This window comes from Nocardioides mangrovicus (genome assembly GCF_003674065.1).
GTDB classification, from domain to species: Bacteria; Actinomycetota; Actinomycetes; order Propionibacteriales; family Nocardioidaceae; genus Marmoricola; species Marmoricola mangrovicus.
Window position 1 is genome coordinate 99,971 of sequence record NZ_RDBE01000009.1, and the last position, 56,997, is coordinate 156,967.

Below are 56,997 nucleotides of genomic sequence, written 5' to 3' on the forward strand. Positions count from 1 at the left end.
TTCAACAGCCGTCAAGGCGTGGCCAGCGGCGACCGGTTCCTGCGGCACCTGGCGGCGGACTGCTGCGAGGCCCTCCACGACGGGGAGCACCTGGCGCGCACCGGCGGCGTGCAGTTCGCGCTGGTGCTGCCCCAGCACGACCCGATCGCCGCGGCGGCCCGGGTCGAGGAGCTGCGCGCTCTGGTCCCTCTGCCCCAGACGATCTCGGTCGGCCTCGCCGCCTGGACGCCGGGCACCGGCATCGAGCGGCTGGTCGCGGCCGCCCAGGGCGCCCTCTACCGCGCGCGGTGCGCGGGCGGCGACCGGCTGGTGGTGGCCGGACCCACCGACGGTGTCGTGCCGGGTCCGCTGCGCGACCTGCAGGTCGCCGTGCAGCCGATCGTCCGCGTGCGTGACGGCGTCGTCGTGGCCTACGAGTGCCTGAGCCGATTCCCGCACACCACCGCCGTCGAGACCGTCTTCGCCGACGCCCACGCCGGTGGCTTCGGCGACCTGCTCGAGGTCGCCGCGATCAACCGCGTGCTCGCCGAGCCCGGTCGTCCCGACGGGGTGGAGGTCTTCGTCAACGCCTCCGAGCGGGCGATGCGCTCCGAGGCGTTCTGGGCGGGGCTGCCGCACGACCTGCGCGGGGTCGTCGTGGAGCTGGTGGAGACGCGCGACGGGCTCTCCGACGACGGCCTGGTCGCGATGCTGGGACGCTTCCGCGAGCGGGGGGCGCGCATCGCACTGGACGACGTCGGCTCCTCGGCCACCGACTTCGCCCGGATCGCGGCGCTGCGCCCCGACATCGCCAAGATCGACCGCAGCCTGGTCAGCGGTTGCGACACCGACCCGGCCCAGGGCGAGGTGCTCGCGATGCTCGTGGGCTTCGCGCGCCGTCACGGCGTGCAGGTCGTCATCGAGGGCGTCGAGACGCCCGGCGAGCTCGAGGTCGCCCGCACGGTGGGGGCCGCGCTGGCCCAGGGCTACCTGCTCGGACGCCCCGAGCCGGCCTGGCCCGGGGCCGGGAGCACCGTCTCCATCGCCGAGGACGGGGCCAGTCGGTGAGCGCGCGCATCAGCACCTTCGCGACCGAGGTGCGATGGCTCCTCTGGGCCTTGCTGGTCGTCGCGGCAAGCATCGTGGTGCTGCCCACCGACGGTCAGCTCGTCGGCGAGGGCGTGGTCGAGGTGGGCGGCCTGGTCACCGCGCTGCTCGCGCTCCGCACCCAGCGCGACCTGCTGCGCCTGGGCCTGGGGACGATCCTCGTGGGCATGGGTCTGCTGATGGTGCCCGACGTGGCCCAGGCGGTGTACCGAGTCGGGTTCGGTGCCACCATGCCGGGCGCGATCTGGGCGTCGACGCCGCTGGGCATGCTGCTGGTGATCGTCGGTGCCGTGCGCGTGGTCCGACGAGGCCACCGGCTGAGCCGCGACGGATGGGTCGAGGCGACCATCTTCGGCGTCGGCGCGATGACCCCGGTGGTCGTGCTGTTGATCCTGCCCGTCCTCGACAACACCTCCAGCCCGTTCGCCGTGGTCAGCACCCTTCTGCTGGCCTGCTGCCAGGGGCTGATCATCGCCACGTTCGCCCGGTTGCTGCTCGACGCCGACAGCCGGGGGCCGTCCCTGCTGCTGGTGGGGCTGGCCGTGACGTTCTCGACGACGGCCAACTCCGTCAACGGCATCGCGTACACCGCCGGGGTGGGTTTCGGGGTGAGCGCCGGCGACCACGCCGTCCGGGTGCTGTGGGCCCTGACGTACCTGAGCTCGGGGGCCGCGCTGGCGCACCCGTCGCTGCGCGGTCTCCTCGTCGGATGGGGCCGAGAGCTGAGCCCGGTGAGCGCTCGGTACAAGGTGGCGGTGCTGGTCATCGGTCTCCTGCTGCCGGCAACCACGCTCGCGCTCTGCCTGGCGCTGGGCGCCCGGCAGTACCTGTGGGCCGTGGGGTGCTTCGGCTTCGCGGTCGCGACCCTCGCCGCGATCCGCATCTTCTCGCTGCTGATCCGGGCCGACGCCCAGGCCACCGCGCTGGCCAGTCTGACCCGCGCCGATCCGGTGACCGGGCTGGTCAACCGCCGTGGCTGGGACCACGTGCTCGTGGAGGCCTGCCTGCGCGCGGAGCGCCACGAGGTGCCGCTGAGCGTGATCATCATCGAGGTCGACGGCTTCGCCGACCACGCGGCCGTCCACGGACCGCACGGGGCCGACCGGTTGCTGCGCAAGCTCGCCGACACGTGGTCGGCCGAGCTGCGGGCCGGCGAGCGGCTGGCGCGCTTCGGCGGAGCCCAGTTCGCCGTCGTGCTCCTCGGCTCCGAGCAGTCCGCCGCCGAGGTGCGCGCCGACACGCTGCGGGCCCTCGCGCCCGCCCCGATGACCGCCTCGGCGGGCGCGGCCCGCTGGTGGCCGGGCACCGAACCCGAGACCGTCGTGCTCGACGCCGACACCGCGCTGTACCTGGCCAAGCGCGACGGCGCCGACCGCACGGTCCTCGCCGAGCCGGGGCTCAGCGGTGCGATGCCCGGAGCGCTGCGCGACCTGCAGCTGGCCCGGCAGCCCATCGTCCGCCTGGCCGACGACGCCGTCGTCGCGCACGAGTGCCTGAGCCGGTTCCCGCACACGACCAACATCGAGGCGGTCTTCGCCGACGCCCACGCCAAGGGGTTCGGCGACCTGCTCGAGGCGACGGTCGTGAGTCTGTCGCGGCCGACGCCGGGCAGCGAGCTGTTCGTCAACGTCTCCGAGCGCGCCGTGAGGTCGACCCGATTCTGGAACCTGGTTCCCGACGACCTCGCCGGTGTCGTGATCGAGCTGGTGGAGCAGCGCGACGGCCTCAGCGAGGCCGAGCTGCGCGAGATCCTGGGCCGGTTCCGCTCCCGCGGGGCACGGATCGCGCTGGACGACGTCGGCTCCTCGGCCACGGACTTCGCGCGGATCGCCAGCCTGCGACCCGACGTCGCCAAGATCGACCGCAGCCTGGTCACCGACTGCGACCAGAGCGCGGCTCGGATCGACGTGCTGCGGATGCTGGTGCGCTTCGCCCGCGCCCAGGGTGCCGAGGTGGTCGTGGAGGGCATCGAGACTCCCGGCGAGCTCGAGGTCGTGCGCGGCATCGGCGCGACGTACGCGCAGGGCTACCTGCTGGGCCGGCCGCAGCTGGTCGGGGCCGAGCCCGTGGCCGGACTGGCGTCATGAGCGCGCGCACGCGTGCCCTGCTGCTCGCGCTGGTGCTGCCCGTGCCGGCGATGTGGCTGCTCGCTGGCTCCGGACGCGACCTCCTGCAGGCCGGAGTCGAGCTGAGCGCCATGACCATGGTGGGGTGCCATCTCGTGCGTCGGCCGGACCTGCGCCACGCCGGGCTGCTGCTCGTGGCCGGCGGCGTGTGGCTCACCCTCCTCGGCGACGTCTACGCCTTCGTCGCGGCCGACTTCTTCGGTGCCCCTCGCGACACCGAGGTCCGCAACGGGCTCATCGTGACGGGCTACGTGCTGCTCGCCTGGGGCGCTTTCCTCCTCGCGCGACGCGCCACGCGTGCCGCCGGCCGCGGGGGTTGGGTGGAGGCCGCGATCTTCGGGCTGGGCGGCGCCGCGCCCGTGATGGTGTTCCTGGTCCTGCCGGGCCTGCAGGGCGCGATCCACGGCTCGGCCACCGCCACCGTCGCGGTCTACGGGGCGGCGCTGGTGCTGCTGGTCACCGTGCTCGCGCGCTTCTCGATCAGCGAGAGCCTCGATGCGACCTCACTGGTCTGCTTCGGCGTGTGCGGCCTGATCACCCTCGCCGCCGACTTCACCGCCGCGCTGCACGGCGCCCACGGCCGCGACGTCGTCGCCGCGCGTGCGCTGTGGATGCTGGCCTACGTCAGCTTCGCCGCCGCCGTCGTGCATCCCTCGCTGCGGATCATGCTCGACGGCGAGGCGCCGACCGGTGAGTACCTGAACCCGCGGCGACGTCTCCTCCTGCTCACCACCGGGCTGCTGGTGCCGTCGGTCTCGCTCACGATCGGCCTGGCCACCGGTGACACCGACCAGCTGTGGCTCATCGCGGGGGTCGCGGTGGCCGTCTCGGCGCTGGTGGCCCGCCGCATGTACGCCCTGGTGGCCTACATCGGCGAGCAGGCCGACCGGCTGGCCGCGCTGGCCCGCTCCGATGAGCTGACCGGGCTTCCGAACCGCCGCAGCTGGAACCACGAGCTGCCCCGAGCCTGCGACGCGGCGTTCCTGGCCGGCCGGCCGCTGGCCGTGGCCGTGCTCGACCTCGACGGCTTCAAGGACTACAACGACCGGTACGGCCACCAGCGTGGCGACGCCCTGCTGCGGGAGTCGGCCGCCGCCTGGTCCGCCGCGCTCGCGCCGGGGGAGTACCTGGCCCGCTACGGTGGCGAGGAGTTCACGCTGTTCCTCGCCGGGCTCGACGCCGAGCGCGCGGCCGACCGGGTCGAGCAGCTGCGCCGGCTGGTGCCGGCGCCCACCACCGCCTCGGCCGGCGTAGCCGCCTGGTCACCCGGCGACGACCCGCTGGCGGTCGTCGCGGCCGCCGACGCCGCGCTCTACCGCGCCAAGGCCTACGGACGCGACCGCACCGTGAGCGCCGCTCTCGTCGACACCGTCGACACCGTCGACAGCTGCGGCACCGTCGAGAGCACCGGCGTACCGAGGCTGGCCGAGCCCGCCTGAGGGCGCCTCGCGCTACTCGCGGCGTCCGCTGATGGCGGCGGCCACGGCCTTGGGCACCTCGGCGTTGAAGACCGACGGGATGATGAACGAGGGGTTCAGCTCGTCGGGCTTCACGACGTCGGCGATGGCCTGCGCAGCACGCAGCAGCATGTCCAAGGTGATGTCGGAGGCCCGCGCGTCGAGCAGGCCGCGGAAGACGCCGGGGAAGGCCAGCACGTTGTTGATCTGGTTGGGGTAGTCCGAGCGGCCGCTGGCCACGATCGCGGCGTGCTCGGCCGCCTCGATCGGGTCGATCTCGGGGTCCGGGTTGGCCAGCGCGAACACGATCGAGCCCTCGTTCATCGCCGGCAGCCACGCCGGGTCGAGCACGTTGGGGGCCGAGACGCCGATGAAGACGTCGGCGCCGTCGAGGCCCTCGGCCAAGCCGCCGCGCAGCAGGTTCTGGTTCGTCTTCGCCGCCAGCCGGGCCTTGGCCGGGGGCAGCGCGTCGTCGTCGCGGCTGAGCAGGCCCTCGCGGTCCCAGACCACGACCTCGCCGGCGCCGGCGGCCAGCAGCAGCGCCACGATCGCGCTGCCCGCGGCACCCGCGCCGGCCACCACGATCCGGACGTCCGGCAGCGCCTTGCCGACGCAGCGCAGGGCGTTGGTCAGCGCGGCGAGCACGACGATGGCGGTGCCGTGCTGGTCGTCGTGGAAGACCGGGATGTCGAGTGACTTGCGCAGCCGCTCCTCGACCTCGAAGCAGCGCGGCGCCGCGATGTCCTCCAGGTTGATGCCGCCGAACCCGGGGGCGATGAGCTCCACCGTGCGGACGATCTCGTCGGTGTCCTGGGTGTCCAGGCAGATCGGCCAGGCGTTGATGTCGGCGAACCGCTTGAACAGCGCGGCCTTGCCCTCCATGACCGGCAGCGCCGCCCCCGGGCCGATGTTGCCCAGGCCCAGCACCGCGGAGCCGTCGGTGACCACCGCGACCGAGTTGCCCTTCACCGTGAGCCGCGGCACGTCGTCGGGGTTGCGGGCCAGGGCGGCCGAGACGCGTCCGACACCGGGGGTGTAGGCCATCGACAGGTCGTCGCGCGTGCGCAGCGGCACCTTCGAGGTGACCTCGATCTTGCCGCCGATGTGCAGCAGGAAGGTGCGGTCGGAGACCTTGTAGACCTCGACGCCGGACAGCGCCTCGACGGCCTCGACCAGCGCGTGGCTGTGGTCGGCGTCGCGGGCCGAGCAGGTGACGTCGACGACCAGCCGGTCGTGGCGCGACTCGGCCATGTCCATGGCGGTGACGATGCCGCCGGCGTCACCGATGGCCGTCGCCACCGTGCCCACGACGCGGGGGTCGGGGTCGGTGTGCAGCCGCATGGTGATCGAGTACGACGACGTCGTGACGCTGCTCATGAGCACGAATCTAGCCACGCCGACCGGTGACCGGCGCGTCGGCAGCGCCGTCGCGTCGGTACGATCGTCCGCGGTCCGCAGGGGAGAGGGTTGCGTCGTGGGATTGCTGACCGCGGTCAAGGGTGGGCTGCGCCGTGCCCTGATGGCTCGCTCGAGCGGCATCGACCTGTCCCGGCTGGACAAGGTGCCGCAACGGCTCTCGTGGCCGTTGACGCGCGACGTCATGGCCCCCTCGGCCCGGCTGTCGGCCGAGCGCGACAAGGCGCCGGTGCACAAGCTGACCACCTTCCTCGGCATGGACGTGTGGCTGGTCACCGGCGACGCCGAGGCCCGCGAGGTGCTGGGCGCGACCACCGGCTACTCCACCGACATCCGGCCCTACTTCGGCCGTGCCGGCGACGAGGGCGGCGACTTCGGCGGCCTCGGTTTCACCGACCCGCCCGACCACACCCGGCTGCGCAAGTTCCTCACCCCCGAGTTCACGATGCGCCGCCTGGCCCGGCTGGCGCCGCTGGTCGAGGACACCGTCGAGCGCCAGCTCGACGAGGTCGAGGCCGGCGTGGGCGCCGACGGCATCGTCGACCTGGTGCCGACCTTCGCCTTCCCGGTGCCGTTCCTGGTCATCTGCGACCTGCTCGGCGTGCCCAACGAGCGGCGCGAGCGCTTCAGCCAGCTCGCCACCGCCCGCTTCGACGTCACCAAGGGCGGGCAGGGCGTCGTCGGCGCCATCGGCGGGTCGCGGGAGTTCCTGCTCGGCGAGGCGGCCCGGCAGCGCCAGGACCCGGGTCCCGGCCTGATCGGGCAGATCATCCGCGAGCACGGCGACGAGATCAGCGACTTCGACCTCGGCGGCCTGGCCGACGGCGTCTTCACCGGCGGGCTGGAGACCAGCGCCTCGATGCTGGCGCTGGGCACCGCGATGCTGGCCGACGACCGCGAGACCTGGCACCGCGTCGCCCGCGAGCCGGAGGTGGTCGCTCCGGTGGTCGAGGAGCTGCTGCGGCTGCTCTCGGTGGTGCAGGTCGCCTTCCCGCGCTTCCCCCAGGACGACGTCGTGGTGGGCGGGGTGCCGATCAGCAAGGGGTCGGTGGTGCTGGCCTCGCTCCCGGCGGCCAACCGCGACCCCCGCTCCACCGCCGGCGACCGGATCGACCTGGAGCGGGCCGGCTCCTCGCACCTGGCCTTCGGCTACGGCTTCCACCGCTGCGTCGGCGCCGAGCTGGCCCGGATGGAGCTGCGGGCGGCGTTCCCACGGCTGGCCGCCCGCTTCCCGGACCTGCGTCCGGCGGTGCCGATCGCCGACCTGGAGTACCGCGCGCAGAGCATCGTCTACGGCGTCGAGGCCGTCCCGGTGCGCATCGGCTGAGCGAGAAAACCCTCGCGAAACCCCCCTTAACGGGATCAAAAGCCTCAGAATAGGAACCGTTCCCAGCGGGGGCGGCCGAGCGCCGCCTCGAGGAGAGGTCCGATGGTCAGCGCTCGGCCGATACGCATCGGTGTCGTCACCGACCGGATGGACGACGCCCGCGCCCAGGTCATCGGCGGCGTGGAGTCCGTCGTACGACCCTCCGCCGCGGTCCTGGCCCTGGTGCACCACCGGCTCAACCCGTGGCGGGGCGGCGTGCTGGGCGGATTGCTCTCCGCGGGCCGTCTCGACGGCGTCGTGGTGCTGCCGGTCAACTCCGCGGACACCGGGGAGAGCCGCCTGCACGAGCTGCTGCCGCTGCTGGGTTCGGTGCCGACGGTGCTGGTCGGCCCCCGCCATCCCCACCTCCCGCGGGTCGGCGTCCCGGACGACACCATCGCCGGCACCGTGCTGGACCACCTGGTCGAGGACTGCGGTCGGCGCCGGTTGCTGCTGGTCAGCACGCCCATGCAGCGCGACGGGGTGTCGCGTCGCCGGCAGGCGATGGAGGAGGCCGCGGCCGGCCGCGGGGTCTCGATGTCGACGCCGCCGGAGCTGCAGCGCTGCGTCGACCGGCACTCGGCCCGGGTCGTCATGGCCGACTGGCTGGCCCGCCGACGCGGCGAGGCCGAGCTGGGCTTCGACGCCGTGGTGTGCACCGCCGACGACGTCGCGGTCGGCGTGCTCGACGCCCTGGACGCGCACGGCGTCGCGGTGCCCGGTGAGGTCAGCGTGGTCGGCTGCGGCGACACCGACGTCGCCTGGGGCACCTCGCCGACGCTGACCTCGATGGACATCGCGCTGCGTCAGCAGGGCGCGGCGGCGGGCCGCTACCTGCTGGACCGGATCGCCGGGCGCGACGTGCCCACGTCCGGCACCGTCACCCGGGTCGACGTCGACGGGTTGCGGATCCGCAGCAGCAGCCTCCCGCTCCACGACGCCGACCAGCTCTCCGCCGAGCTGCCGTGGACCGACGACGCCGCGATCGTCGACCGGCTGCTCGGCCGGGAGGCACCCGACCCGCTGCAGCAGGACCTGGAGACCCAGGTCGCGGCTCGCCAGCAGCTGCGGCACGCCACGGCCCTCACCGTCCTGCGTCGCGGGCCCACCGCCGAGCTCACGCGACTGGCCGGGCTCGGTGACGACTGGCAGCGGCTGCTGCGCGGCGAGCTCTCCCACGAGAGCCGGCTGGCGCTCTCGCGTCGGCTCGAGGAGATCGTGCGGTCGCGGCCCGAGGAGATCTGGTGGCGTGCCTGGCTGGAGGTGCTGCGCTCCCGGCTCGCCTCGCAGGTGCCGGCCACCGCGGACCCCGTGGTCCCGCGGCTGCTGTCGATGACCAGCTCGCTCACCGTCGAGCGTGTCCTGGGCGACGCGCGGGAGGACCGCGAGCGGCAGACGCACCTGATGGCGGCGCAGGTCCTCGAGCTCAACCAGAGCCTGAGCGGCTGCACGACGGTGGTCGGCATGAACCGCGCGCTGCGGACCTACCTCTCACGACTGGGGCTGCGGCGGTTCTTCGTCGCGATCTACGAGCGGCCGATCCGGCTCCCCGCCGACGGCACGCCGTCGCCCGCCGCGGACGAGCGGCCCTCGTTGCGCCTGGTGTTCGAGCACGGCATGGGCTGCGGTGGCGCCGAGGCGGCCGTCGACGAGGAGCTCCTGGCCGGGGCCGACGTTGTCACGCCGAGCCGGCTGCTGCCCGCGCGACTGGCCGCGGAGCTCGACGAGGGCACGTTCATGGTGCAGGGGCTCTTCGGCGACGACGGCTACTACGGGCTGTTCGGCTACGAGGGCAGCGGCCGCGACCGGCACGTGGGCGAGGTGATGCGGCTGGCGATGAGCCGGGTGCTGGAGAGCCGGGCCCGCACCGGCGACCTCGAGGCCCGCTCGCGCGAGCTGGCCGGGCTGGTCGCCGCCCGCACCCACGAGCTGGAGCTGGAGGTCGCCAACCGTCAGCAGGCCCAGGACGAGCTGCGCGCCGCCAACGACCAGCTGCGCAGCGCGCTGCTGCGCGACGGCCTGACCGGGCTCTACAACCGCCCGGCCCTCGACGAGCACCTGGCGCGCGCCTGGGCGCGGGCCCGCCGCACCGGCGGTGTCCTGAGCGTGCTGATCTGTGACGTCGACCGGTTCAAGCTGCTCAACGACGTCGTCGGCCACCTGGCCGGCGATGAGTGCCTGCGGCGCGTGGGCCGGGTGCTGGCCGGGGCCGGCGACCGGGCCTCGGACATGGTCGCCCGCTACGGCGGCGAGGAGTTCGTGGTCGTGCTCGACGACACCGACCTCCCAGGTGCCACCCGGGTCGCCGAGCGGCTGCTGGACTCGATGCGCGCGGCCGCGCTGCCCCACCCCGGGCTGGGCCAGGGCGGGCTGGTGAGCATGAGCGTCGGGGTCGCGAGCTCGAGCGGCCTGGCGGGGGTGGCCGAGCTCCTCGGCGCCGCCGACCGGGCGCTCTACCAGGCCAAGGACGACGGGCGCGACCGCGTGCGGGTCACGCGGGCGCCGGTCTCCTCCGGCTCCTGACCCACGGTCGACAGCCCCGTCAAGACACCCATTCCTTGACCTGCGAGACCAGCGCCGCCGGGTCGTCGGCCACCGGCACCACCTGCAGGTTGGTCACGCCGGCCTCGGCGAAGGCCGCGATCCGCTCCTTGACGTAGGACTCCGGCCCGACCAGGTTGCCCATCTCGAGCAGGTCCAGCGGCACCTCGGCTTCCGCCTCCTTCTTCTTCCCGTCGAGGTAGAGGTCCTGGATCTTCACCGCCTGCTCCTCGTAGCCGTAGGAGCAGGCCAGGTCGAAGTAGAAGTTCTTGCCGCGCGCGCCCATGCCGCCGACGTACAGCGCGACCATCGGGCGGGCGAAGTCCAAGAGGCCCTTGACGTCCTCGCCCACCGCGACCATGCCGCCGGCCGAGATCTCTAGCGGGGCCAGATCTGGACTGCGCTTGGCGGTGCCCTCGTCGACGGCGTCGCCCCAGACCTTGCGCCACAGCTCGGGCACGAACAGGAACGGCAGCCAGCCGTCGGCGGACTCGGCGGTGCTGGCGACGCTCTTGGCGCCCAGCGCGGCGACGTAGATCGGGATCGACGAGCGCTCCGGGGTGGTCAGCATCTTCAGCGGCTTGCCCAGCCCCACGCCCTGGTCGGCCGGGAGCGGCAAGGTGATCGTGCGGCCCTGGTACTCCAGCCGCTCGCGGCGCAGCGCCATGCGCACGACGTCGATGACCTCCTGGGTGCGGGTCAGCGGCTTGTCGTAGGCGAGCCCGTGCCAGCCCTCGATCACCTGCGGACCGGACGCGCCCAGGCCGAGGATGGCGCGGCCCCCGGAGACGTTGTCGAGCCCGGCCGCGGTCTGCGCCAGCGCACCGGGGGTGCGGGAGTACACGTTGAGGATCGCCGAGCCGATCTCGATCGTCTCGGTCTTGGCCGCCAGGTACCCCATCAGCGTGGGGGAGTCGAAGCCGTACGCCTCGGCCACCCACACCGTGTCCAGCCCCGCCCGCTCCAGCGCGACCACCTGGTCGGCCGCCTCGCGGGGGTTGCCGGCGTACATCAGCATCTGGGACAGCTTCATCTGCGGGGGGCCTCTCTGGTCACGACGGTCGGGCTCTACGCTGACAGTACTGCTGTCACGGTTTTTGATCAGGGGTGCAGATGCCGCAGATTGCTCACACCATCGCCGTCGTCGGAGGCACCGGCCCGCAGGGGCGCGGGCTGGCCTACCGGTTCGCCCGCCACGGGCACGACGTCGTCGTCGGCTCGCGCTCGGCCGAGCGGGCCGCCGAGACTGCCGCCGAGATCCGCGACCGCGGCATCACCGGCCAGGTCTCGGGCGCCGCGAACGCCGATGCCGCAGCCGGCGCCGACGTCGTCGTCCTGGCGGTGCCCTACGAGGGCCACGACGAGCTGGTCGCCTCGCTGGCCGACGCGCTGGCCGAGAAGGTGCTGATCAGCTGCGTGAACCCGCTCGGCTTCGACCAGCACGGCCCCTACGGCCTCGACGTCAGCGAGTCCGCGGCCGAGTCCGCCGCCCGTCTGGTGCCGACGGCCCGCGTCACCGGCGCCTTCCACCACGTCTCCGCGGTCACGCTGTGGGGACCCGAGGAGTTCCTCTCCCATGAGGACGTCCTCGTCGTCGGCGACGACACCGAGGCCGTCGACCTGGTCTGCGACCTCGCCGCCACCGTCACCGGCCGGCCCGGCGTCAAGGGTGGCCGGCTGCGGCTGGCCCGCCAGCTCGAGCCCCTCACCGCCGTGCTCATCAGCATCAACAAGGCCTACAAGACCCGCTCGGGCGTCGCCATCTCCGGGGTCGAGGGGCGCTAGCCGTCGGTTCGGGCGAACCGTCACCGGTGCCAGGACTCCCACAGCCGGGCGTACGACCCCCCGGCCGCCACCAGCTCCTCGTGCGAGCCGAGCTCGGCGATCCGGCCGTCCTCGACCACCGCGACCCGGTCGGCGTCGTGGGCCGAGAAGAGCCGGTGGGCGATCGCGATGACCGTGCGCCCGTGCAGCACCGCCGCCAGCGAGCGCTCGAGGTGGCGGGCGGCGCGGGGATCGATCAGCGACGTCGCCTCGTCGAGCACCAGGGTGTGCGGGTCGGCCAGCACCAGCCGGGCCAGGGCCAGCTGCTGGGCCTGGGCCGGGGTGAGCTCCTGGCCGCCGGCGCCCACGGTGGTGTCCAGTCCCTCGGGCAGCGCCGTCACCCACTCGCGGGCGTCGACGGAGTCGAGCGCCTCGAGGAGCCGGTCGTCGTCGACGTCGGCGTCGGCGGCGAGCGCGAGGTTGTCGCGCAGCGTGCCGACGAACACGTGGTGCTCCTGGGTGACCAGGCAGACGTGGCGGCGCAGGTCGTCCACCGAGAGCTCGGTGAGCCCGACGCCGCCCAGCGTCACGGTGCCCGTGCGGGGGCCGTGGATGCCGGCCAGCAACCGGCCCAGCGTCGACTTGCCGGCACCGCTGGGGCCCACCATCGCGATCCGCTCGCCCACGCCGACGTCGAGGTCCACGCCGTGCAGCACGTCGCGGCCCTCGACGTAGGAGAACCGGACGTCCTCGGCCCGCAGCTGCTCGCTCACGGGCTCGGCGCCGGTGACCGTGCGGTCGTCGGGCACCTCGGCCACGCCGAGCAGCCGCGCCAGCGAGGCCGCGCCGACCTGCAGCTCGTCGAGGATCGAGACCACGACGTCCAGCGGCCCGATCAGCGCCTGGACGTACAGCGTGGCCGCGGTGACCGCGCCGAGGCTGAGGTGGCCCTCGATGTAGAGCCAGCCGCCGAAGAGCAGCGTCGCCACCGTCGGGATGAGATAGGCGACCTCCATGGTGGGGAAGAACCGCGTCCGCAGCCCCAGCGTGTAGCGCTCGGCGGCGAAGGAGTGGGCGATGTCGGCGTCGATCTGGTCGATCCGCTGCCGCTGCAGGCCGAGCGCCTCGACGGTGCGGGCCCCCTCGACGGTCTCGGTCAGGGTCGCGTTGATGCGGGTGTAGGAGGCCGACTCGCGCAGGTAGCCGGCCTTGGCGCGCGCGAGGTACCAGCGCAGCCCGACCACCAGCACCGGGACGCCGAGCGCCACCGGCAGCAGCACCCAGGCGCCGACCAGCAGCGTGCCGACCAGCGTGACCACCATCGTGATCAGCGCGTTGACCCACTCCGGCAGTGCCCAGCGCACCGAGAAGCCCAGCTGCTCGATGTCGCGCGAGGTCCGCGTCAGCAGGTCGCCGGAGCCTGCGCTCTCGACCGTGCCGACCGGCAGGTCCAGCGTGGCGTCGACGAAGTCCTCGCGCAGTTCGGCCAGCACGCCCTCGCCCAGCCGGCCGGACAGGAACCGGCCCTGCCGCGTGAACAGCGTCTGCACGAGGAGGAACCCGGCCAGCGCGAGCACCAGGTGGTTCACGTGCGCCAGCGTCGTGCCCGCCTGCACGTCCTGCACCAGCCCGCCGAGGATCCGAGGTCCGGCCAGCCCGGCCACCGCCGCCACGACCTGCAGCCCCAGCGCCCAGGCCAGCTCGCGCGGGTGGCGGCGGAAGAGCCCGGCGACGTACGCCCGCACCTGGGCGCTGCCGGCCACCGGAAGCGTCACCCGCTCGCCGATCGGCAGGTCATCGGCCACCGTGTCGGTGCTCATACCGTCTCCTCCACCTCGCGCGTGACCACCGCGCGGTAGGCCGGCGTCGAGGCCAGCAGGTCGGCGTGGCTGCCCTCGGCGACCACGTGGCCGGCCTCGAGGAAGCAGACCCGGTCCACCCGGTCCAGCAGCAGCGGGCTGGTGGTGGTCACCACGGTGGTCCGGCCCCGACGGGCCCGGCCCAGCCGTTCGGCGACGCGGGCCTCGGTGTGGGCGTCGACGGCCGACGTCGGCTCGACCAGCACCAGCACCTCCGGGTCGAGCGCCAGGGCGCGGGCCAGGACGAGCCGCTGCCGCTGGCCGCCGGAGAACGACCGGCCCTTCTCGGCGACCATCGAGCCCAGGCCGTCGGGCAGGCCGGCCAGCACGTCGTCGGCCGAGGCGGCGTCGAGCGCGTCGGCCAGGGATCGAGGTCCGCGGGCATGGACGTCGACCTGCTCGCCGAGGCGTCCGGCGAACAGCATGGCCGCGGTGTCGGAGACGATGATGCGCCGCCGCACCACCTCCCGCGGCAGGTCGGCCAGCGCGACGCCGCCCCACCGGACGTCACCGGCCGCGAAGCGACCCAGCCGGTCGGCGACGCCCGCCGCGTCCTGGGGCGGCTCGCTCACCAGCGCGGTGACGACGCCCGGCACGACGCGCACGCCCGAGGCGACGTCGAGGAGCGGCTCGTCAGGTCCGGGCTCGATCGCGGCGCGGTCGGGGTCGGCGATGTCAGGCTCGATGGCCAGCACGGTCACGATGCGCCGGGCGGCGACGAAGGCACGGATGGACTTGTTGGCCAGCTCCGTGGCGGTACGCAGCGGCAGCAGCAGGAACGCCGCGTAGCCGTAGAAGGCGACCAGCTCCCCGGCCGAGATCCGGCCCTCCACCGCGAACCGGGCGCCGACCCAGACCACGACGACCACGAACAGGCCCGGCAGCAGCACCTGGAGGGCGTCGAGCACCGACTGCAGCGCCATCACCCGTACGCCCGCGCGCCGCACCTGCTGGGACTGCTCGGCGTAGCGGCGGTGGAAGACCCGCTCGCCGCCGATGCCGCGCAGCACCCGCAGCCCGGTGACGATGTCGGAGGCCAGGTTGGCCAGCCGGCCCATCATCTCGCGCTGGGCGAGGTTGCGGGCCTGCAGCGGCCGCAGCAGCGGCACGACCCCGGCCAGCAGCACCGGCATGCCGACCAGCACCAGCAGGCCGAGCACCACCGACGTCTGCAGCAGGATCAGCGCCACCACCACGAAGGAGACCAGCGCCCCCGCGGCCCGGCCCAGCACGTCCATGAGGTTGCCGACGTAGGACAGGTCGTTGGTCCCGATCGAGACCACCTCGCCGGTCGAGACCCGGCGCGGCAGGGTGGCGCCGAGGTGGGTCGCGTGCCGGGTCACCAGCTGCACGACGCGGTAGGCGGCGGTGAGCCAGTTGGTCACCGCGAAGCGGTGGCGGATGATGCCGGCGGCCGCCCCCACCAGGCCGATCGCCAGCAGGACCCCGGCCCAGCCCAGCAGGGCCGAGCCGTCGCGGTCGGCGACGCCGGCGTCGATCGCTCGGCCGATGACCGCGGGCATGACGGCCGAGGAGCACATCCACACCACGCCGAAGGACATCCCGCCGGCCAACGTCCGCCACTGGCCCTTGGCCAGCCACCACAAGAACCGTCCGGGCGAGCGGTGATCGGCGGTGCCGGGATCGGCGAGGGGCAGGTGGCGCACTCGCCCCACAGTAAGGAGCGCGACGCACCCGGGGCGAGGAGTTTTCCGGCCAGCGCGAGGGGACCAGCCGAGGCGCCTCAGACGTGGTCGAGCAGGTGGGCCACCACGCGCTCGGCCGCGTGGCCGTCGCCGAAGGGGTACGCCGGGATGGACATGCGCCGAAAGTGCGCGCGGTCGGTCAGCAGCCGGCTGGCGGCGGCCTCGACCTCGGCCCGACGGGTGCCGACGACCTCGGCGCAACCGGCCCACACCGCCTCGGGACGGTCGGTGGTCGCCCGCAGCACCAGCGTCGGCCGGCCCAGGCCGGGCGCCGCCTCCTGCACCCCGGCCGAGTCGGTCATCACCAGGTCGCAGTCGGCCAGCGTGGCCGCCAGGTCGGGGTAGGAGAGCCGCTCGGGCAGCCGGACGCCGGGGCAGCCGATGAGCTCGTCGACCACCGCCTGGCGGATGCCGCGATGGCTGGGAAGCGGCATCACGACCTCCAGGTCGTGCCCCGTGGCGAGCAGTCCGACCGAGTGGGCGACGGCGGCCAGCGCGCCCTCGCGCAGCTGGTTCTGGTGCATGACCACGAGCAGCCGGCGGCGCTCCCCGGGCCGCCGGGGGGCGCCGAAGGCCGACGCCCCCAGGCCGCGCTCGAGCGTCCACCCGAGGTTGTCGACCGTGGTGCTGCCGACCACCTCGACGGTGTCGGGCGGCACCCCGTCGTGCAGCAGCGCCACCCGGGCGGCGCTGGTGGCGGCGAAGTGCCAGCTGGTCAGCCGTGACATCAGCTGCCGGTTGGCCTGCTCGGGCACCGCCGGGTTGCCTGGAGCGCTGGTCAGCCCGGCGCCGACGTTCGCGACGGGGACCCCGGCGTAGAAGCCGCCGAGGGCGCCGGCGAACGCAGCGCTGCCGTGCCCGTGCACCAGCACCACGTCCGGCGGCGTGATGGCCAGGTCGGCCCCGATGATGTCGACCGCCGTCGTCGCCGTGCTCGACGCCTGACCCCACCCCCCGGGCTCGTCCAGCTCGCGCCAGACCTCCAGGTCGCCGGGCGCGAGCGCCTCCAGCGTCTCGAGGAGCTGCGGCACCGTGCCGGTGTGAGATTCACGCGCCAGCACCCGCACGCGGTGAGCCTCCGAGCGCAGCCCTCGGATCACCGGTGCGAGCGCCACGGCCTCGTCACGCGAGCCGACCACCGCCGTGGTGATCATGGGTACCCCGTACCGATCACGGATTCGACCCCCTCCTGGCCACCCCCGATCCGTTACCCATCAGACGTCACCGTCTCGCAAACGGGAGCGCCGACGCGCCGAGGCGGGGGCGGTTCACCCCTTCAGGTCGATCGCCGAGCCCTCGCCGGCGGGCACCTCGACGTGGCGCGAGCGGTCCAGGGGGCTGGGCCACCACAGGCGCGGACCGACGTCGAGGCTGATGGCGGTGACCAGGATCGAGCGCACGATCATCGTGTCCAGCACGACGCCGAGCGCCACGGCCACGCCGATCTCGGCGAAGGCGACCAGCGGCATCGTGGTCAGCACCAGGAACGTCGAGGCGAGCACCAGCCCGGCGGAGGTGATGACCCCGCCGGTGGCGGCCAGCGCGATCTGCGCCGCCCGCCGGGTGCCGTGCTGCGGGGTCTCCTCGCGCACCCGGGTCATCAAGAAGATGTTGTAGTCGATGCCCAGCGCGACCAGGAACACGAAGACGAACAGCGGCAGCGACGGATCGGCGCCGGCGAAGCCGAACACGTAGTGGAACAGCAGGGCGCTGAGGCCCAACGAGGCTCCGAACGAGAGCACGACGGTGGCGATGAGGATCACCGGCGCCAGCAGCGAGCGCAGCAACAGCATGAGCACGAGCAGCACCACGAGCAGCACCGTCGGGATGATCACCCGGTTGTCGTGGTCGGAGGCGGTGCGGGTGTCGAGCAGGATCGCCGGGCCGCCGCCCACCTGGGCGTCGGCCCCAGCGACGTCGTGCACCGCGGTGCGCACCCGCTCCACGGTGCGGAACGCCGCCTGGCTGGAGGCGTCGTCGGTGGTGGTGGCGGAGATGAACGCGACACCGCCCCGGGTGATCGGCACGCTGGGTCGGTTCAGACCCTCCAGCCCGGTCATCGCCTGCGCGACCTGCTGGGCATGGTCGGCGTCGGCCACCACCATGATCGGGTTGGAGCTGTCGCCGAGCCCGTGGGCGGCGAGCACCTTCTGGCCCTTGATGGAGTCGAACTCCTTGGTGTAGCTGTCCTCGGTGGACAGGCCGTGGGCGTCGAGCCGGAGCACGCCGAGGCAGCAGACGGCCAGCGCCAGGGCCGTGCCGACCCAGACCACGCGCGGGCGACGTCCGATGCGGCTGCCGACCTTGGCCCAGAGGCCCGACGACGTCGGTTCGGGCGTGCCGTACGTGGGCCGCACCGGCCAGAAGATCCAGCGGCCGGTGATGACCAGCAGGGCGGGCAGCAGGGTGACCATGACGGCCAGCCCGACCACGATGCCGACCGCCAGCACCGGGCCCATGCCCGAGGTGGAGTTCAGGTCGGCCAGCAGCAGGCAGAGCATGCCGAGCACCACGGTGGCGGCGCTGGCGATGATCGCGGGCGCGGCGCGGTGCAGCGCGAACGCCATCGCCTCGTGCCGGTCGTCGTGGCGCCGCAGCTCCTCGCGGTAGCGGGCCACCAGGAGCAGGGCGTAGTCGGTGCCGGCGCCGAAGACCAGCACCGTGAGGATGCCCTGGCTCTGGCCGTTGACGGTGAGGCCGGCGTCCTTGGCCAGGAAGTACACGACCGTCTGGGCGACGGTGAGCGCGACGCCCGCGGAGATGACCGGCAGCAGCCACAACAGCGGGCTGCGGTAGGTCAGCAGCAGCACGAGGACCACGACCATCACGGTGAACAGCAGCAGCTTGCCGTCGAGCCCGGCGAACGCCTCGGCGGAGTCGGCGGCCTGACCGCCCTGTCCGGCCACATGGAGCGTGGTGCCGGCGACCGCGCCGTCGCGGCGCAGCTCCTTGGCGACGTCGCCCAGCTTGTTCCAGCCGTCCTGGCCCAGGTTGAAGGTCAGCGCGACCTGCGCGGCCTGCCCGTCCTTCGAGATCTGGGGGCCGATCACCTTGCCGGTGACGCCGTCGATGCGCTGGATGCGCGTCATCGCCTCGGCGATGTCGGCCTTCTGCGCGTCGGTGAAGGTGCCGCTGTCGGTCTGGTAGACCACGAGCGTGGGGATGGCGTCGGGGCTCTGGAAGGGGGTGAGCCTCGTCAGCGCCTGGGTGGACTCGGCGTTGCCGGGCAGCCAGGACGTGGCCTGGTTGTCCTCGACCCCGGTGAGCTTGCCCGGGTAGCCCTGGTGCACCACGAAGATCGTGCCGAGCAGCCAGAAGGCGAGCACGAGCCACTTGGTGACCGGGCCGGTCAGCGAGCCGGCGATCTGTCGGTGCATGGCAGCAGTGAAGCGGAGCCCTCCGACACCGCGCCATCGGGTTCTTCCCTGATGTACCCCTGACGAATGTCAGGAGTCCGACTCAGGCCGGGTTCGTGGTGTGCGCGGCGTCGTCCAGCTGGCGTCCCAGCGCGTCGAGGTCGACGACGAGGTCGGCCTCGGTGTCGGGGAAGCGCCACCGGCCCGGCAGGTGCGGCTCGGTGCCCTGCACGCAGCTGTAGGTGAGTCCGCAGCTCGCGGCGAGCTTGTAGTAGGCGGGGAACAACAGGTTGCGGGGCAAGATCTCCACGAGCCGGGTACCGGGCCGGCAGTAGACGATGTTGGTCAGTCCGGCGCCGAGCACTCCGGCGACCACGTCGGCCGAGGCGAAGAGCTCGGCCTGCTCGGCCACGCTGCGGCCCGCCAGTTCGACCACCGTGAACCCTCGGTCGCGGACCAGCTCGAGCATCGCCTGATGATTGATGACCCGTCGCTTGTCGGAGTTGGGTCGGTCGACGAACAGCCGCCGGGTGCCGCCCGCCCCGCCGGCGGCCGGAAGGCGCCGACGGATGTCGGCGACGACCCAGTCTGGGATGTAGCGGTTGCGCGCCGGGACCGAGCAGACGACCAACCGGTCGAGCTCGATCACGGTCGTCCAGTCCTCCACCGGGACGCGCGTACGGGGTTCGATGCCCAACCGGTCCAACCACTCCGCGACGAAGGGCGTCGACGTCGAGGGAACCAGCCAGTGGTCGATCTCGTGGAGGTCGACGACCCGTGTCGTCATGTCGACCATCGGCACGGCCTGCAGGGTCCAGTGGTAGTAGTTCGGCATCCACGGCAGCAGCAAGGAGGCCGTGGTGCCTTCCAGGCGTCGAGCGGGCGAACCGGTCGGCGGCGCACCGGCCATGGAGCGGCTGGGGAAGCCCGCCTCCTGCCACAGGTCACTCACCAGCTCGGGCGGGCTCGCGTCGGTGTACACCCAGCCGTACTTGCCCTGCACTCGCGCGTGCGGCAGGTCGAGCACGAACTGCTCGGGCAGGACGTCGACGTCACGGATGGTGAACGCAGCCCACTGGGCGTCGCTGAACTCGGCGGGGCGGAGCATCCCGACCGGCTCGGCGGGATGGATCGACCGGCGGGTGGCCCGACCCTGCGCTGCGAGCCGCTCCGAGCTCGTCGTGGGAGCCGGAGCCGGCCGGTCCTCGCGCCGGCGCAGCCGGCGGAGCCGTTCGCGGAGTCCGAACCGCGCGTGATGCTGCAGCCCTCGCCGCAGCAGATAGGCCCACCCGATGTTCGCCACGACTCGATCGTGTCATGAGGCCCTCAGGTGGCGAGCCCCTCCACCACCTCGACGCGGGGCAGCTCGGCGAACGCCGAGCCCGGCAGCAGCAGCTTCGAGCGGCGTACGCCGCTGCCGATGAGTGCGGTGGGGATCTGCACGCAGCGGGCGTCGACCAGCAGCCGCCACTCCTGCGGCAGCCCGATCGGGGTGATGCCGCCGTACTCCATCCCGGTCTCCTCGACCGCGCGGTCGTGGGGGTGGAAGGAGGCCTTGCGGGTGTCGAGCAGCGCCTTGACCACGTGGTTGACGTCGGCCTTGGTGTCCGCGCGCACCACGCAGGCGGCGATCCGTTCCTCGCCGGCACGCTTGCCGCTGACCACGACGCAGTTGGCGCTGTCGGCGGGGGAGAGGCCGTAGGCCTCGTTGAGGGCGGCGGTGTCGGCCAGCTCGGGGTCGATCTCGACGACGGCCACCTGGTCGGCGCCGGCCCAGGACCGAAGGGCGGCCGCGACGCCGGGACCGAGCAGGTCGGGCCGCTCCAGGGCGGGGTAGGAGGTGAGATCACCGATGGTGGGCAGCGCCATGTCGCCGATTCTGCACGCCGGGTTGGCCCGCCCGTCACCGCCCGGTCACCCGGGCCGCGCACCGTAGGGTCCGTGAGGCCACTCGTGATCGCCCACCGTGGTGCCAGCGGTCACCGCCCCGAGCTGACGCTCGAGGCGTTCGCACTGGCGCTGCGGCTCGGCGCCGACTCGATCGAGCTCGACCTGGTGCCCACGCGCGACGGCGTGCTCGTCTGCCGCCACGACCTGGAGCTCTCGCGCACCACCGACGTCGCCTCCCACCCCGAGCTCGCCGGCCGGCGACGCACGATCGTGGTCGACGGCCTGCTGCACCGGGGTTGGTTCGTGCACGACCTGACCTTCGAGGAGCTGCGCTCGCTGCGCTGCGTCGAGCGGTGGCCGGCCAAGCGTCCGAGCAGCGCGGCCCATGACGGGCGGTCGGTGGTCCCGACGTTCGCCGAGGTGCTCGAGCTGGTCGAGGCCGAGGCCGGCCGTCGGGGTCGGCCGGTGCGCGTGCACGCCGAGCTCAAGCATCCCGCGTTCGTGGAGTCGTTAGGCCACAGCCTGCCCGAGCTGGTCGACGACGTCCGCCACCCGTACGTCACCTGGATGAGCTTCGACGCCACCGTCCTGCGTCGGCTGCACCTGCGTGGGCGCGACCGGTTGGTGCAGCTCTACGAGCGCCGCCCGCGCGGCCGCCACCTGGCCGCCGCCTCCACCTACGCCAGCGGGGTGGGGGTGCGCCGCAAGGTGGTGCTGCCCAAGGACGACGCCGGCCGCGTGGACCGGCCCACCGACTTCGTGGCCAAGGCCCACCGCCGCGACCTCGACGTCCTGGTCTGGACCCACCGCGCCGAGAACGAGCACCTGCCCCGCAACCTGCGCGTGGGCCGCGACCCGCACGGCCACGGCCAGGGCCAGCTGGCCGCCGAGATGCTCTTCGAGGCCGGCATCGACGCCCTCATCACCGACTTCCCCGAGCTCGGCGTCGCCGCGCGCGAGGCGTTCGAGGTCGGCCTGCCGATCGCCCGCTGAGCCGACCTACGCCGCCAGCACCGCCCGGGCGAAGAGCTCCGGGTACTCCAGCGGCGCGAAGTGGCCGACGCCGTCGACGGGCTCGAGCGCGACGTCGGTGTAGAACTCCTCGAGCCGGTCGGACCAGGCGCGGGGGAAGAGCGGGTCGTCGGAGGGCCACAGCGCGTGGAGGGGCACGCTGACGCGGTCCTCGGGCGCGGGCACCTTCTCGCTCATCGAGCGCGCCACCATGCCGCCGCCGGCGCGGTACCAGCCGATCGAGGCGACGAACGCGCCCGGCTCGCCGTAGTGACCGGCCAGCGCGTCGAGGGCCGCGGCCTCGGGGGTGTAGGCGGGCCCGGACCAGTGGTCCCAGAAGTGCTGCAGGTAGTGGCGCGCCGCGCCCGGCTGCCCGTCGATCAGCTGCTCGGCCAGGTCGAGCTGGTGGAAGCTCTGGTACCAGAACTCCGGCACCGCCTCCGGGTCGAGGATGCGCCTCCCGGCGCCCGGCAGGGGCGGGGTGACGACGAGCGCGCGCACCAGATCGGGACGTTGCCGGGCGAGCTCCTGGGCGACGCGGCTGCCGACGTCGTACCCCGCCGCGACCACCTGCTCGATCCCGAGCTCCTCCAGCAGCCCGGCCACCGACGCCGCCTGCCCGCGCGCGCCGTAGAACTCCGCCGGGTCGACCAGGTGCTTGTCGGACTCCCCGAAGCCGCGCAGGTCGGGCACGACGAGGCGACGCCCGGCCAGCAGCGGCACCATCGCCCGGTAGTCGGTGCGGTCGCCGGGCCAGCCGTGGAGCAGGACGACGGGGTCGCCCTCGCCCGGGTGGTCGTCGTAGGCGAGCGAGAATCCGTCGACCGGTGCGGAGCGCATGCCGCTCAGCCTGGCACGGTTCAGCGCACGCCGTCCCAGAGGCGGCGCTCGTCGCCGTCGGGGTCGTCGACCGTGGTAAGGGTGTCGGTGAGCACTCCCGTGGTGCGCTGCTCGGAGGTGTACGCCGGCCAGCCGGGATCCCCGTCGCGGACGAACGCCACCCACACCGCGTGGGCGGTGTCGGCGACGGCCTGCGAGCGCTCGGGGCCCAGCAGCGGCTCGTGGATCGGCAGGTGAGCGGTGTCGAACACGTAGGGGATCTCGACCGCGTGCGCCGCGCCGAAGCCGTGGTTGTCGGCCGGGTCGGTGGGGTGGTCGAAGCGGTAGACCCACGTGGTGCCGCCGCCGGCCTCACGAGCCTCGGCGTGCCGCAGGCCCGGCACGGCGAAGAACCAGTCGGTGACCACGGCGGCCATCACGTCGCCGGGCGACGCCTCGGGACGGTGGGCCCGGTAGACCTCAAGTCCCTCGGGCGAGAGCCCGTACGCCGCGCTGCCGGCGGTGAGCGTCGGCTCGTCGACGTGGTCGATGGCGCCCGGTGCGACGAGGAACAGCCGCGACTCGTCGCGGTTGCTGCCCACCAGCACGCGGACCTCGGACGAGGCGCCGCCGGCGAAGGCCGCCAGCGGCTCCTCGGGCAGCACCTCGCCGTCGACGACGGGCGCGAACGGCAGCAGGCTCAGCGCGAGCGAGCCCCACTTCTGCGGGTCGGGCGCGGTCTGCACCTCGACGACGAGGTCGGAGGCGGTCTTCACCAGCACGTCGAGGTCGACGGCGGCGATGGCCTCGCGGGTGGGCTCGACGCCGAGCGCCTCGGCCAGGGTCCGCGCGACCGTCTCACCGGTCTCGGGGGTGAGGGTGTGCGCGGCCGCCCCGGACTGCGTCACGGCCTGTGCGAAGAGCCCGCGTGCCGAGGGCATCGCGAGCAGCGTCGTCACGCTCATGGCACCGGCCGACTCCCCGGCGACGGTCACCCGAGCCGGGTCGCCGCCGAACGCCGCGATGTTGTCGCGCACCCACCGCAGCGCGGCGACCTGGTCCTGCAGCCCGACGTTGGCGGTGCCGGTGCCGCGGTCGGCCGCGGTGTAGAGGAAGCCGTCGGCGGCCAGGCGGTAGTTGATCGTCACGCACACCACGCCGTCGCGGGCGAAGGCCGTGCCGTCGTACGTCGGCACTGCGCCCGAACCGTTCATGAACGAGCCGCCGTGCACCCACACCAGCACCGGGAGCCGTCCGGAGCCGACGGCGTCGGCCGGCGTCCAGACGTTGAGGTTCAAGCAGTCCTCCCCGGGGACCGTCGGCTCCGGAAGCAGCGGCTGGTACTGCGGCGGGTAGTCCCCCTTGGGCACCGTCGCGCCGTACTGCGTCGCGTCGCGCACGCCCTCCCACGCCACCACCGGCTGCGGCGGCCGCAGCCTGTGCTCGCCGAACGGCGGCGCCGCGTAGGGGACGCCGAGGAAGCTCGCCACCCCGTCGCGCTCGGCACCCTCGACGACTCCGCCTGTCACCTGGACCTCGACCATGATCGGAGTGTGACCGCGGTCACGCCAGGAGTTCAAGGCTTCGTGCACGGTCATCGCCGCTTCGATGACCCGGAGCGGACGTCATACGAGGTGGTCGCCGCAGCGACCACCTCGTATGACGTCTCAGGCGGCGACGGTGCCGGTGGTGGTGGCCGCCGGCTCCAGTGCGACCGCGAGGATCTCGCGGACGTCGGAGACCAGGTGCACCGTGACCGCCTCGAGCACGTCGGCCGGGACGTCGTCCAGGTCGGGCTCGTTGCGCTTCGGCACGAAGACCTCGGTCAGGCCGGCGCGCTGGGCGGCGAGCAGCTTCTGCTTCAGCCCGCCGATCGGCATCACGCGGCCGGTCAGGGAGACCTCACCGGTCATGCCCACCTCGCCGCGCACCGGACGTCCGGTGGCCAGCGAGACCAGTGCCGTGGTCATCGTGACGCCCGCCGACGGTCCGTCCTTGGGCACCGCGCCCGCGGGCACGTGCACGTGGACCGGGCGGTCGAGCCTGGCGGGGTCGACGCCGAGCTCGACCGCGTGCGAGCGCACGTAGGTGAGCGCGATCTGCGCGGACTCCTTCATGACGTCGCCCAGCTGACCGGTCAGCGTCAGTCCCGAGCTGCCCTCGGGGAGCACGGAGGCCTCGATGTAGAGCACGTCGCCGCCGAGGCCCGTGACCGCCAGACCCGTCGCGACGCCGGGTTCCGACGTGCGCTCGTGGGAGTCCGGGGTGAACCGGGGACGCCCGATGAGGTCCTTCAGCTCGGCCACGTCGATGGTGACCGGGGCGGGGGTGCCCGTGGCCAGCTTCGTGGCCGCCTTCCGGAACGCCTTGGCCAGGATCCGCTCGAGCTGCCGGACGCCGGCCTCGCGGGTGTAGTCGGCCGCGATCTCGCGCAGCGCGGCGTCGGTGATGCTCACCTCGTCGGTGGTCAGCGCCGAGCGCTCGAGCTGGCGGGGCAGCAGGAAGTCGCGCGCGATGGCGACCTTGTCGTCCTCGGTGTAGCCGTCGAGCGTGACCAGCTCCATGCGGTCCAGCAGCGGGCCGGGGATCTGCTCCACCACGTTGGCCGTGGCGATGAACAGCACGTCGGACAGGTCGAGGTCGAGCTCGAGGTAGTGGTCGCGGAAGGTGTGGTTCTGCGCCGGGTCGAGCACCTCGAGCAGGGCCGCCGCGGGGTCGCCGCGGTAGTCCGAGCCGACCTTGTCGACCTCGTCGAGCAGGACCACCGGGTTCATCGAGCCGGCCTCCTTGATGGCCCGGACGATGCGACCCGGCAGTGCGCCGACGTAGGTACGCCGGTGGCCGCGGATCTCGGCCTCGTCACGGACGCCGCCCAGTGCCACGCGGACGAACGTGCGGCCGAGCGTGCGCGCGACGGACTCGCCCAGCGAGGTCTTGCCGACGCCAGGAGGACCGGCCAGCAAGATGACCGCGCCGGAGCCGCGACCGCCGACGACGTCGAGTCCGCGCTCGGCGCGACGGGCGCGCACGGCGAGGTACTCCACGATGCGGTCCTTGACGTCGTCGAGGCCGTGGTGGTCCGCGTCGAGCACCGCGCGCGCGGCGTCGATGTCGACGTGGTCGGTGGTCTTCTCGTTCCAGGGCAGGTCGAGCACGGTGTCGAGCCACGTGCGGATCCACGAGGTCTCCGGCGACTGCTCGCTGGAGCGCTCCAGCTTGTCGACCTCGCGCAGCAGCGCTTCGCGGACGGCGTCGGGCACGTCGGCGGTCTCCACGCGGGTGCGGTAGTCGTCGGCGCCGTCGGGCTCGCCCTCGCCGAGCTCCTTGCGGATAGCGGCCAGCTGCTGACGGAGCAGGAACTCGCGCTGGGACTTCTCCATCCCCTCCCGGACCTCGTTGCTGATCGAGTCGTTCACCTCGACCTCGGCGGCGTGCTCGCGCAGCCACTCCACGAGCAGCGTCAGCCGCTGCTCCAGGTCGGGGGTCTCCAGCAGCTCGCGCTTGCGGTCGTTGTTCAGGTACGGCGCCCAGCCGGCGGTGTCGGCGATCTGCTCGGGGTCAATCAGCGAGGAGAACTGGTCGACGATCTGCCAGGCCTCACGGCGCTGCAGGTCGGCGATGACCAGCTTCTTGTACTCCGCGGTGAGCTCGCGGACGTGGTCGGTCAGCTCGGCCGGCTCCACGGGGGTGGCCTCGACCCACAGCGCCGCACCCGGCCCGGTGACGCCGGAGCCGATGCGGGCACGACCGGTGGCGCGCAGCACCGCGGCCGGTCCGCCGCGGCTGAAGCGGCCGACCTTCTCGATCGTGGTGACGGCGCCGTACTCGGCGTAGCGGTCGGCCAGCCGCGGCGCGACCAGCAGCTCGTGGCCCTCGGTGGCCTGCGCGGCGTCGACGGCGGCCTGCGCGGCCTCGTCCAGCTCGATCGGCACCACCATGCCCGGCAGCACGACCACGTCGGAGAGGAACAGCAGGGGAAGGTTCTTGGTCTCGCTCATCGCAGCCTCGGTTCTGAAGTCTTGACAGATACCGGCTCAACTTCGAAAAGCGAAGCGGTGTTCCCGGGTGGCGTTCACCGTGGGCGAACGGCGCCGAAACTCCACACTTGCGTGGGAAATTCAGTGCGTGGCCCGATTTGTCGGCACCACAACTGCGCAAGTGCGCGACTTTGGCGATCGCACTACAACCCCAACGACCGCCCGATGATCTCCTTCTGGATCTCGGTGGTGCCGCCGTAGATGGTCTGGATCCGGCTGTTCACGAAGGCCCGGGCGATCGGGTACTCCATCATGTAGCCGTAGCCGCCGAAGAGCTGGACGCCGGTGTCGACGACCTTCTTCTGCAGCTCGGTCACCCAGTACTTGGCCATCGAGGCGGTCGCGGTGTCGAGGTCGCCGGCCAGGTGGCGCTTGAGGCAGTCGTCGACGAAGACGCGGGCGATGTGGGTCTCGGTGGCCATCTCGGCCAGGGTGAAGCGGTTGTGCTGGAACTTCCCGATCGGGCGCCCGAAGGCCTCGCGCTCCTTCGCGTAGGCCAGACAGTCGGCCAGCACCTTCTCGCAGGATGCGGCCGCGCCGACGGCGATGGAGAGCCGTTCCTGCGGCAGGTTGGTCATCAGCTGGACGAACCCGCTGCCGGGCTCGCCCAGCAGGTTCTCCTTGGGCACCACGACGTCGGAGAAGAACAGCTCGGCGGTGTCCTGGGCGTGCTGGCCGACCTTGTCGAGGTTGCGGCCGCGCTCGAAGCCGGCCATGCCGCGCTCGAGCACCAGCAGGCTGATGCCGCGGTGTCCGGCGTCGGGGTCGGTGCGGACGACGGTGACGACGAGGTCGGCGAGGATGCCGTTGGAGATGAAGGTCTTCTGGCCGTTCACCAGGTAGTGGTCGCCCTGGTCGACCGCGGTGGTGCGGATGCCCTGCAGGTCCGAGCCGGCGCCGGGCTCGGTCATGGCCACGGCCGCGATCAGCTCGCCCGAGGCCAGGCCGGGCAGCCAGCGCTGCTGCTGCTCGGGCGTGGTGGTCGCGGTGAAGTACGGCGCGATGATGTCGTTGAACAGCGGGAACGACGCGCCGTAGACGTCGCGGCGCGCCATCTCCTCGCTCACCACGGCGTTCCAGCGGAAGTCGTCGGTGCCGCCGCCGCCGAGCTCCTCGGGGAAGGAGAAGGCGAGCAGGCCCTGGGCGCCGGCCTTCTTCCACACCTCGCGGTCGACGACGCCGTCGGCCTCCCACTGCTCGTGGAAGGGGACGACCTCCTTGTCGAGGAAGGTGCCGACCGTCGCCCGGAACGACTCGTGCTCGGCGGTGAAGATCTCGCGCATGCCCGTCACGATACTGTGACAGTTCTACTGTCACAGTCAGGAGCGCGAGATGTCCGCAGCGGCCGCGGAGGAGGGCCTCCTCACCGTCGACGAGCTCGCCGCTGCCACCGGCACCACTGTGCGCAACACCCGCTACTACGCCGGCCTGGGGCTGCTGCCGCCGCCGGTGCGCCGGGGCCGGGTGGCCTACTACACCCCCGAGCACCGCGCCCGCCTCGAGCTGGTCCGGGCCCTGCAGGAGCACGGCTTCACGCTGAGCGCCATCTCGACCTACCTCGACCGGCTGCCCGACGACGCCACCGTCGAGGACCTCGCGCTGCAGCGGGTCATGCTCACCTCCTGGCAGAGCGCACCGGAGCAGGCCCGCACCCACAGCCGGCTGCGCGAGCGGGCCCGTGAGCTCGAGCTGCCCGCGGGCTCCCTCGACGCCGCGGACGAGGCCATCACCCGGCACATGGCCGCGCTGGCCGACGAGCTGACCGAGATCCTGCGTACGCAGGTCCTCGCACCCCACCGCCGCGGCGGCCACGCCGACCCCGGGTTCGAGCAGAAGATCGCCCGGCTGCGCGAGCTGACCATGGCCGCCGTCGTCGACGGCTTCCAGCGCGCGGCGAACCAGGTGATCGCACGTTCACTGCGTCGCTCCCACGAGAGCTGAGTCAGAAGGTGAGCACCGGCTTGACCGTCGCGCCCGAGACCATGTCCGCCACGGCGCGGTTGATCTCGGCGAAGGGGTAGTGCGCGACCAGCCGCTGCAGCGGCATCCGGCCGTCGTGGACCAGTCGCACCAGGGCGGGCAGCAGCCGCTGGGTCTCGCTGTCGCCCAGCGTGACGCCGACGACGCGCTTGCCGGCCAGCATCGCGTTGACGTCGAGCGCCACCTGCTCGCCGAAGGGTGGTGCGCCCACGACGGCCGCGGTGCCGCGGGAGGCGAGCGCGTCGACACCCTCACGCAGCACGCCGGTGTTGCCGGTGCTCTCGACCAGGCCGTCGGCGCCACCGCCGGTCAGGTCGCGCAAGGCGTCGGCGAGCGAGGCGCCGGCGAGCTCGGAGGCGTCGACGACGTCGGTCGCGCCGAGCTCGCGCGCCAGGTCCAACCGGGAGGCGACCCGGTCGACGACCACGATCGTGGTGGTGGGCGTGAGCCGGGCGGCCATGACCGCCGACAGCCCCACCGCGCCCGCGCCGAGCACGACCACCGACGCGCCCGGTCGAGGGGCCAGGACGTTCCAGACCGCACCGGCTCCCGTCTGCACGCCGCAGCCCAGCGGAGCCAGCAGGCGCAGGTCGGCCTCGGGATCGACCTTCACCACGCTGCGCTGGTCGACCACGGCCTCGCGGGAGAAGGAGGACTGGCCGAAGAAGTGGCTGCCCAGCGGAGCTCCGTCGCGCCGCACGGTGGCGGTGCCGTCGCGGCGCGTGCCGCCGAGGAGGTTCTCGGGCAGCCAGGTCGCGCAGTACGCCGGATGCCCGTCGCGGCAGTTGCCGCACGCGCCGCATGAGGTGAAGGAGAGCAGCACCTGGTCGCCCGTGCTGATCCCCTCGACCCCGGCGCCCACCTCGAGCACCACACCGGCGCCCTCGTGCCCGAGCACCCCGGGCAACGGGAACGGCAGTCCGCCGGCGGCCACGCCGAGGTCGGTGTGGCACAGCCCGGCCGCCACCATCTGCACCCGCACCTCGTCCGCGCGCAGGTCGTCCAGGTCGACCTCGGCCAAGGTGAAGTCGGCGCCGGCGCTCTCGACCACGGCCGCCTGCGTGGTGGTCATCGCCCGGCCCCCTCGTCGCCGGCCTGCGGTGGCATCGCGACCACCACCGACTTCGAGCGCGTGTAGGACTCCAGCGACTCCGGCCCGTACTCGCGGCCGAAGCCGGACTGCTTGACGCCGCCGAAGGGGATCGCCGGGTCGAGCAGCGCCCAGTCGTTGACCCAGACGATGCCGGCCTGCAGGGCCGCCGCCACCCGGTGGGCGCGGGCCAGGTCCGTCGTGTGCAGCCCGGCCGCCAGCCCGTAGGGCGTGGCGTTGGCCATCGCGACCGCCTCGGCCTCGGTGTCGAAGGCCTGCACGGTCAGCACCGGCCCGAACACCTCCTCCTGCACCACCCGCGAGTCCGGCGAGAGGTCGGTGATCACGGTGGGGGAATAGAACGTGCCCTCGGCCAGCGGGCCGGCCATCCTCGGACGCTCGCCGCCGCACACGATGCGCGCACCCTCGCTGCGCGCCAGCGCGACGTACTCCTCGACCTTCTTCAGGTGGCGGTCGCCAGCCATCGGACCCACCACCGTCGCCGGGTCGCGCGGATCACCCACCGGCACACCGGGTACGGCCTGCTCCAAGATCCCCACCAGGGTCTCCAGCAGCGGCCGCTGCACCAGCAGGCGCGGGCCCGCCATGCAGAACTGGCCGGTGTTGAACACGAACGCCTTGATGACCGCGCCGACGGCACTCTCGACGTCGGCGTCGGCGAACACGAGGTGCGCGCCGTTGCCGCCCAGCTCCATGGTGACCGGCTTGAGGTGCTCGCCGGCCACCGAGGCCGCGTGGCGCCCGATCGCGGTCGAGCCGGTGAAGGCGATCTTGTCGACGCCGCGATGGCGCAGCAGCGCCTCGCCGACGTCAGCACCGGTTCCCGTGACCACGTTCACCACACCGTCGGGCACACCCGCCTGCTGCAGCAGCTTGGCCATGAACAGCGCGCTGAGCGGGGTGTCGTCGGCCGGCTTGTGCACCACGGTGCACCCGGCCGCCAGCGCCGCACCGATCTTGGTGCTGGAGAGGATCAGCGGGAAGTTGAACGGGGTGATCGCCCCCACCACGCCGACCGGCTCGCGCAGCGTGTAGGCGAACGACGGGATCGGGATGTGGCGGACGGCGCCGTCGCTGGTCTGGGCCAGGGCCGCAGCGTGCTCGTACTGCTGCGCGGCGGTCTCGACGTCGACCACGCGGGCCAGCGTGACCGGCTTGCCGACGTCGTGGCTCTCGCGCTCGACCAGCTCATCGGCGTGCTCGCGGATGAGGGCGGCGACGCGCGTGAGCACGCGGCCGCGCTCGCGCGGCGCCAGCCGTGGCCACGGCCCCTCGTCGAAGGCCCGGCGGGCCGCGGCCACGGCCGCGTCGACGTCGGCGGCGTCGCCCAGCGGCATCGTCGTGATCCGGTGGCCGTCGGCCGGGTCGAGCACGTCGGCACGACGTCGCGAGGCCGGCTCGCGGGAGCGGCCGTCGATGAACAGCTGCAGGTCCTCGTAGGTCAGCACCGCGGCCTCTCCTCCAAATGATGTTCAGGAAACCTGATTGATCCCGGAGTGTGGCCGGTCGGGCCCGGTCGCGTCAACGACCCGTCCCGGCCTCGGGGACAGCAGCGCTCAGCGGCCGTACTTGCCGGTGGCGACGTCGGCCAGCGAGAGGTCGACCAGCCACTCGACCGGCGCCTTGTCGTCGGTCCACACCGGGCCGCCGCGCAGCGCCGGACGCAGCCTCGAGGCGACCTGGTCCATCACCGTGTCGAGCTCGGGCGGCAGGTCGGCGCCTGCACCGCGCAGGCTCGCGGAGGCGCTGGTGCGCGAGGTGGTCGCCACCAGCATGGTGTTCGTCGGCTCGCCGTCGTCGCGCAGCACCGCCTCGGGGCCGAACACCGAGCGCATCGTCGCGGCCAGCGCCTTCTGGAGCTGCGTCGAGCCCTCGGGGTGGCCGACGTTGACGATCGCGACGCCGCCCGGCGCCAGCCGCGAGCGCACGAGGGAGAAGAACTCGCGCGTGGTCAGGTAGAAGGGGATGTAGGGCTGTCGGTAGGCGTCGATGACGATCGCGTCCTGGCGCTGTCGGTGCTGCTCGAGCCACGGCCGCGCGTCGGCGGCGTAGGTGTGCAGATGCGGACCGTCCATGTCGAACAGCCGGCGTCCCACCTCGGTGACGTCGGGGTCGATCTCCACCGCGTCGACGCGGGTGCCGGGCGAGTAGTGGCCCACCGCGCGGGCGGTGGTGCCGGCGGCGCTGCCGAGGATCGCCACCGACCGGGGCGTGCGGCCGCCGGCCCACAGCAGCGCGAGCTGGTCGTCCCAGTAGCCGTCGGTGAGGTAGCTGCCGGGCCGGTAGAGCGAGTGGACGGCCTGTCCCTCGTTGAGCTCCAGCGTGCGGGTGCCGTCGTCGGCCTGCAGCACCCGCGCGTACTGGTAGTCGGTCTCCTTCTCCCACTCCACACGGTCGCCGGCGGTGCCGGCCTTGGTGGTGCCCGGCGGCAGCGCGATCAGGCCGAGCACGACCAGCGGCACGAGCAGCGCCGGCAGCCGGTGACGCACCAGGCCGGGGATCGCCACCAGGGCCAGCAGCAACGCGAAGACCAGGAACGTGCGCCGGGTGCCGACGAAGGGGATCAGCAGGAGGGCGGCCGCGAACGTGCCGACCAACGAGCCCACCGTCGAGATGCTGTAGAGGCGTCCGGCGGTGCGGCCGGCGTCCTCGACGTGCTGCATCCGCAGCCGGACGGCGTAGGGCGAGACCGTGCCGAGCAGCAGCAGCGGCACCGCGACCAGCACGCCGACGCCCAGCAGCGAGCCGGCGAAGACGCCCACGCTGAGCTCGTCGAAGGCGTCGACGGAGGCACGCAGGAACGGCCCGGACACGAACGGCACGATGGCCAGCAGCACCGCCGCCGCCAAGACGATGCGGGACAGGCCTCCGATGGTGGGGTCGCGGTCGGCGAGCCGGCCGCCGAGGGCGTAGCCGGCCGAGAGGGCGACCAGCACGACGGCGATCGTGTTCGCCCACACGATGGTCGAGGCCCCGAACCAGGGCGCGAGCAGTCGCGCGGCGGCGATCTCGGCGCCGAGGCTCGCCGTGCCGACGACGAAGACGACGACCGAGAGCGGCAGGTCGCGCCTCACCCGGCGACCCCGCCGCGCGGCCGCGCGGAGACCAGGTCGCCGATGACGACGCTGCGGTTGTCGGTGTGGAAGAGCTCGCTGCAGGTGATGAGCGTGATGACGGCCTTGGTCGGCCGGCGCGCGGCGGCGCCCGGGGCGGGCACGGGGTAGAGCGGCCACGCGGTGCGGAAGTCGACGATGGTGGAGGTGCCGGAGTTGCGCAGCCGGTAGGTGTAGACGGTGGTGCGGGTCTCGATGCGCACCAGGTCGCCCTTGCGCAGGCTGGGGAACTTCGAGAACGGCTCGCCGTGGGTCACCCGGTGGCCGGCGAGCACGTAGTTGCCGACCTGACCCGGACCGACGCCCCGGGGGTACCAGGCGACGCCCTTGGCCAGCGTCGCGTCGTCGAAGCCCTTGATGATCGGTGCGGAGAAGTGGCGACCGAACCGCGGGATGCGCACGATGCCGCCGGCGGGGCCGTCGTAGCCCTTCGCCCAGGCCTGCTGGGTCTGCTGCTCGATGCGCTGCGCCCGGTGGTGGGAGACGACGTTGGTGCCGTACATCTCCCAGCCGACGTATCCCAGCACGCCGAGCCCCGCCAGGACCAGCAGTGCGCCCACCCAGAACGACGCCCCGCGCCGGCTGGCCGGGGCGGGGCGTGGCTCGGTGCTCGTCGACACACGACCAGTATCACTGCTGGGGGGTCACCAGCCAGGCCACGAGGTAGACGATGCCCACCGGGAAGAACCCGGTGAAGACGAAGGCCAGCACCAGCAGCACCCGCAGCAGCGTGGCGTCGATGTTGAGGTACTGGGCCCAGCCACCGGCCACGCCGGCGATCATGCGGTCCCCGCGCGGGCGCACCAGGCGCCGGGGTCCCGTGCTGGGCTGGGTGTTGGGTTGGGTGCTGGGCTCGGCGGTGGGGTGGGTGCTGGTCATGACTGCTCCTCGTCGGTGTCGGTCGGGTGGTCGTGCTCGGTGGGCTGGAGTGGTGCGGGGCGAGGGGCCCGGCGGCGGCTCTGCACGCCCATGGCCACCAGGCCGAGCACCCCCGCGGCCACCACCAGGACCGGGAAGACGATGCCGGCCTCCAGCCCGTCGATGGTGCCGGTGGCGTGCAGCGCCCAGGTGGCGGCGACGCCCAGGAAGGCCAGGCCCATCACCAGGTGGGCGCCCTTCACGCGGTCGGCGGTGCTGTCCTCGGTGTTCACGTCGGTCTCACTCATCGTCGTGCCTCACTTCGATGTGGCCGACCCGCAGGTCGGCGTCCAGGGTCAGGGTCGGTGCGCCGGCGGTCGCGGCGTCGAGGGTGACGTCGGCCTGCTGGCCGATGCCGCCGCCGTCGTAGCGGTCCTCCACCTCGATGCCGCCCGGCCCGCGCACGCGCGCCGAGACCATCACGCGCAGGTCGCGGGGCACTACGACGACGATGGCGCCGGCGTTGCCACGCACCCTGACCGTGCGCCCGTCGAGGGCCGCGGTGTCGGCGAGGTTCGACAGGTTGAGGCTGAGCTCGCCGGTCTGGAGCCGGTAGGTGGAGCGGACGTCGCTGCTCTGGACGGGGTCGTAGGAGAGGTCCTGTGCGGCGCGGACCCCGCCGACGACCAGGCTGCCGGCCAGGCCGGCGGTGGCCAGGAGCGCGGCGAGGATCAGTCCGCCGGCTCGGCCGCGGAAGGCGCCGATCACCAGGCCCAGGCCCATGATCGCCACCGCGAGCGCCCAGTAGGCGCCGGTCGCGACGTGGTGCCCGGCGTCGTAGACGCCCAGGCAGCCCAGGGCGACGGCGACCACGGCCATCGTCGGCCAGAACAGCAGCGGCCCGGAGCGCCGCGGCCGCCGGGGCGGGGTGTAGCGCGGCGGCGACCAGCGGCCGGCCGGGGGTGCTGCCGGGGGTGCAGCCGGGGGTGCAGCCGGGGGTGCAGCCGAGGAGGTGGCGAGCGGGCCGGAGCCCTGCAGCGGTGCGGTCTCGTCGGTGACCGTCGAGGCGGGTGCGTTCGTCGCGACCGTCGTGCCCGCCGCAACCGGTGTCGTCGCCGCGCTCCAGCCGGCGTCGGCCTGACGACGGTCGTGCCGCACCAGGAACCAGACGCCGACCAGGGCGAGGATCCCCAGCGGCAGGCTCGGTCCCCACCACCAGCCGGCCCAGCCGTGACCGAGCACGATCACGGCCGCCACGGCTGCGGCGACGATGAGCAGCACCTTGGTGGCGTCCTCGCCGAGGTCGACGACGGCACGGTCGGTGGCCTCGTCGGGCACCAGCAGCCACAGGGCGGCGTAGAGCAGCAGCCCGGCGCCGCCGAAGAAGACCAGGACGACCAGCAGCACGCGGAACAGGGTCGGGTCGACGTCGAAGTGCCGGCCCAGCCCGCCGCAGACGCCGCCGAGGGTGCGGCCCTGGTGCACCCGGCGCAGCCGGGCGACGTCGCGCAGCTGGGCGGCGGTCACCCGAGGGCCGTCGTCGACGGGAGGAGCCGGTGGTGGGGGAGCCGTGTCGTTCATGTGCTCCATTCCAGGCTCTCGCGAGCGCGCGCACCATCGGGATCGACCCTGATTCGCGGGCGGGTGCGTCTCGGGGTCGTTCCCGATGGGGAGCCGGGTCCGTGCGTGTGACCATGGATCCCGCCATGACCCACCCGCCCGGCTACGTCCCCCGCCGAGCCCTGCGCCGCCTCGACGAGTCCTACGTGGGCGGCGTCGCGGCCGGACTGGCGCGCCACCTCGGTGTGCCGGTGTGGTGGGTGCGCGGCGGGTTCGTGGCGCTCAGCTTCGTCGGCGGCCTCGGCGTCATGCTCTACGCCGGGCTGTGGCTGACCCTGGCCGTCGACCGCCGCGAGCTGCAGCCGGACCTCGACGACGCCCCCGGGCTGGCCGCCGCGACTCGCCAAGGCCGTCGCGGCGGCCGCGCCCGCCGCTGGGCCGACCTCGGGCCGCTGGTGGCGCTGGCCGCCATCGCGCTCGGCGTGGTGGCGCTGGTCGGGGCGTTGACCGGTGGCGCCGTGCTGCTGTGGCCGGTGGTGCTCGGAGTGGTCGGCATCGGGGTGCTGTGGCGCCAGGCCGACGAGGCGCAGCGCGCCCGCTGGCTCGACCCCACCGGGCGCGGCGTGCTCGGCGGCACCGGCTGGGCCTCGACCGCGCGCGTCGTGGCCGGCGTCGGGCTGCTGCTCGGCGCGATCGTGCTGTTCTTCGGGCGCACCGGCGACCTGCAGGTGGCCACCACCGCGGTCGTCGCCGCCCTGGTCGCGATCCTCGGGGTCGCGCTGATGATCGGTCCGTGGCTGCTGCAGCTGCGCTCGGCGCTGGGTGAGGAGCGGGCCGAGCGGATCCGCTCCCAGGAGCGCGCCGACGTCGCCGCCCACCTGCACGACTCGGTGCTGCAGACGTTGGCCCTGATCCAGAAGTCGGCCGGCGACCCGAGCCAGGTGGCCCGGCTGGCCCGGGCCCAGGAACGCGATCTGCGGTCCTGGCTGTTCAGCACCCCGGAGGACGCAGGCGCCACCTTGGCCGGTGCCCTGCGCGAGGCCGCCGCCGAGGTCGAGGACGGCTTCGGGGTGCCGGTCGAGGTGGTCTGCGTGGGCGACCGGCCGCTGCCCGGTCAGGCCCGCGCCCTCGTCCTCGCCGCCCGGGAGGCCATGGTCAACGCCGCCCAGCACTCCGGTGCCCCCCAGGTCGACGTCTACGCCGAGAACGACGCCGCCGGGGCGCACGTGTTCGTCCGCGACCGCGGTGCCGGGTTCGAGCCCGCCTCGGTGCCCGAGGACCGCCACGGCGTGCGACACAGCATCGTCGACCGGATGAGCCGCCACGGCGGCACCGCCGAGGTGCGCAGCACCCCCGGGTCGGGCACCGAGGTCCGGCTCTGGCTGCCGATGGAGGAGCTCGTATGACCGAGTCCGTGGTGATCGTCGACGACCACGCCATGTTCCGCACCGGCGTCCGCGCCGAGATCGGCGGTGCCGTGGAGGTGCTCGCCGAGGCAGCCGACGTCGACAGCGCGGTCCGCGCCGTGCTCGACCACCGGCCCGACGTCGTGCTCCTCGACGTGCACCTGCCCGGCGGAGGCGGCGCGGAGGTCATGCGTCGTACGGCCGGGCGCGCCGAGACCACCCGCTTCCTCGCGGTCAGCGTCTCCGACGCCGCCGAGGACGTCATCGGCACCATCCGCGCCGGCGCCCGCGGGTACGTCACCAAGACCATCACCGGCCCCGAGCTGGTCGACGCGATCGGCCGCGTGGCCGCCGGCGACGCCGTGTTCTCCCCGCGCCTGGCCGGCTTCGTCCTCGACGCCTTCGCCGGCACCATCGAGGTGGCCCAGGTCGACGAGGACCTCGACCGGCTCACCGAGCGCGAACGCGAGGTGATGCGGCTGATCGCGCGCGGCTACTCCTACAAGGAGGTCGCCGGCGAGCTGTTCATCTCCACCAAGACCGTCGAGACCCACATGTCCGCGGTGCTGCGCAAGCTGCAGCTCTCCTCGCGCCACGAGCTCACCCGGTGGGCCTCCGAACGCCGGCTGCTGTGAGAGGTGACCCGCCCGGTGCGGGTCAGCGACCCTCTGGGTAACGGTCGGCCGGCAGCAGCCGTGCCCAGTCCGGCTGCCAGAGCGGGGCGCGCTGGTCCATCTCGGTCACCAGTGCGCTCATCGAGGGTCCGGTCGAGGAGCGGTACCACGCCGGCCAGCCGTCGTAGGCGCGCTCCAGGGTGACCGAGCGACCGTCGCCGACGACCCGCGCGAACAGCCAGGCCCCGGCCTTCTGGTCGGTCTCGGCCAGCCGCAGCTCGAGCAGCACGTTGTCCAGCGAGCGGGCCTGTGCGTCGTCGAGCCCGACGTCGTCGGCGCCGTGGACGAACCCCGTCGCCGAGCCCACCGCGCACACCGTGTGCCGGAACCGGGCGACGTTCACCCGCGACCACTGTCGCAGCAGGTTCGGCCGCGCGACCTCGTCGCGTCCACCGAGCTCGGCGGCCGCGTGCATCTGGGCGTGGATCTGCGAGCGCAGGTGGGCGGTGGCGGTGTCGGAGAGGCGTCGGGTGGCCCAGACCTCGCCGAGACCCAGCGTGCGGACGGCACGCGCTGCTGCGCGCGTGCCCATCACCGCGGCCAGGGTCGACCGGTCGGGGTCGACGAGCGCGGCGGCCAGGTCGTCGGGCTCGGCGGCCGGCCAGGTGGAGCGCCACCACGCCGAGACCGCCTCGTCGGAGGCCACCGGTTCGAGCAGCCCCAGCGCCGCCGCCGGCGCCGGCTGCGGGACGCTGTTCCAGCTGCCGTGGGCGTACCAGGCCAGGAAGCCGACGTGCTGGGCGGCGTAGGCGCTGTCGAGGTCGTAGGACCAGTCCGGCGCCCGGTCGACCATCTCCTCGCGGAACCCCGACCCGGCGGCCAGGCAGGGGTGGTGCGCCCAGAGCACCGCCCGGTTGCCGGCCAGCCGCCGCATCCGCAGCCAGCCCGCGCCGTCCTGCGTCCGCAGCCGTCCCGAGCCGTCGGCGCGGATCTCCACCCCGTCCGACCCCGCCGCGGCGTGGCCGGCCGCGAGCAGCAGCCAGCGCCGCCACAGCTGCGCCGGCGTGCCGAGATCCACGACCACAGTCTGCGTCCGCGGCGGGCCGTCGACCAGAGGGTGCGGCTGGGATGTCGCCAAGAACCGCGGTGGGTGGGGGGATCGGGGGTGGGGGTCGGGGGGGTCGGGACGCCGTGGGCTGTGCGTCGCTTCGCTCCGCCCTGACCGCGGCTCCTCAACCTCCTCGCTGCGCAACCGGGCTCGCAGGCTCGCCCGGCTGGCAGCTCGGACACCAGTAAGCGGCTCGCTCCTTGCCCTTCTCGCCGTGCTGGTCGACACGGATGCGCGTGCCGCAGCGGCGGCAGGTCTGCTTGTCGCGGCGGTAGACCCACAGCTGCTTGTTGCGGCGCAGGTCGCCGGTGGTGGCCTGGTCGACCCGGTCGCGGTTGAGGAACAGCACCCGGTGCGAGAGGTCCACCAGCCGCGGCAGGTCGGGCACGGCACTCACCGGGGCCTTCGGGTGGAGGCCGACCATGAAGCAGAGCTCCGCGGCGTACATGTTGCCGACGCCGGCCAGGTTGCGCTGGTCGAGCAGGGCCTCGGCCACCGCGCGGTCCGGGTCGGCGGCCAGCCGGCGCACCGCCTCGGCGGCCTGGTCCTCGCCCCAGTCCTCGCCGAGCAGGTCGGGACCGAGGTGGCCGACGACCTCGTGCTCGTCCTCGGTGCGCACCAGCTCGGTGATGCCCAGGGAGAACCCCACCGCCACTCGCTCCTCGCCGGTGAGCACGACCCGGGCCTGGTGCGTCGGGCGTCGCCACTTCTCCCCGGGGCGGTAGAGGTGCCAGACGCCCTCCATCTTGAAGTGCGTGTGCAACGTGTCGCCCGTGTCGAAGCGCGTGAGCAGGTGCTTGCCGCGGGTGACAGTGCTCAGCACCTCGCTCCGCATCCCGCGCTCGGCCAGCTGCGGCACCCGGAAGTCGGCGTCGACGACGCTGCCCGACAGCGCCGCGTCCAACATCCGCCCGGCCAGCCACACGGTGTCGCCCTCAGGCACGAAACCCCCTCACCACGAGGCCCCTGGCCACGCAGCCCCTAGCCACGAAGGCGCAGCCCTCTCGGCGTCGCGATGAACCCGGCCGTCTCCAGCGCCTGGCGCAGGGCGGTGGTGCGCTCGCCGGAGCCGAGCAGCTCCTCGCCGTCGGCCCGTTCCACGGTCAGTCGTCCCAGGGCCCCGCGCCGGACCACCTGGGCCAGGTCGGTGAAGGCCGCGCCGAGGATCTCCACGTCGTCCTCGTCGGGCTGCTCGGTGAAGGTGAGCAGGGTGCGGCCGCCGCGCTCCACGTAGACGGTGAGCCGGCCGTCGACCAGCACCACGATGGCGCCGGCCTTGCGTCCGGGGCGGTGACCTCGTTCGGCGGTCTGGCTCTCCGGCCAGGCCAGTGCCGCGCCGTAGGGGTTGGCCGGGTCGGTGGCGGCCAGCGTGACCACCTCGGGCTTCTCCCCGGGGCGGCCCTCGGGCGACATTGCGCGCAGCCGGTCGATGGCGCCGGTGCCGCCGAACTGCGCCGCCCCCAGGCCGGCGACGAAGTAGCCGCGACGGCAGCGCCCGGTCTCCTCCATGCCGGCCAGCACCTTGTACACGGCGGCGAACCCGCCGGGCACCCGTTCGCTCACGACGGCTCCGCGGGTGACCACACCGTGGCGTTCGAGCATGCCCTCGGCCACGGCGTGGGTGCGGCGGGTGGCGTCCGGCTCCGGCTCGGGCAGCAGGAACCATCGCCCGGCGGTCTCCGGCGGACCGCTGCGCATCGGCACGGTCGGCCGCCCGCCGCGGGTGGTCATCCGCAGCCGCGGCGGCTGTCGGCGGGTGCGGTGCGAGGGGCGCCCGCGGCCGGCGCCGCCGACCATCGCCCGCAGCGGGGCGAGCGTGTCGTTGCCGACGCGACCCGACCAGGCCAGGTCCCACAGCGCGGCCGAGGTGGCCTTGTCGTCGACGCCCGCGATGAGGTCGGAGAGCTGGCGGAAGAAGTACGCCCCGCCACCGGCCAGCGCCTCGAGGATCGCCTCGTGCTGCGGGGAGAGATCGAGGTCGCTGGGGTCGGGCAACGTCAGCGCAGCGGCGTCGGCGAGGTGCAGCGAGACCCAGCCGTCGGCGCCCGGCAGCGCACCGTGGCCGGCCCACAGCAACTCGCCGGTGGCGGTGAGCTCGTCGAGCATCGAGGGCTGGTAGTCCGACACCCTCGAGGGCAGCACCAGCGACTCCAGGGCCGACGCCGGCACCGGGCAGCCGGCCAGCTGCTCGACCACGGCGACGACCCCGTCGACACCGCGCAGCTTCCTGCCGACCTGCTGCCACGCGGGCAGGAAGCGGCCCAGCGTTTCCGGCTCGACCGGCTCCACCTCGTGGCGCAGCCGCGCCAGTGAACGACGTCGCAGCCGCCGCAGCACCTCGGCGTCGCACCACTCCGAGCCTGCGCCGGACGGCCGGAACTCGCCCTCGAGCACCCGACCCGAGGCCGCCAGCCTCGCCAGGGTCTGCTGTGCGACGGCCACGCCGATGCCCAGCCGGGTGGCGACGTCGGCGGTGACGAACGGCCCGTGCGTGCGGGCGTAGCGCGCGACGAGGTCGCCCAGCGGGTCCTCCACCGGGTCGGTGAACGCGTCGGGCGTGCCGGGCGGCACCGGCACGCCGAGCCCGTCGCGCAGCCGAGCGACGTCCTCCACGACGGCGAAGCGCACCTCGCCGGACATCCGCACCTGCACCAGCCGGCGGCGGTCCTCCAGCTCCCGGAGCCGGTCGGCGACGTCGGGCAGCACCGAGCGCTCATCCACCTCGGAGACGGTGAGCGGGCCGACCAGCCGGAGCAGGTCGACCAAGCCCTCGGCGTCCTTGGCGCGGCGGTCCTCGGCGGTGCGCTGCAGCTCGGCCTCGACCTCGACCAGCACCTCGGGGTCGAGCAGCTCGCGCAGCTCGGCGCGCCCGAGGAGCTCGGCCAGCAGACCCTGGTCGAGCGTCAGGGCGGCGGCTCGTCGCTCGGCGATGGGGGAGTCGCCCTCGTACATGAAGGCTGCGACGTAGCCGAACAGCAGCGACCGCGCGAACGGCGACGGCGAGGTGGTGGCGACGTCGACCAGCTGCACCTCGCGCCGCTCCACCCGCTTGAGCAGCGCCACCAGGGCCGGGACGTCGTAGACGTCCTGCAGCACCTCGCGCACGGCCTCGAGCACGATCGGGAAGGAGGGATACTTCGAGGCGACCTCGAGCAGCTGGGCGCTGCGCTGGCGTTGCTGCCACAACGGCGAGCGCCGGTTGGGGTCGCGACGTGGCAGCAGCAGCGCTCGGGCCGCGCACTCGCGGAAGCGCGAGGCGAACAGCGCCGACCCGCCGACCTCGGTGGTGACGAGCTGCTCGATCTCCTCGGGGTCGAAGGCGATCAGCTCGGCGCCGGGCGGGTCCTGGTCGGTCTCGGGGATGCGCAGCACGATGCCGTCGTCGGCGGCCATCGCCTGCGCGTCCATCCCGTAGCGCTCGCGCAGCCGGGCGTTGATCGCCAGCGCCCAGGGCGCGTGCACCGGCACGCCGTAGGGGGAGTGGACGACGATGCGCCAGTCGCCCAGCTCGTCGCGGAAGCGCTCCACCACCAACCGGGTGTCCGAGGGCACCGCGTTGGTGGTCTCGCGCTGCTCGGTCACCAGCGCCACCAGGTTGCTTGCCGCCCACTCGTCGAGCCCGGCCTCGCGGGCGCGGGCGGTGGCCTGCTCGGCCGACATCGCCGCCACCTCGCGGGTGAAGGCGCCGACGGCCGCCCCGAGCTCGGCGGGCCGGCCCAGCGAGTCGCCGGTCCAGAACGGCAGCCGCCCGGGCTGGCCCGGCGCAGGTGAGACCAGCACCTGGTCGTGGGTGATGTCCTCGATGCGCCAGCTCGTGGTGCCGAGCGTGAACACGTCGCCGACCCGCGACTCGTAGACCATCTCCTCGTCGAGCTCGCCCACGCGGCTCTTCCGCTCACCGACGAGGAAGACGCCGAACATGCCGCGGTCGGGGATGGTGCCGCCGCTGGTGACGGCCAGCCGCTGCGCGCCGGGCCGGCCGGTGAGCTCGCCGCTGACGCGGTCCCACACGATCCGCGGGCGCAGCTCGGCGAACTCGTCGCTGGGGTAGCGGCCCGAGAGCAGGTCGAGCGTGGCGTCGTAGGCCGAGCGCGGCAGCCCGGCGAACGGGGCGCTGCGGCGGACGAGGTCGTAGAGGTCGTCGGTGCCCCAGGAGTCCACCGCCAGGCAGGCCACCACCTGCTGGGCCAGCACGTCGAGCGGGTTGGCGGGCACCCGCAGCGCCTCGATGCCGCCGACGCGCATCTGTTCCACCGCGACGGCGGTGGGCACCAGGTCGCCACGGTGCTTGGGGAACAGCACGCCGCGCGAGGTCTCGCCCACCTGGTGACCGGCGCGGCCGACGCGCTGCAGCGCGCTGGCCACCGACGGCGGCGACTCGATCTGCACCACCAGGTCGACCGCGCCCATGTCGATGCCGAGCTCGAGGCTGCTGGTGGCCACCACGCAGGGCAGCCGGCCGCGCTTGAGGTCGTCCTCGATGACCGCCCGCTGCTCCTTCGACACCGACCCGTGGTGGGCGCGGGCGATGAGCGGCGGCGCCCCCTCGGCCGATCCGGACTGCGCCATCGTCTCGGCCGGGGTGCGCGCGCCCGGCTCGAGCTCGACGCCCGCCCGCTCGGCCGCGATCTCGTTCAGGCGCGCGGTGAGCCGCTCGGCCAACCGCCGGGAGTTGCAGAACACGATGGTCGAGCGGTGCTGCTCGACGAGGTCGACCACCCGCTCCTCAACGTGCGGCCAGATGGAGGCGTGCCGCACCCCGCCCGCGGCGGACCCGGACCCGATCTCGACCTCGGTGCCGAGCTCGGTCATGTCCTCGACCGGCACCACGACCTTCAGGTCCCAGGACTTCTCCGAGGGCGGCGCGACCACCTCCACCGGCGCCGACCCGCCGAGGAACCGCGCCACCTCCTCGACCGGGCGCACCGTGGCCGAGAGCCCGATGCGCTGGGCGGGGCGCTCGAGCAGCGCGTCGAGCCGCTCCAGGGTGACCGCCAGGTGCGCGCCGCGCTTCGTGCCCGCCACCGCGTGCACCTCGTCGACGATCACGGTCTCGACGCCGCGCAGCGACTCCCGTGCCTGCGAGGTGAGCATGAGGAACAGCGACTCGGGTGTGGTGATGAGGATGTCGGGCGGATGGGTGCTGAGCCGACGCCGTTCGGGCGCCGGGGTGTCACCCGAGCGGACGCCGACGCTGACCTCGGGCACCTCGACGCCGAGGCGCTCGCCGGTGTGCCGGATGCCGGCCAGCGGCGCCCGCAGGTTGCGCTCGACGTCGACCGCGAGCGCCTTGAGCGGCGATACGTAGAGGACCCGGCAGCGCTTTTCCTTCTCCGCCGGCCGCTCGGTGGAGACCAGCCGGTCGAGCGACCACAGGAACGCCGACAGGGTCTTGCCCGATCCGGTGGGCGCGACGACGAGCGCGTGCCGCCCGGCCGCGATCGTCGACCACGCCCCGACCTGGGCCGGCGTCGGCGCGGCGAAGGCTGCCTCGAACCAGACCCGCGTGGGGTCGGAGAAGGGCAGCGGCTCGGTCATGTCCGACAGTCTTGCTCAGACCACCGACAGTCGGTCCTTGATCTGGGGCACCACCCGCTCGCCGAAGAGCCGGATGGACTCCTGCTGGTCGGCGTGCTGCACCTGCTGGTCGTACTTGAGGTCGAAGCGGTCGACGCCGAGCACCGAGACGGTGGCGGCGACCCGTTCGGCCACGGTGTCGGGGGAGCCGACGTAGAGCGACCCGGAGGTCACCTCGTGCTCGAACTCGCCGGGCGAGGGCAGCGGCCAGCCCCGGTCGACCGCCATCCGCCGCCGCATCCGCTCCCAGCCGGGGTAGGTCAGCTCGCGGGCCTGCTCGTCGGTGGCCGCGACCAGCCCGGGGGAGTGCACGGCCAGCCGCTGGCGCGGGACGCCGAGCTGGTCCTGGGCCCGCTCGAAGAGATCGACGTAGGGCAGGAACCGGTCGGCGGCGCCGCCGATGATGGCCAGGAACAGCCCGAACCCGTAGCGCGCGGTGCGCACCACCGACTCGGGGCTGCCGCCGACGCCGACCCAGACCGGCAGGCCGTGCTCGGTGGTGGGATAGACCCGCTGCTCGGACAGCGCGGCCCGGGTGGTGCCCGACCAGGTGACGGGCTCCTCGCGCACGAGCTGGGCCAGCAGCGCCAGCTTCTCCTCGAACAGCACGTCGTAGTCGCCCAGGTCGTAGCCGAACAGCGGGAACGACTCGGTGAACGACCCCCGTCCGGCGACGATCTCGGCGCGGCCGTTCGAGACCGCGTCGAGGGTGGCGAACCGCTCGAAGACCCGGACCGGGTCGTCGGAGCTGAGGACGGTCACCGTCGAGCCCAGCCGGATCCGCCGGGTCTGCGAGGCGACCGCGGCCAGCACCATCTCGGGGCTGGAGACGGCGAAGTCCTCTCGGTGGTGCTCGCCGACGCCGAAGAAGTCCAGGCCGACCTGGTCGGCCAGGACCGCGTCGGAGACCAGGTCGCGGACCACCTGCGGATGGGGCACCGGCTGGTCGTCGGCGTCGCGGGTGACCCCGCCGAAGGTGTCCAGTCCGAACTCGACGTGCTTCACGGCGCGCTCAACGTCGCGCCCGGCGTCGGGCATTCCGATGGGCCCTCAGCGTCCGTACGTGCCCACCGGCCAGCGGCCGCGCCACAGGACCCGGCCGTCGGCGGCCAGCAACGCCACCTCGGTGTGCACGGTGCCGATGTTCGCCGAGACCGGCCCGAACGCCATGGCAATCGCGTACGCACCCGTCCAGGTGTCGACCGGGAACGACCGCTGCCGGGTGGGCGTGCGCACGATGATCCGGGTCGCGCCCGCACCCGCCGGCACGGTGCCGGCCGCGAGGTAGCGGTCGGGCTCGCCCGACACGTATCCGTCGGAGTAGGCGGGCCGCCGCACACGCAGGGCCGGTACCGAGTGCGGACAGCTGCGGTGGTGGCCTCCAGCCGGCAGGTCACGGTGTCGGCTCCGCTCGGGTCGCGGAGCACCAGAACCCCTGTGATCCGCGACGACCACGCGCCGGCGAGGACGCGCCAGTCGCGGACGTCGCGCACCTGCCGTCGCGCGAACACGCCGCCCGCGCACAGCTGCCGGTCGCGCCACGACCTCCCGCGCTCGGCGACCAGGCTCGCCCCGGGCATCGGCGCGGAGCCGGGCGTCGTCCCGACCTGGTGGGTCGGCACCCGGCAGGGCCGCATCAGCCGCACCCACCGCTCCGAGCCCGGCCGCGTCCGCGCGACGAAGTGCACCAGGTCGCCGGGCCGGTAGGAGAGGCGGTGGACCGGCGACACCGTGTCGGCGTCGAGCCGGGCCACCCGGCCGTAGGAGTCGGTCACCGTCGACAGCTGCGGCAGGCAACGCCGCACCAGCGTGTCCCGGTCGAGCACCGCCGAGGCGGGCAGGTGGGCGCGGTGGCTGCCGCATCCGGCGAGCAGGCCCAGCAGTAGGACCGCCCCGAGGAGCCGTGTCACACCGGCGACGCTAGCGCCGCCGTATCCCGGATGCGGAGCGTCGGTGCCGCCGGTTAGCGTCGTGCTGTGAGCGCCTCGGACGTCATGATCAGCGCCCGCGGGCTCCGCAAGTCGTTCCAGCAGAAGGGCCAGGAGCCCTTCGAGGCGGTGCGCGGCATCGACGTCGAGGTCCGCCGTGGCGAGGCGTTCGGGTTCCTCGGGCCCAACGGCGCGGGCAAGTCCTCGACCATGCGGATGATCGCCGCGGTCTCGCCGGTCAGCGGCGGGTCGCTGCGCATCCTCGGTCTCGACCCGGCCACCGACGGCTCCCAGATTCGCGGCCGCATCGGCGTCTGCCCGCAGGAGGACAGCCTCGACACCGAGCTGACGGTGGCCGAGAACCTCTACGTCTACGGCCGCTACTTCGGCATCGGTCGCGCCGAGGTGCGCCGTCGTGCGGCGGCGCAGCTGGAGTTCGTGCAGCTCACCGAGCGCGGGGGCGCCAAGGTCGAGGACCTCTCCGGCGGCATGAAGCGGCGGCTGACCATCGCCCGCTCGATGATCAACGACCCGGAGATGGTGCTGCTCGACGAGCCCACCACCGGCCTGGACCCGCAGGCCCGGCACGTGCTGTGGGACCGGCTGTTCCGGCTCAAGCAGCAGGGCGTCACGCTGGTCATCACCACCCACTACATGGACGAGGCCGAGCAGCTGTGCGACCGGCTGGTCGTCATGGACAAGGGCCTCATCGTGGCCGAGGGCTCGCCCGCCTCGCTGATCGCGGAGTACTCCACCCGCGAGGTGGCCGAGGTGCGCTTCGGCATCGGCGAGAACGAGTCCAGCGCCGGCGCGGTCGAGAGCGCGGTCGGGCGGCGCGCCGAGCGGGTGGAGGTGCTGCCCGACCGGTTGCTGATCTACGCCGCCGACGGCGAGGCCGCGGTCGCCGCGGTGCACGACGCCGGGCTGCAGCCGGTGGCCACCCTGGTGCGCCGCTCGTCGTTGGAGGACGTCTTCCTCCGGCTGACCGGCCGGACGCTGGTCGACTGATGTCGACCTGGTCGATGGCGCTGCGCCAGAGCGACTATTACTGGACGCTGTACCGGCGCACCTGGAAGGGCTCGGTGTTCAGCTCCTTCCTCACCCCGCTGCTGTACGTGCTGGCGATGGGCGTGCTGCTGGGCGGGTTCGTCGAGGCCGACCCGTCGCGGCTGGAGGGCGCGCCCAGCTACCTCGCCTTCGTGGCGCCCGGGCTGCTGGCCGCCCAGACGATGCAGACGGCCGTCTTCGAGACGACGTACCCGGTGCTCAGCGCGACGAAGTGGCAGCGCGTCTACTTCGGCATGAACGCCACCCCGCTGCGGGCGCTCGACATCGCCAACGCCGCCCTGGGGTTCGTGCTGCTGCGGCTGGTGCTGATCGCGATCGTGTTCGTCGCGGTGCTCGCCCCGTTCGGCGTCTTCGTCTCGGTGCCGGCCGCGATCGGCGCCCTGCTGGTCAGCATTCTGGTCGGCGCCGCGATCGGCATGCCGGTCTACGCCTACGCGGTTGGGGTGCCCAACGAGTCGTCGTTCTCGCTGATCTTCCGGCTGGGGGTCATCCCGCAGTTCCTGTTCTCCGGGGCGTTCTTCCCGATCTCCAACCTCAGCCCGGCCCTGGAGTGGCTGGCGAGGCTCACGCCGCTCTACCAGGGCGTGGACCTCACCCGGATGCTCAGCCTGGGCACCTGGCACACCGGGCCCGCGCTGGTCCACCTGGCCTACCTGCTGGTGCTCCTGGTGGTCTTCCACCGCGTCGCGGTGCGGCGGCTGGCGAAGCGGCTGGCCTTCTGATGTCCGTCACGGTCGCGATGGCCACGCGCACGCTGACGTTGCGCAACGCGCTGGCCTACCGCCACGCCTGGTGGATCTTCGTCACCGGCTTCCTCGAGCCGGTCTTCTACCTGTTCTCCATCGGCGTCGGCGTCGGCCGGCTGATCGAGTCCTTCGACGTCAACGGGCACCCGATCCCCTACGCCGAGTTCGTCGCACCGGGCATGCTCGCGGCGTCGGCCATGAACGGCGCGCTGCTGGACTCCACGTTCAACATGTTCTTCAAGCTGAAGTACCAGAAGCTCTACGACCAGATGCTGGCCACGCCGCTGACCACCACCCAGGTGGCGCTGGGCGAGCTCACCTGGAGCCTGCTGCGCAGCGGTGTCTACGCGGCCGCCTTCTTGCTGGTGATGTGGGCCGACGGTCTGGTGCACTCCTGGCTGGCCGTGCTGGCGCTGCCCGCCGCCCTGCTCATCGGCTTCACCGTCGGCGCGGTGGGGATGGCTTTCACCAGCTACATGCGGTCCTGGCAGGACTTCGAGCTGGTCACGCTCATCACGATGCCGATGTTCTTGTTCTCGGCCACCTTCTTCCCGCTCTCGGCCTACCCGGGCTGGCTGCAGGGGATCGTGGCGTGCACCCCGCTCTACCGCGGCGTCGTGCTGTGCCGCGAGCTCACCACGGGCCAGGTCACGCTCGACTCGCTGGTCTCGGTGATCTACCTCGTCGTGCTCGGCGCCGCGGGTCTGGCCGTCGTCGGCCGGCGGCTGGAGCGGTTGCTGCTGACCTGAGGAAACTGCCGGCGCGCCCCGGTCGTCTCCGGGGCGGGTTCGCTACGGTCGGCCTCCGCAGGGAGTCGGAGCATCGAGAGTGAGGGCCTCCATGGGGCTGGGATGGGTGGATGCGCTGGAGCCCGACCGGCTCACGGGCGTGGTCGACATCGGTGCGAACCCGATCGACGGCGAGCCGCCCTACGCCGACATGCTGCGGTCGGGTCTGTGCACGGTCACGGGCTTCGAGCCCCAACCGTCGGCGCTGGCTCAGCTTCGACGCGAGGCCGGGCCGCTGGAGCGCTACCTGCCGCTCGCCATCGGCGACGGCCACGACCACGAGCTCAAGGTGACCTGGATGAACGGGATGACCAGCGTCCTCGAGCCCGACGTCGAGCGCCTCTCGACCCTCAACGAGTTCGTCCGGTACGGCGAGGTGCTCGAGCGGACCAGGGTCGCGACCACCCCGCTGGACGACGTCGAGGACCTGGGCCCGCTCGACCTGCTCAAGATCGACGTCCAGGGTGCGGAGCTGATGATCTTCGCCCACGGTCGACGCACGCTCACCCAGGCCGTCGCGGTGCACACGGAGGTCTCCTTCGCCCCGCTCTACGTCGACCAGCCGCTGTTCGGGGACGTCGACGCCGAGCTGCGCGCCCAGGGCTTCGTGTTCCACGCCTTCGCCGCGGTGAAGCGCTGGCCGGTCGCGCCGGGCGTGCTGGACGGGGAGATCTTCGCCCACCACCACCAGGTGATCGAGGCCGATGCGGTCTACGTCAAGGACTTCGGCCGGTTGGACCTTCTGACCCCGGACCAGCTCAAGCACCTGAGCCTGGTGGCCCACCACGTGTACGGGTCGTGCGACCTGGTGGTGCGGTGCCTGGCGCGACTCGTCGACACCGGTGAGGTCGCCCCCCGGGTCCTGGACGCCTACGCGACCCACCTCGGTCGAGCGCTGAGCCTCGACGGGGTCCGTAGCGACACCTGAGCCGATCGCGGAGGCCGCTTGCTCCTACTGCGCCCACGCGGCGTGGGCCTCGGCATGACGCCTCAGACCGGCCGCGGCAACCCCCGGCCACCGCCGGTACCACTCGAGCTGGGCCCGCCGGACGTCGTCGTCGCGCACCACCCGCCCGGCCACCGTCCAGCTCGTCCTCGCGGCCCGCGAAGGGAGGTCCAAGGCGTCCAGCACCGCCGGCAGGACCGGGGCGTGCACGGCGTCGAGGAGCGTTCGACCCGGGTCGGGGAGCAGCTGCGGCAGTCCCACCGCGGCCAGGACGCGCTCGGCCAGGCCGAGCAGCACGCCGTTGCCAGGGTGGTTGACGGTGTGGGCGGCGTTCGCGCCCTGGTGCACCAGCAGGTCGACCACGTCGAGTGCACCGTGCCGGTCCTGACGACGGGTCAGCTCGCGGACCGAGAGGTCCCGCACCGCCCGCACCGCCTCGGGGGACGGCACGTCGGGGAGCTCGCCACCGCCGGCGGCCACGGAGAGCGTGCGCAGGTCGTGGTAGGGCACGACCGGCGGCTCACCGGCCTCCGGCGAGCGCACGATGACCTGGAAGGGGTGCAGGGCCGCCCACCGGACGACCGGCACGGTCACCAGCCGAGGCCGTCGAGCTGCGCGGGCCAGCAGCTCGGCCGTCCCGAGGGGAAGTCCTCGATACCCCTCGCGCACCGGCTGGGAGACCAGGACGTCGATGCGCTCCACGATCCGCTGCAGGTGGGGCAGGTCGGCCGGCTCCAGCTCGTGGACCGGCGGCACGCGGATCGTGCTGACCGGCTCGGCCGAACCCTGCAGCAGCACCCGCAGCGACTCCGCCTGGCAGTTGCCGTGGGTCAGCACGAGCGGTCCGTCCCCGCGGAGCGGCGGCCGGACGCCGTAGAACTCGGCGTAGTGCTCTCGACGGCCTGCGCTCACGAGAAGCGGTCGCCGCCGCCGAACATCGCCGCGCTCGCACGAGCGCTCGGCGTCCCGGCGTCGGGGTCGGCCCCCGCCTCGAGCAGCGCCGCCACGACCTCGTCCTCGCCCTTGAACACCGCGCCCGCCAGCGGGCTCTGACCGCGGTCGTTGAGGCGGTCGACGTCGGCTCCTCGCCCGATCAGCTCCCGCACCGAGTCCGCGTGGCCGTGGTAGGCGGCGAGCATCAGCAGCGTGTTGCCGGCCGCGTCGGTCAGGTCGACCGGGACGCCGTGCTCGACGTACGCGCCCAGCCTCGCGGTGTCGCCCTCGCGGGCGAAGTCGAAGACCTGGTGGGCGATCTGCACCAGACGCGGGTCGGGCTCGGTCATGAGGTCAACCCTAGGGTTGGCCCCATGACCTGGTTCGAGGCGAGCAACCACTCCACCGCCGTCGTGCCCGCGACGCGGGAGGACGTGTGGGCGGTGCTGGTCGACCCCCAGCTGCTGCCGCGCCTCACCCCGTTCCTCACGCGCATCGACGTCGACGGCGACCACTGGCGCTGGGAGATGACCCGCATCCCGGTGCTCTCGACCAGCTTCGAGCCCAGCTTCACCGAGCAGATGACCTTCACCGACCGCGAGCGGATCGAGTGGAAGCACGACCCGCCCGCGGGCCGGCGCGAGCGCGCCGGCGTGGCGGGGTGGTACGCGCTCGCGGACGCCGACGGCGGTACGCGGCTGGAGATCCAGCTCAGCGTCCGCGCCGACCTGCCGCTGCCGCGCGTGGCCAAGCCGGCGGTGACGACCGCGATGAAGAGCGTCATCGCCGGGATGGGCAAGAAGTTCGGAGACAACCTGCTGCACCACCTGCGGGGCTCGCGGTGAGCATCGAGCCCGACACCAAGGACTGGACCTGGGTGCTCGAGCAGCCCTGCCCCGACTGCGGGTTCGACGCCGCCGAGGTCGACCTCGATGCGCTGCCCGAGACGCTGCGCCACAACGCCAGTGCGTTCAGCTTCGCCCTCGCCCGGGCCGACGCGCACGCCCGGCCGAGTGAGGGGGTCTGGTCGGTGCTGGAGTACGGCTGCCACGTGCGCGACGTGCACCGGCTCTTCGGCGAGCGGCTGGCCTCGATGCTGCAGAGCGACGACCCGGAGTTCGCGAACTGGGACCAGGACCAGACGGCGGTCGAGGACCGCTACGACCTGCAGGACCCGGCCCAGGTGGCACGCGACCTGCGGCTCGCCGCCGACCAGGTGGCCGAGCGCTACGCCGGCGTCGCGGGGGACCAGTGGACGCGGCCGGGCCGGCGCAGCAACGGCTCGGTCTTCAGCGTCGACACCCTGGCCCGCTACCACCTGCACGACGTCGTCCACCACGCCCACGACATCGGCGCCGACGCGTGAGGCACTCCCGGTGAGACACACCGAGTTCTGGTCGCGGATGGAGCAGGCGCTGGGGCGCGCCTACGCGCGCTCGTGGGCCGACCAGCAGGTGCTGGCCGACCTGGGCGAACGCACGGTGAACGAGGCGCTGGCCGCTGGTGAGCCGCCGAAGACCGTGTGGCGTGCGGTGTGGCGGGCGCTCGACCTGCCGGATCGGGACCGCTAGGTTTCTGCGCAATCGCCCTGAACACGTCACTCGGGACCTCGGGGCTCAGGCGAGGAGATGCCCACCATGCACGCACGCCCGCGCTACGCCCGCTCCTGGGGCGTCCTGGCGGCCGGGGCCGCCGTCCTGGTCACGGCGACGACGGTGGGTGCGCCGTCGAACGCCGCCGGCTCGGACAGCCATGGCGACCGTCACCGCAAGCACTCGCGCTACGAGAAGATCCAGATCCTGTCGTTCAACGACTTCCACGGGAACCTGGAGCCGCCGGCCGGCTCCTCGGGGCGCCTGGTCACCGGCCACACCGCCACCGGCGCCGACACCACGATCGATGCCGGCGGTGTCGCGTACCTCGCCAAGCACCTGCAGCTGGAGCGCCAGCAGGCGCGCAAGCAGGGTCGCCACACCATCACCGTGGCCGCCGGCGACATCATCGGCGCCTCGCCCCTGCTCTCGGCCGCCTTCCACGACGAGCCCACCATCGAGGCGATGAACAAGCTCGGCCTCTCCGTCACCTCCGTGGGCAACCACGAGTTCGACGAGGGCTGGAAGGAGCTGCGCCGGATGCGCTACGGCGGCTGCATCGACGACGGCGCCGGCGCCAACAACCAGAACTCCTGCGCGGCCCACCGGTTCAAGGGCGCGAAGTTCGACATGCTCGCCGCCAACGTCAAGTGGAGCAAGGGCAAGCACCGCTCGCTGCTGCCGAGCTACACCATCAAGAAGGTCGGCGACGCCAAGATCGGCTTCATCGGGATGACGCTCAAGGGCACGCCCGACATCGTCACCGCCGCCGGCATCAAGGGCCTCACCTTCACCGACGAGGTGAAGACCGCCAACCGCCTGGTGCCCAAGCTCAAGCGCAAGGGCGTCAAGGCGATCGTGGTGCTGATCCACCAGGGCGGCGTGCCGGCGCAGCAGTCGTACACCCTGCCCAACGGCACCACCACGCAGGTCAACCCGACCTACGACTACGCCTGCTCCCAGGGCGGATCGCTGATCGCCGCGCAGTCGCCGATCCTGCCGATCGCGGCGAAGCTCTCGCCCGAGATCGACATGGTGGTCTCCGGCCACACCCACCAGCCGTACGTCTGCAAGGTCAAGGACCCCAAGGGCCACTACCGGTTGCTCACCTCGGCCTCCTCGTTCGGCCGGCTGATCACCGACACCGACCTGACGTACGACAAGGTGAAGGGCGACATCGTCCGGACCTCGGTCAAGGGCGCGAACCTGCCGGTCACCCGCGACGTCACGCCGAGCCCGACGCTGCTCTCGCTCATCAACACCTACGAGAACCTGGTGCGCCCCATCGCCAGCAAGGTGCTGGGCCGGATCTCCGGTGACGTCACCCGCAACGACATCGGTGAGGGCGAGCAGCCGCTGGGCGACCTGATCGCCGACGCGCAGCTGGCCGACCCGACCACCGCGCACAACGGCAAGACCGCGCAGATCGCGTTCATGAACCCCGGCGGCATCCGGGCCGACCTGACCGCGGCCAACTCGCCCTACGGGGAGGCGACGGGCGACGTCACCTACGACGAGGCGTTCACGGTGCAGCCCTTCAACAACTACATCGTCTCCCTCGACCTGACCGGGCAGGACATCTACGACCTGCTCGCCCAGCAGGTCACCGGGGCCAACGCCGGGTCGCACAAGATCCTGCAGGTCTCCAACGGGTTCAGCTACCGCCTCGGGTCCACCGGAGCGGTCGACGGCTCGGTGACGCTCAACGGCACGCCGATCTCCAAGACGGCGACCTACCGGGTGGCGACGAACAACTTCCTGCAGGGCGGCGGCGACGGCTTCGGCGCGTTCACCAAGGGCACCGACGTCTACTACGGCGGTCTCGACATCGACGCCTTCGCCGACTACCTGCAGGCGCACTCGCCCTACACCCCGCCCACCACGGCGACGCGCATCCTGCCGTAGCCGGGTCGCTCCGACACGCCGCCCGGGTCGCTGGTTTCGAACGAGCGTTCGGGTAGGTTCGCATCCACAGGGCGTCCGCGGCGCCGGTTCTCCACAGGCCGGCGCCGCGCAGCCCGAGGTTGTCGGTGGTGACGCCTAGCGTCGTCGCCGTACCCCGAACCACGAGACGTGAGGACCTGGACATGGCAGCTGCGGCTGGAGACCCCCGTGACAAGGCGCTGGAGATGGCGCTGGGCAACATCGAGAAGCAGTTCGGCAAGGGCTCGGTCATGCGGCTGGGCGATGAGACCCGGGCGCCGCTGGAGGTGATCCCCACCGGGGCGATCTCCCTCGACATCGCCCTGGGCCTGGGCGGCCTGCCGCGCGGGCGCGTGGTGGAGATCTACGGACCGGAGTCCTCCGGCAAGACCACCGTCGCGCTGCACGCCGTGGCCAACGCCCAGCGGGCCGGCGGCATCGTCGCCTTCATCGACGCCGAGCACGCGCTCGACCCCGAGTACGCCCAGAAGCTCGGCGTCGACACCGACGCGCTGCTGGTCTCCCAGCCCGACTCCGGTGAGCAGGCGCTGGAGATCGCCGACATGCTGGTCCGCTCCGGCGCGCTCGACCTCATCGTCATCGACTCCGTCGCCGCCCTGGTGCCCCGCGCGGAGATCGAGGGCGAGATGGGCGACAGCCACGTCGGCCTGCAGGCCCGGCTGATGAGCCAGGCGCTGCGCAAGATGACCGGTGCCCTCAACAACTCCGGAACCACCGCCATCTTCATCAACCAGCTGCGCGAGAAGATCGGCGTGATGTTCGGTTCGCCGGAGACCACCACCGGCGGCAAGGCGCTGAAGTTCTACTCCTCGGTGCGCCTCGACGTCCGCCGCATCGAGACCCTCAAGGACGGCGCTGAGCCCGTCGGCAACCGCACCCGGGTCAAGGTGGTCAAGAACAAGGTCGCCCCGCCGTTCAAGCAGGCCGAGTTCGACATCATGTACGGCCGCGGCATCTCCCGCGAGGGCGGTCTGATCGACGTCGGCGTCGAGGCGGGCCTGGTCCGCAAGTCCGGTGCTTGGTACACCTACGAGGGCGACCAGCTCGGCCAGGGCAAGGAGAACGCGCGCACCTTCCTGCGCGACAACCCCGACCTGGCCAACGAGATCGAGAAGAAGATCCTTGAGAAGCTCGGCGTTGGCCCGACGGTGGACAACCCCGCCGGCGAAGCCGGCATCGACCCCGACGGCATCGACTTCTGACACCACGGCGCCGACGAGGAGGTGCGCTAGCACCGTCTCGAAACCAAGCACCCATCCCTATCGGCCGTCCCCGGGAGCACCCGATGCGCCAGCAAAAGACCCCCACCGACCTGGAGGACCTCGGCCCCGCCGAGGACCCCGAGTCGGTGGCGCGCACGATCCTGCTCGACCAGCTGACCGGCCGGCCCCGCACCCGGGCCGAGCTGGCCACCAAGCTGAGCGCCCGCGGCGTGCCCGACGCGGTGGCCGGCCGACTGCTCGACCGGTTCACCGAGGTCGGCCTGATCGACGACGCCGCGTTCGCGCAGGCCTGGATCGAGCAGCGCCAGTCCGGCCGGGGCCTCGCGCGACGGGCGCTGAGCCAGGAGCTGCGACGCAAGGGCGTGGAGGACGACGTGGTCAAGGAGGCTCTCGACGAGGTCGATCCCGAGGCCGAGGTGGAGGCGGCTCGGATGCTGGTGCGCCGCAAGCTGCGCTCGGTGCGCGCGCTGGACGAGCAGACCGCGATCCGCCGGCTCAGCGGGATGCTCGCCCGCAAGGGCCACGGTCCCGGCGTCGCCTACCGGGTGGTCAAGGAGGAGCTGGCCGCTCAGGGCATGGCCGAGGACCTCATCGACCCCGATCATCAGACCTAGCCGGCCCGTCATCGTGCCCGGGCGACCAGAGATCGTCTGCCTCTGCGGCTCCACCCGGTTCGAGGAGCAGCTGAGAGCGGCGAACCGTGACCTCACCTTCGCCGGCGTCATCGTCGTGGCCCCCGGCGTCTTCGCGCGGGTCGATGCATCCCAGTCCGACGAGGCCATCACGCCGGCGCAGAAGGCTGCGCTCGGCGAGCTGCACCTGCGCAAGATCGACCTGGCCGACCGCGTGCTGGTCGTCAATCCAGCCGGTTACATCGGTGAGTCCACCAGCCGGGAGATCGACTACGCCCGCGCCACCGGGAAACCGATCACCTTCACCGAGCCCGGCTGACCGATCGCGCGGTCGGGCTACCGCGTCCGCAGCCGCCAGCGCAGCCGCATCACGCGCTGCAGCGCGGCGTCCCACTCCCGGGCGCCGAGCCGGCGGTCTTGTCGTGCGTAGGTGAGCGCGGTGACGCTGCCCAGGCCGTCGGCGACCTGGCGGCTGGAGGCCAACAAGACGTCCATGCCGGCGTCCGCCGAGCTCACGGCACGCTGGGGCACCTCGCCGAACTCCCCGAGCGATCCGGCCTCGAGGGCGTCGGTGATGGTGACGCCCCGGAAGCGGAGCCGGTCGCGCAGCTCGCCCTGCACGATGCGGCGCGAGAGTCCGGCGGGGTAGGTCGGGTCCAGGGCGGGGTACACCGCCCAGGAGGTCATCACCAGGTCCACTCCGGCCTTGACCGCGGACCGGAACGGCAGCTCGTCGACGCCTCGGATCTCCTCGGCCGACTGGGTGAGGACGAGCTTGACCAGGTCGGTGTTCTGGTCCACCGTCGCGGCACCCAGGCCCGGGAAGTGCTTCACCGTCGAGCCGATGCCGCGCTGCTGCTGGGCGGTCAGGAACGCGGTGCCGCAGGCGGCGACCTTGGCCGGGTCGCTGGAGAAGGAGCGCCCGAACTTGTCGTCGAAGTTGCCCTCGGCACGGTAGACGTCGAGCACCGGGGCCAGGTTGAGGTTCATGCCGGCCCGGTGCAGGCCCACCGCGGCGCCGGCGCCGGACGCGGCGGAGACCCCGACGTAGTCGGTGGAGGCGCCCATCTGCTTGGCGGTGAGCGTCGGCTCCTGGTCCTTGAGCCGCCGGACGACCCCGCCCTCCTGGTCGGTGGTGAGGATCAGCGGGAAGGCGCGGGTGGGGCTGTGCCGGTGGGCGCGTCGTAGGCGAGCGGTGACCTCGGCGATCTGGGCGGTGCTGGTGATGTTCTCGCCGAAGAAGATCACCCCGCCGATCTCACCGGCGCGGATGGCCTCGATCAGCTCGGGCGGCGGAGTCAGCCCGGAGTAGGAGGCGATGACGCGCTGGCCGGCCTGCTGTCGTGGGCTGAGGGTGGGCAGGCCGGGGAAGCGGTGGTGTCGCTCGGGCGCCGCCGAGGCCGCGCCGGCGGTCAGCGACGTGGCCAGCGCGGCGG

The 56,997-nt window shown here is 73.1% G+C and carries 48 protein-coding genes (2 of these 48 only partly in view); 21 read left to right on the forward strand and 27 right to left on the reverse strand.

The window, feature by feature from the left end:
• The 3 genes in view from D9V37_RS14330 to D9V37_RS14340 are tightly spaced (each overlapping or abutting the next) and all read left to right on the forward strand, a layout consistent with a single transcriptional unit that may run on beyond the window.
• Positions 1-1,047, forward strand: partial view of an EAL domain-containing protein gene (locus tag D9V37_RS14330; RefSeq protein WP_121806868.1) — the end only. 1,062 nt of this gene lie to the left of the window's left edge; 1,047 of the gene's 2,109 nt are visible here — the last part of the coding sequence; its start codon lies off the left edge, out of view; its stop codon occupies positions 1,045-1,047.
• The gene (locus tag D9V37_RS14335) at positions 1,044-3,173 is read left to right on the forward strand and encodes a GGDEF domain-containing phosphodiesterase (protein WP_121806869.1); all 2,130 of its coding nucleotides are present in this window, start codon (positions 1,044-1,046) and stop codon (positions 3,171-3,173) included. Before D9V37_RS14330 ends, D9V37_RS14335 begins: the two co-directional genes overlap by 4 nt.
• Positions 3,170-4,651, forward strand: a complete 1,482-nt coding sequence (locus D9V37_RS14340; protein ID WP_121806870.1) for a GGDEF domain-containing protein — start codon at positions 3,170-3,172, stop codon at positions 4,649-4,651. Before D9V37_RS14335 ends, D9V37_RS14340 begins: the two co-directional genes overlap by 4 nt.
• Positions 4,652-4,663: 12 nt before the next feature.
• Here the strand turns inward: D9V37_RS14340 and D9V37_RS14345 are convergent, their stop codons facing one another.
• Positions 4,664-6,046, reverse strand: coding sequence for an NAD-dependent malic enzyme (locus tag D9V37_RS14345; RefSeq protein WP_121806925.1), 1,383 nt, complete (start codon positions 6,044-6,046; stop codon positions 4,664-4,666).
• Positions 6,047-6,143: 97 nt separating this feature from the next.
• On the opposite strand from D9V37_RS14345, the gene D9V37_RS14350 reads away from it, so the two are divergent.
• Both D9V37_RS14350 and D9V37_RS14355 read left to right on the forward strand, forming a co-directional pair.
• Positions 6,144-7,412 carry a cytochrome P450 gene (locus D9V37_RS14350; protein WP_232524931.1) on the forward strand — a complete coding sequence of 423 codons (1,269 nt, stop codon included), beginning with the start codon at positions 6,144-6,146 and terminating at the stop codon, positions 7,410-7,412.
• 102 nt (positions 7,413-7,514) lie between these two features.
• Positions 7,515-9,974 (forward strand): diguanylate cyclase, encoded by a 2,460-nt coding sequence (locus D9V37_RS14355; protein WP_121806871.1) that lies wholly within the window; start codon positions 7,515-7,517, stop codon positions 9,972-9,974.
• Positions 9,975-9,993: 19 nt separating this feature from the next.
• On the opposite strand, the gene D9V37_RS14360 is transcribed toward D9V37_RS14355, so the two are convergent.
• On the reverse strand, positions 9,994-11,025 hold the full coding sequence (locus tag D9V37_RS14360; RefSeq protein ID WP_121806872.1) for an LLM class F420-dependent oxidoreductase: 1,032 nt from the start codon (positions 11,023-11,025) through the stop codon (positions 9,994-9,996).
• 80 nt (positions 11,026-11,105) lie between these two features.
• Here D9V37_RS14360 and npdG point away from each other — a divergent pair, with 80 nt between their 5' ends.
• Entirely contained in the window at positions 11,106-11,777 is a 672-nt protein-coding gene (gene npdG / locus D9V37_RS14365) for an NADPH-dependent F420 reductase (protein WP_121806927.1), read from the forward strand.
• Positions 11,778-11,797: 20 nt separating this feature from the next.
• Here the strand turns inward: npdG and D9V37_RS14370 are convergent, their stop codons facing one another.
• The 6 genes from D9V37_RS14370 to D9V37_RS14395 all read right to left on the reverse strand — a co-directional run bounded on the left by D9V37_RS14370 (position 11,798) and on the right by D9V37_RS14395 (position 20,546).
• A complete protein-coding gene (locus tag D9V37_RS14370; RefSeq protein ID WP_121806873.1) occupies positions 11,798-13,576 on the reverse strand; it encodes an ABC transporter ATP-binding protein in 1,779 nt (592 codons plus the stop codon).
• A complete protein-coding gene (locus tag D9V37_RS14375) occupies positions 13,573-15,282 on the reverse strand; it encodes an ABC transporter transmembrane domain-containing protein (protein ID WP_198412561.1) in 1,710 nt (569 codons plus the stop codon). The genes D9V37_RS14370 and D9V37_RS14375 overlap by 4 nt, the downstream gene beginning before the upstream one ends.
• Before the next feature lie 77 nt (positions 15,283-15,359).
• Positions 15,360-16,475, reverse strand: coding sequence for a non-hydrolyzing UDP-N-acetylglucosamine 2-epimerase (gene wecB, locus D9V37_RS14380; RefSeq protein WP_121806874.1), 1,116 nt, complete (start codon positions 16,473-16,475; stop codon positions 15,360-15,362).
• A 114-nt stretch (positions 16,476-16,589) separates the two neighbouring features.
• Positions 16,590-18,698, reverse strand: a complete 2,109-nt coding sequence (locus D9V37_RS14385; protein WP_121806875.1) for an MMPL family transporter — start codon at positions 18,696-18,698, stop codon at positions 16,590-16,592.
• An 82-nt stretch (positions 18,699-18,780) separates the two neighbouring features.
• Positions 18,781-19,980 carry a glycosyltransferase family 61 protein gene (locus tag D9V37_RS14390; protein WP_121806876.1) on the reverse strand — a complete coding sequence of 400 codons (1,200 nt, stop codon included), beginning with the start codon at positions 19,978-19,980 and terminating at the stop codon, positions 18,781-18,783.
• 23 nt (positions 19,981-20,003) lie between these two features.
• On the reverse strand, positions 20,004-20,546 hold the full coding sequence (locus D9V37_RS14395; RefSeq protein ID WP_121806929.1) for a YbaK/EbsC family protein: 543 nt from the start codon (positions 20,544-20,546) through the stop codon (positions 20,004-20,006).
• Between the two features lie 72 nt (positions 20,547-20,618).
• On the opposite strand from D9V37_RS14395, the gene D9V37_RS14400 reads away from it, so the two are divergent.
• On the forward strand, positions 20,619-21,560 hold the full coding sequence (locus D9V37_RS14400) for a glycerophosphodiester phosphodiesterase family protein (protein WP_158604481.1): 942 nt from the start codon (positions 20,619-20,621) through the stop codon (positions 21,558-21,560).
• A gap of 6 nt (positions 21,561-21,566) precedes the next feature.
• Here the strand turns inward: D9V37_RS14400 and D9V37_RS14405 are convergent, their stop codons facing one another.
• The 4 genes from D9V37_RS14405 to D9V37_RS14420 form a co-directional block, all read right to left on the reverse strand.
• A complete protein-coding gene (locus D9V37_RS14405) occupies positions 21,567-22,418 on the reverse strand; it encodes an alpha/beta fold hydrolase (RefSeq protein WP_121806878.1) in 852 nt (283 codons plus the stop codon).
• A 20-nt stretch (positions 22,419-22,438) separates the two neighbouring features.
• Positions 22,439-23,941 carry a carboxylesterase/lipase family protein gene (locus D9V37_RS14410; RefSeq protein WP_121806930.1) on the reverse strand — a complete coding sequence of 501 codons (1,503 nt, stop codon included), beginning with the start codon at positions 23,939-23,941 and terminating at the stop codon, positions 22,439-22,441.
• A gap of 123 nt (positions 23,942-24,064) precedes the next feature.
• Positions 24,065-26,395, reverse strand: a complete 2,331-nt coding sequence (lon, locus tag D9V37_RS14415; RefSeq protein WP_121806879.1) for an endopeptidase La — start codon at positions 26,393-26,395, stop codon at positions 24,065-24,067.
• 182 nt (positions 26,396-26,577) lie between these two features.
• Positions 26,578-27,717 (reverse strand): acyl-CoA dehydrogenase family protein, encoded by a 1,140-nt coding sequence (locus D9V37_RS14420; protein WP_121806880.1) that lies wholly within the window; start codon positions 27,715-27,717, stop codon positions 26,578-26,580.
• Positions 27,718-27,766: 49 nt separating this feature from the next.
• Here D9V37_RS14420 and D9V37_RS14425 point away from each other — a divergent pair, with 49 nt between their 5' ends.
• The gene (locus tag D9V37_RS14425) at positions 27,767-28,375 is read left to right on the forward strand and encodes a MerR family transcriptional regulator (protein WP_121806881.1); all 609 of its coding nucleotides are present in this window, start codon (positions 27,767-27,769) and stop codon (positions 28,373-28,375) included.
• Position 28,376: 1 nt separating this feature from the next.
• Here D9V37_RS14425 and D9V37_RS14430 read toward each other — a convergent pair whose 3' ends face one another.
• The 7 genes from D9V37_RS14430 to D9V37_RS20730 form a co-directional block, all read right to left on the reverse strand.
• Positions 28,377-29,486, reverse strand: coding sequence for an NAD(P)-dependent alcohol dehydrogenase (locus D9V37_RS14430; protein WP_121806882.1), 1,110 nt, complete (start codon positions 29,484-29,486; stop codon positions 28,377-28,379).
• Positions 29,483-30,973 carry an aldehyde dehydrogenase family protein gene (locus D9V37_RS14435; RefSeq protein WP_121806883.1) on the reverse strand — a complete coding sequence of 497 codons (1,491 nt, stop codon included), beginning with the start codon at positions 30,971-30,973 and terminating at the stop codon, positions 29,483-29,485. Before D9V37_RS14435 ends, D9V37_RS14430 begins: the two co-directional genes overlap by 4 nt.
• Positions 30,974-31,081: 108 nt before the next feature.
• Positions 31,082-32,599: a spermidine synthase gene (locus tag D9V37_RS14440; protein ID WP_232524932.1), complete on the reverse strand. Its 1,518-nt coding sequence runs from the start codon at positions 32,597-32,599 to the stop codon at positions 31,082-31,084.
• On the reverse strand, positions 32,596-33,258 hold the full coding sequence (locus D9V37_RS14445; RefSeq protein ID WP_121806884.1) for a sortase domain-containing protein: 663 nt from the start codon (positions 33,256-33,258) through the stop codon (positions 32,596-32,598). Before D9V37_RS14445 ends, D9V37_RS14440 begins: the two co-directional genes overlap by 4 nt.
• A 10-nt stretch (positions 33,259-33,268) precedes the next feature.
• The gene (locus tag D9V37_RS14450) at positions 33,269-33,517 is read right to left on the reverse strand and encodes a PspC domain-containing protein (protein WP_121806885.1); all 249 of its coding nucleotides are present in this window, start codon (positions 33,515-33,517) and stop codon (positions 33,269-33,271) included.
• On the reverse strand, positions 33,514-33,804 hold the full coding sequence (locus tag D9V37_RS14455; protein WP_121806886.1) for a phage holin family protein: 291 nt from the start codon (positions 33,802-33,804) through the stop codon (positions 33,514-33,516). Before D9V37_RS14455 ends, D9V37_RS14450 begins: the two co-directional genes overlap by 4 nt.
• Positions 33,797-35,023, reverse strand: a complete 1,227-nt coding sequence (locus D9V37_RS20730; protein WP_158604482.1) for a PspC domain-containing protein — start codon at positions 35,021-35,023, stop codon at positions 33,797-33,799. The genes D9V37_RS14455 and D9V37_RS20730 overlap by 8 nt, the downstream gene beginning before the upstream one ends.
• A gap of 179 nt (positions 35,024-35,202) precedes the next feature.
• Between D9V37_RS20730 and D9V37_RS14470 the strand changes: the two genes are divergently transcribed.
• Both D9V37_RS14470 and D9V37_RS14475 read left to right on the forward strand, forming a co-directional pair.
• The gene (locus tag D9V37_RS14470; protein WP_121806932.1) at positions 35,203-36,462 is read left to right on the forward strand and encodes an ATP-binding protein; all 1,260 of its coding nucleotides are present in this window, start codon (positions 35,203-35,205) and stop codon (positions 36,460-36,462) included.
• Positions 36,459-37,097 (forward strand): LuxR C-terminal-related transcriptional regulator, encoded by a 639-nt coding sequence (locus D9V37_RS14475; RefSeq protein WP_121806888.1) that lies wholly within the window; start codon positions 36,459-36,461, stop codon positions 37,095-37,097. The genes D9V37_RS14470 and D9V37_RS14475 overlap by 4 nt, the downstream gene beginning before the upstream one ends.
• Positions 37,098-37,119: 22 nt before the next feature.
• On the opposite strand, the gene D9V37_RS14480 is transcribed toward D9V37_RS14475, so the two are convergent.
• The 5 genes from D9V37_RS14480 to D9V37_RS14500 all read right to left on the reverse strand — a co-directional run bounded on the left by D9V37_RS14480 (position 37,120) and on the right by D9V37_RS14500 (position 45,099).
• On the reverse strand, positions 37,120-38,154 hold the full coding sequence (locus tag D9V37_RS14480) for a hypothetical protein (protein WP_147455958.1): 1,035 nt from the start codon (positions 38,152-38,154) through the stop codon (positions 37,120-37,122).
• A 154-nt stretch (positions 38,155-38,308) separates the two neighbouring features.
• The gene (locus D9V37_RS14485; RefSeq protein WP_121806890.1) at positions 38,309-39,127 is read right to left on the reverse strand and encodes a DNA-formamidopyrimidine glycosylase family protein; all 819 of its coding nucleotides are present in this window, start codon (positions 39,125-39,127) and stop codon (positions 38,309-38,311) included.
• Positions 39,128-39,165: 38 nt separating this feature from the next.
• A complete protein-coding gene (locus D9V37_RS14490) occupies positions 39,166-43,722 on the reverse strand; it encodes an ATP-dependent helicase (protein ID WP_121806891.1) in 4,557 nt (1,518 codons plus the stop codon).
• Positions 43,723-43,737: 15 nt separating this feature from the next.
• Positions 43,738-44,799: an Atu2307/SP_0267 family LLM class monooxygenase gene (locus tag D9V37_RS14495; RefSeq protein WP_232524933.1), complete on the reverse strand. Its 1,062-nt coding sequence runs from the start codon at positions 44,797-44,799 to the stop codon at positions 43,738-43,740.
• 12 nt (positions 44,800-44,811) lie between these two features.
• Positions 44,812-45,099, reverse strand: coding sequence for a hypothetical protein (locus tag D9V37_RS14500; protein ID WP_147455959.1), 288 nt, complete (start codon positions 45,097-45,099; stop codon positions 44,812-44,814).
• A gap of 638 nt (positions 45,100-45,737) precedes the next feature.
• On the opposite strand from D9V37_RS14500, the gene D9V37_RS14510 reads away from it, so the two are divergent.
• The 4 genes from D9V37_RS14510 (at position 45,738) to D9V37_RS14525 (ending at position 49,219) form a co-directional block, all read left to right on the forward strand.
• A complete protein-coding gene (locus D9V37_RS14510) occupies positions 45,738-46,697 on the forward strand; it encodes an ABC transporter ATP-binding protein (RefSeq protein WP_456299573.1) in 960 nt (319 codons plus the stop codon).
• Positions 46,697-47,479 carry an ABC transporter permease gene (locus D9V37_RS14515; RefSeq protein ID WP_121806894.1) on the forward strand — a complete coding sequence of 261 codons (783 nt, stop codon included), beginning with the start codon at positions 46,697-46,699 and terminating at the stop codon, positions 47,477-47,479. The genes D9V37_RS14510 and D9V37_RS14515 overlap by 1 nt, the downstream gene beginning before the upstream one ends.
• Positions 47,479-48,252 carry an ABC transporter permease gene (locus D9V37_RS14520; protein ID WP_121806895.1) on the forward strand — a complete coding sequence of 258 codons (774 nt, stop codon included), beginning with the start codon at positions 47,479-47,481 and terminating at the stop codon, positions 48,250-48,252. Before D9V37_RS14515 ends, D9V37_RS14520 begins: the two co-directional genes overlap by 1 nt.
• A gap of 79 nt (positions 48,253-48,331) precedes the next feature.
• Entirely contained in the window at positions 48,332-49,219 is an 888-nt protein-coding gene (locus tag D9V37_RS14525; RefSeq protein WP_198412562.1) for an FkbM family methyltransferase, read from the forward strand.
• 24 nt (positions 49,220-49,243) lie between these two features.
• Here D9V37_RS14525 and D9V37_RS14530 read toward each other — a convergent pair whose 3' ends face one another.
• Positions 49,244-50,149, reverse strand: coding sequence for a WcbI family polysaccharide biosynthesis putative acetyltransferase (locus D9V37_RS14530; RefSeq protein WP_121806897.1), 906 nt, complete (start codon positions 50,147-50,149; stop codon positions 49,244-49,246).
• Positions 50,146-50,520, reverse strand: a complete 375-nt coding sequence (locus tag D9V37_RS14535) for an ankyrin repeat domain-containing protein (RefSeq protein ID WP_121806898.1) — start codon at positions 50,518-50,520, stop codon at positions 50,146-50,148. The genes D9V37_RS14530 and D9V37_RS14535 overlap by 4 nt, the downstream gene beginning before the upstream one ends.
• A gap of 24 nt (positions 50,521-50,544) precedes the next feature.
• Between D9V37_RS14535 and D9V37_RS14540 the strand changes: the two genes are divergently transcribed.
• The 7 genes from D9V37_RS14540 to D9V37_RS14570 all read left to right on the forward strand — a co-directional run bounded on the left by D9V37_RS14540 (position 50,545) and on the right by D9V37_RS14570 (position 55,880).
• On the forward strand, positions 50,545-51,015 hold the full coding sequence (locus D9V37_RS14540) for an SRPBCC family protein (RefSeq protein WP_121806899.1): 471 nt from the start codon (positions 50,545-50,547) through the stop codon (positions 51,013-51,015).
• Complete coding sequence (locus D9V37_RS14545) at positions 51,012-51,536, forward strand: DinB family protein (RefSeq protein WP_121806900.1); 525 nt, start codon at positions 51,012-51,014, stop codon at positions 51,534-51,536. The genes D9V37_RS14540 and D9V37_RS14545 overlap by 4 nt, the downstream gene beginning before the upstream one ends.
• A 10-nt stretch (positions 51,537-51,546) precedes the next feature.
• Positions 51,547-51,741, forward strand: a complete 195-nt coding sequence (locus D9V37_RS14550) for a DUF3046 domain-containing protein (protein WP_121806901.1) — start codon at positions 51,547-51,549, stop codon at positions 51,739-51,741.
• Positions 51,742-51,807: 66 nt separating this feature from the next.
• Positions 51,808-53,667 carry a bifunctional metallophosphatase/5'-nucleotidase gene (locus D9V37_RS14555; RefSeq protein ID WP_198412563.1) on the forward strand — a complete coding sequence of 620 codons (1,860 nt, stop codon included), beginning with the start codon at positions 51,808-51,810 and terminating at the stop codon, positions 53,665-53,667.
• 182 nt (positions 53,668-53,849) lie between these two features.
• Positions 53,850-54,908 carry a recombinase RecA gene (recA, locus tag D9V37_RS14560; protein ID WP_121806903.1) on the forward strand — a complete coding sequence of 353 codons (1,059 nt, stop codon included), beginning with the start codon at positions 53,850-53,852 and terminating at the stop codon, positions 54,906-54,908.
• Between the two features lie 83 nt (positions 54,909-54,991).
• Positions 54,992-55,543 (forward strand): regulatory protein RecX, encoded by a 552-nt coding sequence (locus D9V37_RS14565; RefSeq protein ID WP_121806904.1) that lies wholly within the window; start codon positions 54,992-54,994, stop codon positions 55,541-55,543.
• A 13-nt stretch (positions 55,544-55,556) separates the two neighbouring features.
• Positions 55,557-55,880: a hypothetical protein gene (locus D9V37_RS14570; RefSeq protein ID WP_121806905.1), complete on the forward strand. Its 324-nt coding sequence runs from the start codon at positions 55,557-55,559 to the stop codon at positions 55,878-55,880.
• A 17-nt stretch (positions 55,881-55,897) separates the two neighbouring features.
• Here D9V37_RS14570 and D9V37_RS14575 read toward each other — a convergent pair whose 3' ends face one another.
• Positions 55,898-56,997 carry the 3' portion of a glycoside hydrolase family 3 N-terminal domain-containing protein gene (locus D9V37_RS14575; protein WP_121806906.1) on the reverse strand. It continues 64 nt past the right edge of the window, so 1,100 of the gene's 1,164 nt are visible here — the last part of the coding sequence; its start codon lies beyond the right edge, outside the window — the gene reads right to left on this strand; it ends in the stop codon at positions 55,898-55,900.

What these genes read in the sequence shown, in the direction of transcription:
- D9V37_RS14340 (WP_121806870.1), top strand. Translation starts at nt 3,170, where the DNA reads ATGAGCGCGCGCACGCGTGCCCTGCTGCTCGCGCTGGTGCTGCCCGTG.
- D9V37_RS14345 (WP_121806925.1), bottom strand. Translation starts at nt 6,046, where the DNA reads ATGAGCAGCGTCACGACGTCGTCGTACTCGATCACCATGCGGCTGCAC.
- D9V37_RS14355 (WP_121806871.1), top strand. Translation starts at nt 7,515, where the DNA reads ATGGTCAGCGCTCGGCCGATACGCATCGGTGTCGTCACCGACCGGATG.
- D9V37_RS14360 (WP_121806872.1), bottom strand. Translation starts at nt 11,025, where the DNA reads ATGAAGCTGTCCCAGATGCTGATGTACGCCGGCAACCCCCGCGAGGCG.
- npdG (WP_121806927.1), top strand. Translation starts at nt 11,106, where the DNA reads ATGCCGCAGATTGCTCACACCATCGCCGTCGTCGGAGGCACCGGCCCG.
- D9V37_RS14370 (WP_121806873.1), bottom strand. Translation starts at nt 13,576, where the DNA reads ATGAGCACCGACACGGTGGCCGATGACCTGCCGATCGGCGAGCGGGTG.
- wecB (WP_121806874.1), bottom strand. Translation starts at nt 16,475, where the DNA reads ATGATCACCACGGCGGTGGTCGGCTCGCGTGACGAGGCCGTGGCGCTC.
- D9V37_RS14385 (WP_121806875.1), bottom strand. Translation starts at nt 18,698, where the DNA reads ATGCACCGACAGATCGCCGGCTCGCTGACCGGCCCGGTCACCAAGTGG.
- D9V37_RS14395 (WP_121806929.1), bottom strand. Translation starts at nt 20,546, where the DNA reads ATGGCGCTGCCCACCATCGGTGATCTCACCTCCTACCCCGCCCTGGAG.
- D9V37_RS14405 (WP_121806878.1), bottom strand. Translation starts at nt 22,418, where the DNA reads ATGCGCTCCGCACCGGTCGACGGATTCTCGCTCGCCTACGACGACCAC.
- D9V37_RS14410 (WP_121806930.1), bottom strand. Translation starts at nt 23,941, where the DNA reads ATGGTCGAGGTCCAGGTGACAGGCGGAGTCGTCGAGGGTGCCGAGCGC.
- lon (WP_121806879.1), bottom strand. Translation starts at nt 26,395, where the DNA reads ATGAGCGAGACCAAGAACCTTCCCCTGCTGTTCCTCTCCGACGTGGTC.
- D9V37_RS14420 (WP_121806880.1), bottom strand. Translation starts at nt 27,717, where the DNA reads ATGCGCGAGATCTTCACCGCCGAGCACGAGTCGTTCCGGGCGACGGTC.
- D9V37_RS14425 (WP_121806881.1), top strand. Translation starts at nt 27,767, where the DNA reads ATGTCCGCAGCGGCCGCGGAGGAGGGCCTCCTCACCGTCGACGAGCTC.
- D9V37_RS14430 (WP_121806882.1), bottom strand. Translation starts at nt 29,486, where the DNA reads ATGACCACCACGCAGGCGGCCGTGGTCGAGAGCGCCGGCGCCGACTTC.
- D9V37_RS14450 (WP_121806885.1), bottom strand. Translation starts at nt 33,517, where the DNA reads ATGACCAGCACCCACCCCACCGCCGAGCCCAGCACCCAACCCAACACC.
- D9V37_RS14455 (WP_121806886.1), bottom strand. Translation starts at nt 33,804, where the DNA reads ATGAGTGAGACCGACGTGAACACCGAGGACAGCACCGCCGACCGCGTG.
- D9V37_RS14470 (WP_121806932.1), top strand. Translation starts at nt 35,203, where the DNA reads ATGACCCACCCGCCCGGCTACGTCCCCCGCCGAGCCCTGCGCCGCCTC.
- D9V37_RS14475 (WP_121806888.1), top strand. Translation starts at nt 36,459, where the DNA reads ATGACCGAGTCCGTGGTGATCGTCGACGACCACGCCATGTTCCGCACC.
- D9V37_RS14490 (WP_121806891.1), bottom strand. Translation starts at nt 43,722, where the DNA reads ATGACCGAGCCGCTGCCCTTCTCCGACCCCACGCGGGTCTGGTTCGAG.
- D9V37_RS14495 (WP_232524933.1), bottom strand. Translation starts at nt 44,799, where the DNA reads ATGCCCGACGCCGGGCGCGACGTTGAGCGCGCCGTGAAGCACGTCGAG.
- D9V37_RS14515 (WP_121806894.1), top strand. Translation starts at nt 46,697, where the DNA reads ATGTCGACCTGGTCGATGGCGCTGCGCCAGAGCGACTATTACTGGACG.
- D9V37_RS14520 (WP_121806895.1), top strand. Translation starts at nt 47,479, where the DNA reads ATGTCCGTCACGGTCGCGATGGCCACGCGCACGCTGACGTTGCGCAAC.
- D9V37_RS14535 (WP_121806898.1), bottom strand. Translation starts at nt 50,520, where the DNA reads ATGACCGAGCCCGACCCGCGTCTGGTGCAGATCGCCCACCAGGTCTTC.
- D9V37_RS14540 (WP_121806899.1), top strand. Translation starts at nt 50,545, where the DNA reads ATGACCTGGTTCGAGGCGAGCAACCACTCCACCGCCGTCGTGCCCGCG.
- D9V37_RS14555 (WP_198412563.1), top strand. Translation starts at nt 51,808, where the DNA reads ATGCACGCACGCCCGCGCTACGCCCGCTCCTGGGGCGTCCTGGCGGCC.
- recA (WP_121806903.1), top strand. Translation starts at nt 53,850, where the DNA reads ATGGCAGCTGCGGCTGGAGACCCCCGTGACAAGGCGCTGGAGATGGCG.
- D9V37_RS14565 (WP_121806904.1), top strand. Translation starts at nt 54,992, where the DNA reads ATGCGCCAGCAAAAGACCCCCACCGACCTGGAGGACCTCGGCCCCGCC.